A 54,434-nucleotide genomic window follows, 5' to 3' on the forward strand; every position below is an offset into this window, starting at 1 on the left:
CCCGCGCCCCCGCCCGCGCCGGCTCAGGCACCGCGGGTCGCCGCGGCACAGCCGCCGGATCCGACCCCGGCCGGCCCCGTCAAGGTGCTGCCGAACCAGACCCAGCCGCTGCCCAAGCACCAGATCTGGTCGGAGTACGGCGGCGAGTGGCATCCGCTGAACATCGAGTCGAAGGAGACGTACGCGGTGCGGACCGGCGCTCCGTCGGCCGTGCTGTTGATCTTCTTCGCCGCGCTGAGCATCGGCGGACTGATCGTCTCCAAGCAGGAGGGCACGTCGTCCGGCGTGCTGCCGTTCGCCGTGTTCGGCGCCCTCCCGCTCGCGCTGCTGGTCGGCGCGGGCGCGAACAGCCTGCGGCGCCGGAACCTGCCCAAGCGCGCCGTCGTCCGCGGCCGGGTCGCGAAGCTGTGGACGGTCAAGCACAGCAGCGGCGAGTCGGAGACGACGTACTACTACTGCGTCCTGGACGTGGGCCGGGCACCGGCAAGCGTCCGCCTCAAGGCCAATCGGGCCCTGTACGGACGCTTGCAGGTCGGAATGGAGATCGAGGTTCTGGTGAACCCGCGCGCGCGACGGATCAAGGACGTCCACTTCGCCCCGCCGGCGGCCGACTGAGCGGCCGCCGGCCAGGCCTCGTCGACGCGGCTAACTCGACGGACCGGCCGCCGAGGTGGGGTGCTCCAGCCCGCTGATGTCCTCGGGAGCGGTCTCCGCGGTCGCGCCGATCTGCGCGTTGACGTCTCCGATGTACTCGTGCGCCTCGGAGTCGGGCAGCCGGACCGCCAGCGCCCAGTAGTAGATGACCAGGCTGAACGCAGCCACAAGCACCAGGTCCACCCACTGCGGATCGGCGTTGGTCGCGCCGCAGACGGTCGTCGAGGCGGGGCCGCCCGAGCAGTAGCGGCCCTGCCAGGAGAGCAGGCCGATGCCGATCAGGTAGACCGGCAGCCACTGCGCGGAACGCCAGTCCAGGTGCGGCAGGTGCGGGTTCAGCTTGAACACGAAGTTCAGGCCGATCAGCCCGTAGCCGATCAGGATCGCGTACGCGAGCTTCTGCAGCGTGTCCCAGCCGGACCAGTAGATGATCAGGCCGGAGACGACGAAGGCGAGCGGCGACCAGAAGTCGCCCGCGCCCAGCTTGAACGGCCGGTAGCGGGAGCCGTCCTGCTTGCGCAGCGCGCCGAAGGCCAGCGGCGCTCCCGCGTACATCAGGACGCTCGCCGAGGTGACGAACCCGACCAGCGACTTCCACGTCGGGAACGGCAGGAACGCGATGCAGCCGATCACGAAGGCCACAAGCAGGCCGAACCACGGCACGCGCCGCGCGTTCGTCTTCTCGAACAGCTGCGGCACGTAGCCGTTGCGGGACAGGCCGTAGGACACCCGCGAGGAGGCCGTCGTGTAGATCAGGCCGGTGCCGGACGGGGAGACGATCGCGTCGATGTACAGGATCGTGCTCAGCCAGCCCAGGCCGAGCAGCGTGGCCAGTCCGGCGAACGGGCCCGCGTCGCCCTTGAAGGACAGGTTCGCCCAGCCGTGCGCGAACGACGAGGCCGGCAGCGCGGCGATGAACACGACCTGCAGCATGATGTAGATCGCGGCGCCGATCAGGATCGAGCCGATGACGGCGCGCGGGATGTCCTTCTGCGGATGCCGGGCCTCGCCGGCGAGCTGGTCGGCCTGCTCGAAGCCGAGCAGGGCGAACATGATCCCGCTGGTGGACACGGCCGAGAGCACGCCCTCCGAGCCGCTCGGGGCGAAGCCGCCGGCGCCGAAGTTCGAGCTGTTCCAGTGCGTGGAGGCCAGCACGACGATCACCAGGACCGGCACGAAGACCTTCCACCAGGTCGCGGCCGAGTTGGTGTGCGCCAGCCACCGCACGCCCAGGAAGTTGATGATCGTGAACAGGGCCATCAGGCCGATGGCGACCAGCAGGCCCTGCCAGGTCAGCGTGCCGTTGTCCTTCTGCAGCCAGCCGAGGTGCACGGACGCGTACTTGATCGTCGCGTAGACCTCGATCGGCGCGACGGCCACGGCCTGCAGGTAGGAGAACCAGCCGAAGGACGCGCCGGCCACCGAGCCGTACGCGTAGTGCGGGAACCGGCCCGTGCCGCCCGCGACCGGATACGTGCCCCCGAGCTCGGCGTGCACGAGGGCGAGGATGATGATCGCCGCCGCGCCGATTCCCCAGGACACCAGTGCGGCGGTACCCGCGGCCTGAGCCGCGTACAACGCACCGAACAACCAGCCGGATCCGATGATCGAGCCCACCGATGCCCAGGTCAGGCCGATGAACCCGATCTCACGCTTAAGGGCGATACCACCGGGCTTCGCGCCCGGTGCGTTGAGCGAAGACGACGCCATGATCCACTCCATTGGGAATCGGCCCGCGCCGAAACGCGGGCAAAGCGTATTACCGTAATGGAGCGAGTCATTACACCGAAAATCTAAGCGAACTCATACAGAATGCAAAGGGGGCGACGCGCCGAACGGCCGCCCCCGTGCGGCGAGCGGAAGAAAACGTTATGGGGCCGTGACCAGCGCAAGTACCTCCGCACTCGCCTCGGCTCCCGCCGCACCACTGGTCACGGCCCCACGGCCGCGAACGACTTCGCGCATTACGCCGCCCGGCTCAGCCCTTCAGCAGCTGCCGGGCCATGACGACCCGCTGCACCTGGTTGGTGCCCTCGTAGATCTGGGTGATCTTGGCGTCGCGCATCATCCGCTCGAGCGGGTAGTCCTGCGTGTAGCCGTAGCCGCCGAGCAGCTGGACCGCGTCGGTGGTGATCTCCATCGCGGCGTCCGAGGCGAAGCACTTCGCTGCGGCGCCGAAGTAGGTCAGGTCCGCGTCGTTGCGCTCGGACTTGGCGGCGGCGGTGTAGGTGAGCTGGCGCGCGGCGGTGAGCTTCATGCCCATGTCGGCGAGCATGAACTGCACGCCCTGCAGCTCGGCGATCGGCTTGCCGAACTGCCGGCGCTCCTTCACGTACTGCGTCGCGTAGTCGAGCGCGCCCTGGGCCACGCCGACGGCCTGCGCCGCGATGGTCACGCGGGTGTGGTCCAGCGTGCGCATGGCGGTCTTGAATCCGGTGCCGGGCTCGCCGATGATCCGGTCGCCCGGGATCCAGACGTTGTCGAAGTAGACCTCGCGGGTCGGCGACCCCTTGATGCCGAGCTTCTTCTCCGGGGCGCCGAAGGACACGCCCTCGTCCGCCTTCTCGACCACGAACGCCGAGATGCCGCGGGTGCCGATGCCCGGCTCTGTGACGGCCATCACCGTGTAGTAGTCCGAGACGCCCGCGTTGGTGATCCAGCGCTTGACGCCGTTGAGGCGCCAGCCGTCACCGTCCGGCACCGCGCGCGTCGTCATGCCGCCCGCGTCGGAGCCGGCCTCCGGCTCGGAGAGCGCGTACGAGAACATCCCCTCGCCGCGCGCCACGGGGGTGAGGTACCTGCGCTTGAGCTCCTCCGAGCCGGCGAGGATCACCGGCATCGTGCCCAGCTTGTTCACCGCCGGGATCAGCGACGAGGACACGCAGGCGCGGGCCACCTCCTCGATGACGATGCAGGTCGCGAGCGCGTCGGCCCCCGCGCCGCCGTACTCCTCCGGGATGTGGATCGCGGCCATGTCGGCGGCGTGCAGGGCGTCGTGCGCCTCCTGCGGGTACCGGGCGTCGTGGTCGACGGCCGCGGCGTACGGCGCGATCTTGCTCTCGACGAGGGCCCGCACGGACTCGCGCAGCAGCTCGTGCTCTTCCCGGACGGCGTAGAGGTCGAATTCCTGGGTCACGAGGCCCATGTTACTCATCGGTAGCGAAAACTGAAGAGGCGTGCCCCGGACGGCCCCGCTGCAAGGTTGCAGAACACCCCCTGACAAGCTTCATACTGCATCGTTACATTGGTGCACGGTTGCATTCGGTGGAGAAGGGTTGGGCAGCGGTGAAGCGCATCACGGTGATCGGCACGGGGTATCTCGGCGCGGTGCACGCCGCCTCCCTGGCCTCGTTGGGATACGAGGTGCTGGGGATGGACGTGGACGCCGAGAAGATCGCCGCGCTCGCGGCCGGACGCCCGCCGTTCTTCGAGCCCGGCTTCGACGAACTGCTGTCCGAGCAGGTCGCCTCGGGCCGTCTGACCTTCACGAACTCGTACGCCGACGTCGCGGCCTTCGGCGGTGACGACCGCGCGAACACGGTCCACTTCGTCTGCGTGAACACGCCGCAGCGCAAGGGCGAGTACGCGGCCGACACCGCGTACATCGACTCGGTGATCGACGGCCTGGCGCCGCTGCTGGACGTGCCCACCCTGATCATCGGCAAGTCCACGGTCCCGGCCGGCACCGCCGCCCGGCTCACCAGCCGGCTGCGCGCCCTGTCCCCCGCGGGCGACGAGATGCGCCTGGCGTGGAACCCGGAGTTCCTGCGCGAGGGCTACGCGATCGAGGACACCCTGCGGCCCGACCGCCTCGTGATCGGCGTCCAGGACGAGGAGTCCGAGGCCGCGCTGCGCGACGTGTACAAGCCGCTGACGGACACCGGCATCCCGCTGCTGGTGACCGACCTGGCCACCTCCGAGCTGGTGAAGGCGGCGGCCAACGCGTTCCTGTCCACGAAGATCTCCTTCATCAACGCGATGGCCGAGGTCTGCGAGGCCGCCGGCGCCGACGTGATGCTGCTGTCCAAGGCGCTCTCCTTCGACCCGCGCATCGGCGGGCGATTCCTGGTGCCCGGCCTCGGCTTCGGCGGCGGCTGCCTGCCCAAGGACATCCGCGCGTTCATGGCCCGCGCCGGGGAGCTCGGCGCCGACCAGGCGCTCGCGTTCCTCAAGGAGGTCGACGCGATCAACATGCGCCGCCGCGCCCGCACCGTCGACCTCGCCCGCGAGCAGTGCGACGGCTCCTTCCTCGGCAAGCGCATCGCCGTCTGGGGCGCCGCGTTCAAGCCGGACACCGACGACGTCCGCGACTCACCCGCCCTGAACGTCGCCGCCTCCATCCTGCTGCAGGGTGCGCAGGTCACGGTCTACGACCCGAAGGCGAACGACACCGCGGCCAAGAACTTCCCGACCCTCAACTACGCCGACAGCGCCCTCGAGGCCGCCCGCGGCGCGAACCTGATCCTGCACCTGACCGAGTGGCGCGAGTTCCGCGAGCTCGACCCGAACGCCGTCGGCGAGGTCGTCGCCGAGCGCCGCGTCCTCGACGGCCGCAACGCCCTCGACTCCGACCTGTGGCGCGCCGCCGGCTTCACCTACCGCGCCCTGGGCCGTCCGAGCGCGGTGTAGCGGCGCCGGACCAACCGCGCACAGTGTGACGGCGAGCGGTACCGATCCGCTCAACGGCTCAACCGACAGCCTCCCCGGTCGTCTCTTCATGAGAGAGTCAAGACAACTGGGGAGGCTGTCGCATTCATGGAACTCAGCAGGAAGATCGCCATAGCGACGCTGGCAGCAGCCGTGCTCGGAGGCACAGCCGCGTGCACCGGCTCATCGACGGCCGCGACGGGCACGAGCTCCGCCTCCAGTGCCGCCGGCAACGGCGGCACGCAGACCGGCGCCGCGTCCTCCGGCACCTCGACGGCGTCGGCATCGACGGGAGGCGGGGCCGGCGCGTCCTCGACGGCCGGCAACTCGAACACCGGATCGGCCACGACGCAGGCTGCGGCGGGCGGCACGGCCGCCTGCACCGGCTCCCAGATCAAGACCACCCTGGGACGCGAGGGCGCGGCCATGGGCCACCGTGTCGAAGCGCTGATCTTCACCAACACCAGCTCGCAAACGTGCACCCTGCAGGGCTATCCCGGCGCCGCAATCGTGAGCGGCTCGACCGTCCTGCTGAACGCGACCCGCACTCTCAACGGCTATGCCGGCGACGAGCGCCAGCTCACCAGTGCTCCGCTCGTCACCCTGAAACCAGGCGCCGTCGCGTCCGCCAACATCGAGTGGGTCATCGACAACGGCGAGACCTGCGCCGCCAACGGCACGGGCACGCTCGAGGCCACCCCGCCGAACACCAAGACCACGACGGGCCTCGGGTCCCAGACGACGGGCACCCAGGGCATCTGCGCCGACTTCGAGGTCCACCCTGTGGTCGCGGGGACACTCAGCTAAGGGAATCGGCCGCAGCGGAGCGTCAGTGACGGAGGCCGGGCCGACCGCCGATCGCGCGCGGTCAGCCCTGCCTCCGAAGGACCCGCCTACGGCCGCCTAAGCCTGCAGCGACGCCCGCAGCGCCGCGCCCTTGGCCTTCGCGAGGGCGCCCAGCCGGGTCTGGAACTCGCTCATCGCGGCCAGCAGGTCACGGTCCTGGGTTGCGAGGATGCGGGCGGCGAACAGACCCGCGTTGCGGGCGCCGCCCACGGCCATGGTGGCCACCGGGACGCCGGCGGGCATCTGGGCGATGGACAGGAGGGAGTCCATGCCGTCCAGGTACTTCAGCGGCACCGGAACGCCGATGACCGGCAGCGGGGTGACCGCGGCGAGCATGCCGGGCAGGTGGGCGGCCCCGCCGGCGCCGGCGATGATCACCTTCAGGCCCCGCTCGGCGGCGCGCTCGCCGTACTCGATCATCTCCTTCGGCATCCGGTGCGCGGAGACGACGTCCGCCTCGTACGCGATGCCGAACTCGTCCAGGGCCTCCGCCGCGGCGCGCATGGTGGGCCAGTCGGAGTCGGAGCCCATCACGATCCCGACCAGGGGGCCCGGCCCGCCTTCCATGGGTACGGTCATCGGTCTCGCCCGTCCGCCCGGATCACCGAAGCCTCACTCATCGATCTCGCCTCTCAGGTAGGCCGCCGCGTGGCGGGCGCGCTCGGCGCAGTCCTCGAAATCCTCGCCGAGCACGGTGACGTGCCCGATCTTGCGGCCGGGCTTGACGGCCTTGCCGTAGGTGTGGATCTTCAGCCCGGGGTCGCGGGCCAGGCAGTGCAGGTACGCGGGGTAGAGGTCCGGCAGGTCGAGGCCGATCACGTTCGCCATCACGGCGAGCGGCGCGTGCGGTGCCGGGGATCCGAGGGGCAGGTCCAGGACCGCGCGCAGGTGGTTCTCGAACTGGCTGGTCACGGCGCCGTCGATGGTCCAGTGGCCGGAGTTGTGCGGGCGCATCGCGAGCTCGTTGATCCAGAGCCTGCCGTCGGCGGTCTGGAACAGTTCGACGGCGAGCATGCCGGTCACGTCGAGTTCCTTGGCGATGGTCAGCGCGATCCGCTGGGCCTCGAGCGCGTGCGCCTCCTCGATGCCGGGCGCCGGGGCGTAGACCTCCCGGCAGATGCCCTCCTTCTGCACCGTCTCGACCACGGGGTACGCCACGGCCTGGCCGTGCGGGGACCGTGCGACCTGCGCGGACAGCTCGCGCACGAAGGGGACCGCGGCCTCGGCCAGCAGCTTCACGCCGCGCCCGGCGGCCTCGTCGATCACCCGCTCGGCCGCCGCAAGGTCGTCGACCACCCACACGCCGCGGCCGTCGTAGCCGCCGCGGGTGGCCTTGAGGACGATCGGCCAGCCGGTGGACTCGGCCAGGGCGGCGGCGTCCGCCGCGGACGCCACCGGGGTCCACTCGGGGCAGGGCAGGCCCAGCTCGCTCAGCCTGGCCCGCATCTCGGCCTTGTCCTGCGCGTACAGCAGCGCGCCGGGACCGGGGCGAACGGGGATGCCGGTGGCGACCAGCGCGTCGAGGACGTCGGCGGGCACGTGTTCGTGCTCGAAGGTCACGACGTCGCAGCCGCGGGCGAACTCGAGCACGGCCTCCAGGTCGCTCGGATGGCCGGTGGCCACGTCCGGGATCACCTGGTTGGCGCAGTCCTGCGGGTCGGCGGAGAGCACGCGCAGCCGCAGGCCGAGCGCGATGGCGGCGGGCTGCATCATCCGGGCCAGCTGACCGGCGCCGATGACGCCGACCCGCGGGGCCGAGGGTCCGAGAGGGGGGTGATCCGGGTTCACGGGCGTCAAGCCTAACCGAAGCCGTTTCCCGGGCCGTTTTCATCCCCGTGTGCTTCAATTCGATACTGGGCGAGGAGGCCCGCCCGCCGCTCCCGGCGGGCCGTGCGAGCGGCCCACCGGACGGAAAAGGCTCCGTCACAGGTCTGCTACGACCCGTCGCGCTGCGGCGGGTGCTCTAGGAGGAGCCGCTAGGCTCGTATCACGAACCGCTCCCGGAATGTCAGGCAGGTAACCCACGGTGGCACTGGTCAGCGCTGTATACGGCAGAGTCGAACACCTTGTCCGCGAGGTCGCCAAGTTCGGCATCGTCGGCGGTCTCTCCTACATCGTCACCGTCCTGGTCAACTACGCGTACCTGTACTTCCAGAAGAACGACGAGCTCACGGCGTACATCGTGGCGAACATCGTCGCCACCGCGGTCGCGTACCTGGGCAACCGCTACTGGACCTACCAGGAGCGCGAGTCCGGCGGCACCCGCGAGATGGTCCTGTTCGCGGCCATCAACGGCGTCGCGATCGCGATCCAGACCGGCATCACCGCCCTCACCTACTACGTGATGGGCATGCACAGCCACCTGGAGATCTTCTTCTCGAAGTTCATCCTGGCCATCGGCATCGGCATGGCGTTCCGCTTCCTGTGCTACCGCACCTTCATCTTCCCGAAGGCGGAGCCGGCCCTGGCCGCGGACGAGTTCCAGTACAGCGAGCCGCTGCCGACCTCCGCGCTCGAGTCCGAGGCCCCCAAGTCCGGCTCCGGCGCCCTGCTCTCGAAGGCCAGCCGCTTCTAGGGATTCCCGACACTCCGGTTCGTTCAGCATCAGGCCCCCGCACCCTCCGGTGCGGGGGTCGCTTTGGTTTCGGGTGGGGTCTTCAGGCCCGCTTCGGTGGGTTTTCAGGCGCGATCCCGTAGAGCGTCAGCGCGGGCCGCGCGCTCGCTCAGTTGAACCGGGGCAGGAACAGCGCGAAGACCGGCGGACGCTGCTGGAGCAGCTCCAGCCGGCCGCCGTCGGCCTCGGCGAGCTCCCTGGCCACGGTCAGGCCGAGGCCGGTGGAGGCGCGGCCGGAGACGGCCCGCTCGAAGACGCGGGCGCCGAGCTCGGGGGGCACGCCCGGGCCCTCGTCGGAGACCTCGATCACCACCGAGCCGCCCGCGGTGCGGGTGCGGATGGTGACCGGGCCAGCGCCGTGCATGAGGGAGTTCTCCAGCAGCGTGGCGAGCACCTGGGCGAAGGAGCCGGGGGTGGCCGCCGCGAGCAGGCCGCGGCCGCCGTCCACCCGGATCAGCCGGCGGGCGCTGCGGAACGCGGGGCGCCACTCGAAGATCTGCTGGCGGATGATGAGGTCGATGTCGGTCGGCGCGCCGGCGGAGTCGGCGCGGGCCTCGCCGGAGTCGGTGAGCAGCCGCTGCACGACGTCGGTCAGCCGCTCGACCTGGGTGAGCGCGATCGCCGCCTCCTCCTTGACCGTCTCCATGTCGCCCGCCTCGATGATCTCCTCGAGGCGCATCGAGAGCGCGGTCAGCGGGGTGCGCAGCTGGTGCGAGGCGTCGGCGGCCAGGCGCCGCTCCTTCGCCATGATCCGGGAGACGCGGTCCGAGGAGTGGTCGATGACCTCGGCGATCCGGTCCAGCTCGGCGATGCCGTAGCGCCGGTGCCGCGGCCGCTGGTCGCCGGCGCCGAGCCGCTCCGCGGTGCTGGCGAGCTCGCCGAAGGGGCGGGAGATGCGGCGGGCCTGGAGGTAGGCGACGCCCGCGGCGGCGGCGAACGCGGCCAGCGCGGCGGCCACCAGCAGCAGCATCTGCAGCCGGATCCGGCCGGCGATCGGCGCCCAGGACTCGCTGACGACCACCCGCTCGCCGGACTTGCCCTGGTAGACCTCGCTCGCCCGCGGCTGGTCGGTTATCTCCGGGCCGAGGTGCGCCGAGGCGTGCGCGGAGCCGGCCGGGAAGGTGATCTGCGCGGCACGCCCCGAGGACAGGTCGGCGGTCAGCGTGCGCGTGTCGAACTGATGGTTCGCCAGCTGAACGTCCGTCAGGATGCCGATCCGCTGGACCTCCTGGTCCAGCGCGTCCTGCGCGGACCGCGTGACGAACTTCGCGTCCAGGAAGGCGAAGGGGACGCCGAGGAGTATGGTCACCACGAACACCGCGGACACCATGGACCGCATCAGCCTGCCGCGCACGCCGCTCCCTGGACTCTCAGCCTTCGCGTACGCGTCAGCTGCGCTCGAAACGGAAGCCGACGCCGCGCACGGTCGAGATGAAGCGCGGGTTGCCCGCGTCGTCGCCGAGCTTCTTGCGCAGCCAGGAGATGTGCATGTCCAGCGTCTTCGTCGAGGACCACCAGGTGGTGTCCCAGACCTCGCGCATCAGCTGCTCGCGGGTGATCACCCGGCCGGCGTCCCGGACCAGCACGCGCAGCAGGTCGAACTCCTTGGCGGTGAGGTTGAGCTCCTCGTCGCCGAGGTAGGCGCGGTGCGACTCCACGTCGATCCGCACGCCGCGCGCGGTGCTCGCGGACTCGGGGGCGCCGCGGCGCAGCAGGGCCCGTACCCGGGCCAGCAGCTCGGCCAGCCGGAAGGGCTTGGTCACGTAGTCGTCCGCGCCGGCGTCCAGGCCCACGACGGTGTCCACCTCGTCGGCCCGCGCGGTGAGCACGAGCACCGGGAAGCCGTGCCCCTCGGAGCGCAGCCTGCGGCACACCTCCAGGCCGTCCATCCCGGGCAGCCCGAGGTCGAGGACCAGCAGGTCCACCGCCCCCGACAGGGCGTGCTCCAGGGCCGTGGGCCCGTCGCCGCGCACCTGCACCTCGTAGCCCTCGCGCCGCAGCGCGCGCGCCAGCGGGTCGGCGATCGCGGTGTCGTCCTCTGCCAGCAATACCCGGGTCATGGGCAGATCGTAGGACTTCGGGACCGATTTCGACATCACCGGGCACGCTTATGTCCCTTTGATCCGCATTATTAGGGCGGCCTGAGCCGGTTCCGGAAATGGCCTAGACCATTGACGGCGGTACCGGCGGGTGCTTTCCTACGGGCGCCGGAAACTTTCTCAGCTTTGTTTCAGGTTGTTTCATCCGCCCGCACCCCGCCGCACCCACCCGCATCAGAAGGGACGATGATGCCCCCTCGCAGCAGATTCCTCGCGGCCGCCGCGACGGTCGCCCTCGTCGCCGGAGGACTGATCGCGTCCACCGCGACGCAGGCCTCCGCCGCGACCGCGGTCTCCGTCTGGGAGACCACCGCCGACGGCAGCCGGCTGCTCGCCCCGCTGGCCGGCGCCGCCTTCGCCGCCGGAAGCGGCTCGGCGAGCCAGACCATCACCGTCGACCCGACCACCACGTACCAGACGATGACCGGCTTCGGCGCCTCGTTCACCGACTCCTCGGCCTGGCTGGTCTACAACTCGCCGCAGCGCAACGCCATCATGACGAAGCTGTTCGACCCCGCCAACGGCATCGGTCTCAGCTTCCTGCGGCAGCCGATCGGCGCGTCGGACTTCTCGACCTCGCTGTTCAGCTACGACGACCTGCCCTCGGGCCAGACCGACCCGAACCTGGCGGACTTCTCCATCGCGCACGACCAGTCCTACATCCTGCCCATCCTGAAGCAGGCGCTCTCGCTCAACCCGCAGATCACGGTGATGGCCACGCCGTGGAGCGCGCCCGGCTGGATGAAGACCGGCGGCTCGATGATCGGCGGCACGCTGCAGACCGCCGACTACCAGGCATTCGCCAACTACCTGGTGAAGTTCGCGCAGGCCTACCAGGCCGCCGGGGTGCCGATCTCGCTGATGACGGCGCAGAACGAGCCGGAGTACTCGCCGTCGAACTACCCGGGCTCCACGTTCACGGCCGCGCAGGAGGAGTCGTTCATCGCCGACTACCTCGGGCCGGCGCTGGCGAGCTCCGGCCTGTCGACGAAGATCCTCGGCTACGACCACAACTGGAACGACACCAGCTTCCCCGAGACCATCGTCGGCAGCGGCGACTCCGGCCCGTACACCGCGGGCACGGCCTGGCACTGCTACTCCGGCGACCCGAGCGCGCAGACCACCGTGCACGACGCGTACCCGGGCAAGGACACGTACTTCACGGAGTGCTCCGGCAGTCAGTCCTCGAACCCCGCGAACACCTTCTCGGACTCCCTCGACTGGCAGACCGAGAACCTGATCATCGGCGCCACCCGCAACTGGGCCAAGTCCGTCGTCACCTGGAACATGGCGCTGGATCCCAGCGGCGGCCCGAGCATGAACTGTACGACGTGCACCGCCGCGGTGACCGTGGACAACTCCGCGGGCACGGCGTCGTACAACGCGGAGTACTACGTTCTGGGCCAGGCCAGCAAGTTCGTGAAGCCCGGCGCCACGCGCATCGCCTCGAACACCTTCGGCTCCGGCAACATCGAGGACGTCGCCTTCAAGAACACCGACGGCTCGAACGCGCTGATCGTGCTGAACTCGGACACCGCGAACTCGCACACGTTCAACGTCGAGGAGAACGGCCAGTCCTTCGCCTACACGCTGCCCGCGAAGGCCGTGGCCACCTTCACGTGGCCCGCGCTCGGTTCGGGCGGCAACGGCATCAGCTCGTCGGCGTGGTACCAGGTGGTCAACACCAACAGCGGCAAGTGCGTCGACGACACCGGCGGCTCGACGGCGAACGGGACCGCGGTGCAGCAGTGGGACTGCGGCAGCGGCAACGTCAACCAGGAGTGGCAGTTCCAGCCGACGGACAGCGGCTACTACAAGGTGGTCACCCGCAATTCGACATCAGAGGCCTGGGACGTGACCGGCGGCGCCGGAGCGACGTCCGACGGGACGCCGATCCAGCTGTGGTCGTACGGCGGCGGGACCAACCAGCAGTGGAAACCCACCCTGCAGTCCAACGGCACCTACACCTTCACCGCGCGCAACAGCGGGACGGAGTGCCTGGACGTGACCAACCGCTCCACCACGAACGGAACGCAGCTCCAGCAGTGGACCTGCACCAGCGGTGACACCGCTCAGAGCTTCACGCTCACGCCCGTCGGCTGAGTGCACGGATTGCCAGCGTGGTGACGCTTCAGCCCCGCCGGCCTTGGGCCGGCGGGGCTGAAGCGCGCTCACGCGGCGATCGTCAGACCAGCGACTCGCGCCAGGCCTCGTGCAGGGCGGCGAAGCGGGACGGCGCGTCGCCGCCCCCCTCCTGCGCGTCCGCGATGAGCGCGTCCGGGGCGCCGTCCTCGACGATCCGGCCCGCCTCCATGACCAGCACCCGGTCCGCGATCTCCACCGTGGACAGCCGGTGCGCGATGATCAGGGCCGTGCGATCGGCCAGGATGGTGCGCAGCGCGCGCTGCACGAGCCGCTCGCTCGGCACGTCCAGCGAGCTGGTCGCCTCGTCCAGGATCAGCACCGCGGGATCGGCCAGGAACGCGCGGGCGAAGGCGACGAGCTGGCGCTGGCCCGCGGACAGCCGCCCGCCGCGCTTCTTCACGTCCGTCGCGTAGCCCTGCGGCAGCTTCTCGATGAACTCGTGCGCGCCGATGGCCCGGGCCGCCCGCTCGACCTCCTCGTCGGTGGCGTCCGGCTTGCCGAAGCGGATGTTGTCCGCGACGGAGCCGGTGAACAGGAAGTTCTCCTGGGTCACCATGATCACCGAGCGGCGCAGGTCGCGGTCGCTCAGATCCCGCAGGTCCACGTCGTCGAGCCGCACCGCGCCCGCGGTCGGGTCGTAGAAGCGGCACATCAGCCGCGCGAGCGTGCTCTTGCCCGCCCCGGTCGCCCCGACCAGCGCCACCGTCTGCCCGGCCGGGATGTCCAGGTCGAGGTCCGGCAGGATCACCCGCGCGGCCTCGTCCTTGTCCCGCTTCGGATAGGCGAACCGCACGTCCGCGAAGCGCACGCCGCCGCGCACCGGCTCGGCCGGCCGCTTCGGCTCGGCCGGCTCCGGCACCGCGGGCTCCTCCTCGAGGACGCCGGACAGCTTCTCCAGCGCGGCCGTCGCGGACTGGTACGAGGTGTAGAAGACCGCGAGGTCCTGCATCGGGTCGAAGAACTTGCGCAGGTAGAGGATGTACGCGGTCAGCACGCCGATCTGCAGCGTGTGGTCCATGACCTGGAAGCCGCCGAAGACCAGGACCGCGGCCGTCGCCACGCCGCCGACCGCGACGATGCCCGGCATGAACCAGCCGAACATCATCATCGCCTTGGCGTTGGCGTTCACGTTGTCCTGGTTGAGCTTGCTGAAGATGTCCCGGTTGCGCTTCTCGCGGCGGAAGGACTGCACCGCGCGGATGCCGTTCAGCGTCTCGACGAACTGCACGATCACCGCGGCCACGGTCTCCCGCTGCAGCCGGTAGGCGATCCGCGAGCCCTTGGTGTACCAGGCCATCAGGCCGAACAGCGCGGGCAGGCAGACCAGCACGATGATGGAGAGCATCGGGTCGAGAACGGCCAGCAGCGTGCCGATCACCACGACGTTCAGCAGGGCGCTGACGAGGCCGTCCAGGCTGCTGTTGATCAGGTCGTTGAGCGCGTCCAGGTCGTTGGTCAGGCGGGAGATCACCCGGCCCGAGGTGTACTTCTCGTGGAAGGCGATCGGCAGCCGCTGGAACTGGTTGAACACCCGGCGGCGCAGCTCAAGCAGCATGTCCTGGCCGATCCGGCCGGCCAGCGTGAGGAACTTCAGCCGGAGCAGCGAGCCGACCAGCGCCGAGCCGCCGATGCCCGCGGCGACCAGCGCGATCGTGGTCCAGTCCCCGTGCCTGACGGCCGGGATGCCGTCGTCGATGCCGATCGAGACCAGGTAGGGCGCGCACATCTCGAAGGCGGTGACCACGATGATCAGCACCGTGGCCAGCAGCAGGCCGCGCTTGTGCGGGCGCAGCAGCTCGCCGAGCAGCCGCCGGGAGCGGGCGCGCAGGAAGATGCCGCCGCTCGAGGAGAGCTCGTCCTTGTCCTCGGCGGCGACGCCGCGCCAGTCGTCGAGGGATTGCCTGAGTTCGTCCTCGGTGCCGTCGGTGGTGGTGTCGACGGTGGTGGTCATCGCACGGCCTCCTCGGCGAGTTCGGCCAGGTCGGAGCCCTGGGAGAGCAGATCGCGGTAGACGGCCTCGGTTTCGAGCAGCCCGTGGTGGGTGCCCTGTGCGACGACCGTGGTGCCGCCGCCCTCGGCGGGACCGAGCACGACCACCCGGTCGGCCAGCAGGACCGTCGAGGGCCGGTGCGCCACAACCAGGCCGGTGGTGTCGGCGAGGACGGAGCGCAGCGCCTGCTCGACCAGGCCCTCGGTGTGGATGTCCAGCGCGGACAGCGGGTCGTCGAGCACGAGCATCGACGGCCGGCCGAGCACCGCGCGGGCGAGCGCGAGCCGCTGGCGCTGACCGCCGGAGAGCGACATGCCCTGCTCGCCCACCCTCGTGTCCAGCCCCCAGGGCAGATCCGCCGCGAAGGACGCCTGCGCGACCCGCAGCGCCTCCTCGACCTGCGCCTCGTCGGCCTCCGGACGGCCCAGGACCAGGTTCTCCCGGACGCTCGCGGAAAACAGCGTCGGGTCCTCGAAGGCGCAGGCCACGCGGGAGCGCAGCTCGGCCAGCGGGAGTTCGCGCACGTCCACGCCGTCGATCAGGATCCGGCCCTCGGTCACGTCGTAGAGCCGCGGCACCAGCGCGGTCAACGTGGTCTTCCCGCATCCGGTCGGGCCGACGATCGCGACCGTCTCGCCGGGTTCGAGCGCGATGTCGATGCCGGTGAGCAGCGGGGCGTCCGAGCCCGGGTAGGCGAAGCCGACGTTCTCGAACACCAGTCGCCCGGCGCCGCGCGGCTGCCTCGTCAGCTCCGGCTCGCGAATGGCCGGCTCGACGTCGAGCACCTCGAAGATGCGCTCGGCGGCCGTGTTGGCCTCCTGCGAGGCGGCGAGCAGCCAGCCGGAGGACTCGATCGGCCAGACCAGCATCTGGTAGAGCGCGACGAAGGCGACCAGCGTGCCCAGGCTCAGGCGCCCGGCGGCCACCGCGGCGGCGCCGAACAGCGTGATCAGCGCCAGCACCGTCTGCGGCTGGGCGATGATCAGCGCCCAGATCTGCGCCAGGGTGCGGATCTGGCGCAGCTGCAGCGTGCGCAGCGTGACCGCCTTCGCGTCGTACCGCGCGAAGAACAGGTCGCGGCGGCCGAAGGACTTGATCGCCCGGATGCCGAGCGCGGACTCCTCGATGTCGGTGGCCACCTCGCCCTGCTGATCCTGCACCGCGCGGATGTTGCGCCGGTAGACCTTCTCGTAGCGGAAGACGATCAGGCTCAGCGGGATGCCGAAGAGCACCACGATCCCGCCGAGCAGCGGATCGATGACGATCAGCAGGATCCCGACGGACAGGAAGGTCACCGCGTTGACCACCAGGAAGATCAGCGCGAAGCCGAAGAAGCGGCGGATCGCCGAGATGTCGCTGGTCATCCGGCTGACCAGCTGCCCGGACTGCCAGGAGTCGTGGAAGCCCACGTCCAGCCGCTGCAGGTGCTCGTACAGGTCGTCGCGCAGGTCGCGCTCGATGCCGAGCACGCTGCTGGCCAGCGTGAGCCGGCGGGTGAGGATCAGCACCGCCTCGGCCAGGCCGAACAGCAGCGCGTAGCAGCCAAGCAGCCACAGGGCGGCGCGGTCGCCGCTGGCCAGCGGGCCGTTGATGATCGAGCTGGTGAGCAGGGGAACGCCGACCCCGATCAGGGTGGAGCCGAGGGCGACGAAGAGCATGACGGTCATCTTGGCCCGATAGGGCCGGACATATCGGCGTAATCTCCACAGAGACGCGAACTGACCCCCGAGGGGCGATGAGGAGGGCATGATAACGACCGTAGGGCGACTTCGCCCCTGATTTCCACCGGTTTTCCGGCCCTTGGACCTGCGGCGGAATCACTCGCGCGAGTGACGCTGCGAAAGCGCTCCGCCGTGCTAGGGTGTCTGTGGTTGCAGCTGCAGTTCCCTGAATGCTTCGTTGAATGCCCGCGGGAGTACGGCCGCGGGCCTTTGTGTTTGCGGCGCCACCCTCCTTGCGGAACACCAGCGGGCGGGACGGTCACGAAACGGCAACCCGAAACGCACTTGACGTGCGATTCGTTCGACGTCCCCTCGTTTTTTTACCAAGGAGAGAAATGGCTTCCGGTACGGTCAAGTGGTTCAACGCGGAGAAGGGCTACGGCTTCATCTCCCTGGACGACGGCGGCGCCGACGTGTTCGTGCACTTCTCGGCGATCGACTCCTCGGGTTACCGCACCCTCGAGGAGAACCAGCGCGTCGAGTTCGACGTCACCCAGGGCCCGAAGGGCCCGCAGGCCGAGCACGTCCGCGCGCTCTGAGCCTCCTCGACCGCTTGCATTCTGCAGTCTCAGGTGAACTAAGCTCCGGCCAGTCTTGAGCTCGGGACCCCCGAACCTCCGCGCGAGGTTTCGGGGGTCTTGCCGTTTCGGCCTACGCTGGGGGCATGGCTAAGGTGACGGCGCGCACGGCGGTACTGCGGTTGGACGGGGGCTCGGCGGTCGGCGCGCGGGACAGCCTGGCCGCCGAGGAGCCGCTGGAGATCCGGGTCGGCGGACGCCAGGTGGCCGTCACCATGCGCACTCCGGGGGACGACTTCGACCTGGTGGCGGGCTTCCTGCTGAGCGAGGGCGCGGTGCGCGGCCGGGAGGAGCTGGCCCGGATGCGGTACTGCACCGACAACCGGCACGGCGAGGACGGCCACGAGCACGACCCCTACAACATCGTCGAGGTGGACCTCGCCCCCGGCGTCGCCGACCCGACCTGGTCGCTCAACCGGACGACGTTCACCAGCAGCTCCTGCGGGATCTGCGGCAAGAGCTCGATCGACGCCGTGCACGCGAACGCCTGCTGGTCCGTGGCCGAGGATCCGGTGCGGGTCACGCCCGATGTCCTCTACTCCCTCCCGGACCGGCTGCGCGAGCGGCAGAAGCTGTTCGACTCGACCGGCGGCCTGCACGCCGCCGGCCTGTTCGACGCGGCGGGCACGCTGCTGTGCATCAGGGAGGACGTCGGCCGGCACAACGCCGTGGACAAGACGGTCGGCTGGGCGCTGCGCGAGGGCCTGCTCCCGCTGCGCGGCATGCTGCTGGCGGTGAGCGGGCGCGCCTCCTTCGAGCTCGTTCAGAAGGCGGCCGCCGCCGGGATCCCGGTGCTCGCCGCCGTATCCGCCCCCTCCTCGCTCGCCGTGGAGCTGGCCGAGAGCTCGGGCCTGACGCTCGCCGGCTTCGTGCGCGGCCGCCGCGCCAACGTCTACAGCCGCCCGGACCGGGTCGCCGCACCCGGCGTATCCGGACAATAGGGCATATTCAATCCCTGATTTATCTCGGGGGGATCACGGTTCTTCGACAGCCGCGGAACCATGAAGAAAACCTGAGGAAACCCCCTACCCGCCGGTAGCTTCCCTGCGTTATCAAGGACCCTGATGCCGCGTGGCATCGGGCCGCAGGCCTCCGGGGGACCTGGGGCGCGGCCCTACGGGCTAGCGAATCGAGAGAAAAAACCGAATGGGGAACACCCACGACCCACGGCCCCGGATATCCGGAGCTGCGCGAAAGCGCGCAGTCCGGTACGGGGCGCCGATCACCGCGCTGGCCCTCGCCGCGGTGCTGGGCACCGCGCAGGCCGACGCCGCCACGAGCGCCGTCTCGCACACTCCCACCGCGGTCGGCTCCATCGCGACCGTTCCCGCCGGCGCCAGGGCCGCCGCCGCGCCGAGCGACTCCACGAAGATCAACGTGGACATCGCGCTCGAACCGCGCAACGCAGCCGAGCTCACCGAGTACGCGACGCTGGTCAGCGACCCGAACTCGGTGTTCTACAAGCAGTATCTGACCAAGCAGCAGACCCGGCTGCTGTTCGCCCCCTCGCAGTCCACCGTCGACGCGGTCGGCAACGCGCTCACCGCCGCGGGCCTCAAGCCCGGCGCCGCGATCGACGACGACTTCTACATCCCGGTCTCGGCCACGATCGGCCAGCTCAAGCAGGCCTTCAAGATCGGCTTCGCGGGCTACCGGCTGACGGACGGCCGGGCCGCCTTCAACGCCACCGCCGTGCCGGAACTCGACGGCTCGGTCGCGGGCGACGTGCGCGGCATCATCGGCCTCGACGACTTCGCGACGCCGGACACCGACATCCGCACCACGGGCAAGAGCACCCGCGGCACCTCGGCCTCGGCCGCCGCTCTCAGCCAGTCCGCGAGGAGCTCGGGCAAGAGCGCCGTCCCGGCGATGTGCTCGGCGTTCACGACCGCGATAGACGCGTACCTGAAGAAGAACGGCTACACCGGCACGGACGGCGGCACGTACTACTCGCCCACCGCCATGGCCAGCGCCTACGGCTACGCCAAGCAGCTCAACGCCGGTGACCGGGGCCAGGGGGTCACGGTCGCCGTCGAGGAGTGGGAGGCCGTGAACCACGCCGCCGTCAGCGACTACCTCAGCTGCGTCGGCTCGCACAGCAAGGTCAGCTACAACACCACCGCAGCCGGCAACGCCCTCCAGCCGACCGCGACCAACGGCATCGGCGTAGAGGCCTCGCTGGACATCGAGGCCATCGCCTCGATCGCCCCGAAGGCGGAAGTCCTGGACTACGAGGGCCCGGACATCACCGCCTCGTTCACCGACGCCGACTGGCTCGACACCTTCGCCGCCCCCATCGCCGCCGACAACGCCAGCGTCATCTCGCTGTCCTGGGGCGGCTGCGAGGCGGGCGCGATCGACAAGACGCTGGAGAACAGCCAGACCTCCACGCTGCAGCTCGCGGCCGTGCAGGGCCAGAGCTTCTTCACCTCGTCGGACGACAACGGCTCCGAGGGCTGCAACTCCGCGACCCGGCAGGACGCGACCGTGAGTGTCGACGACCCGGCGAACAGCCCGTGGATCACCGCCGTCGGCGGCACCTACATGCAGGGGAAGACCAACCCGACCGTCGTCCCGTGGAACGACTCCTTCAACGCGGGCGGCGCCACCGGCGGCGGCGTGTCGATCTGGCAGAGTCTGAGCGGCCGCGCCGACTACCAGGCCGGCTTCGTCGGCGCGGGCTACAGCAACGCCTGCGGCGCCACCAACGGCAGCACCTGCCGCCAGGTCCCCGACATCTCCACGCTCGGCGACTGGCGCTCCGGCTTCCCGCAGATGTACTACGCCGACAGCAAGGGCTACGACGTCCTCGTCGACGGCGGCACCAGCCTCGCCGCCCCCGTCATGGCCGCCATCACCGCCCTGGCCGACAGCTCCACCCGCTGCGCGATCGACGGCCCCGCCGGCTTCATCAACCCGACGATCTACGACCTGGCCAAGAACCCGGCGACCTACGCCAAGGACTTCCAGGACGAGACCACCGGCAGCAACGCCTACTCGCCGTCCGGCTACACCGGCAAGCTCTACCAGGCGACCGGCGGCTACGACATGGCCTCGGGACTCGGCTCCCCCAGGGCCGCCACCTTGATCCCGGCCCTGTGCGCCCCCAACAAGTACCTCGGCTGGATCTTCGGCCACAGCCAGCTCGGCGCCGCAGCCGAGCACGGCCAGGCCAGCATCGACAAGGCGATCTCCGCCGAAGCCACCGAGACCGCCCCGGCCGTCAAGGAGTCCTCGCACTGACGAGGCGCCGGCCGAGGTACTGACCACGGCACCGACTAAGACCAAACCCCCAGCACACTGACACGGTGCGCACAAAGGCGGCGCCCCTCGCCCACAAGACGAGGGGCGCCGCTTCGCTCTCCCGGCCCGCAGATCGCCGAGGCAACGGAAGACTGCCTGCCAGTTGCTAATCCCAGCAGAGGCAGAAGGGCTTGCCCGCCGGGTCGGTGTAGACGCGCCAGTTCTCACCGGAGTAGGGCAGGGCGATGGCGCCGAGCTTCAGGGCTGCGGCCTCGGCGGCGTCCCCGTCGTCGACGGTGATGTCGAAATGGACCTGCTGGGGGTGCGCGGGGTCGGGCCAGGCGGGGCGGCGGTAGTCGGCGATCTGCTGGAAGAGGATGGGCTGCGCGCCGTCCTCGCCGATCATCGCCATGCCTTCGCCTTCGTAGGTGATGGGTTTGCCGAGCAGCTCCGAGTAGAAGGTGCTGAGGGCCTTGGCATCGGGGCAGTCGAGCATCACGCCCATGAGCGTGGGCTCGGGCTTCGCCGGGAACAGGCAGAGGTCGAAGGGGTGGCCGGACGGGTCGGCGAGGGTGTACCAGGTCTCGTTCTTGCGGAGCAGCTCGGCGCCGAGTTCGCGGGCTTTCTCGGCGGCCGCGTCGAGGTCGGGCACGCGGATGTCGAGGTGGGCCTGCTGGGGGTAGTCGGGGTCGGGCCACCGCGGTGGGACATGGTCGGGGCTGAGTTGGAGGGCGATGCGCCAGCCGTCGCCCGTTTCCAGGGTGATCCAATCCTCGTCGGCGTACGTCTGGGTCCACCCTCCGAGGGCGGTGTAGAAGGCGGCGAGTCGCTGGATGTCGGGGGTGTCGAGCACTACTGAGCGCAAGGTGCCGATCGTCATCGGGTACCCCTTCTGATCGTGTCGCTTCTCCATCTGTCGATGCCATCATGCTCCCTTTTGGGCGGGGATTCCCGCTCTGTGTGCGGCGGCCATGGCGGCGATGGCGGAGTGCACGTCGAGCTTCGCGAGGATGCGCTGGACGTGGGTGCGTGCGGTGTTCGGGGATATGAAGAGGTGCTTCGCGATCTCGGCGCGCCCTATGCCGACGGCGATGCAGCGCAGGACCTGCGTCTCGCGGGGAGTCAGGGCGGATATCGGTGCCGACGGGGGAGGCAGCGGGCGTGGGCGCGGCACGGCGGTCGGGGAAGTCGGCGGCGCCTGGGCGGCGGCTTGCAGGCGGGTGGCCACGCCGAGCTTGGTGAGCACGCGTTGGACGTGGCAGCGCACCGTGGAGCGGGTGATGCCGAGGTCGCGGGCCATCTCCTTGCTGGAGCGGCCTTCGCGGACCAGGGTGAGGATCTCGGTTTCGCGCGGGGTGAGGGGCGAGAGGGATTCGGTCGTGTCCATGTCGCCACGTTACGAATGAGGCTGACGGCATGGCGGGGAATGATGGGAAATCAGGAGCTTGGCGGAGTTGTGCCCTTATATGACTGCTACGGGCGGGTCACTCGGACGGACGGGAGTTGTGACTGCACGGCGTCCACCTGCGCCGCGTCTGGCATTGGGGCACGGAGGGTCAGGTCGGCGAGGTTCGGGAGGCGGCGGAGTTCGGCGATCTCGGCTGCGGTGGGGATGCCGGCGCACTCGACGCTCGTGAGCCGCGCCAGGCGGGCGATGCCGCGGAGGTTGCGGCGGTCGGGGAGGTTGTCGATGCGGAGACGGCTGAGGGGCAGGTCCGCCGGGATCGGGCCGAGGCCGGCGGCCAGGCGGTCGTCGCGCAGGACGAGCATGGTGATGCGGCTGCCGGAGAGCGAGGCCAGGTCGGCGCGTTCCATGTGGTAGAGGTGCAGTTCGGTGACCCCCGTGTCGCGCAGCGGCGAGAGGTCGGTGAGGAAGGTGCAGCCGGAGAGCTGGAGGGTCCGCAGCGACGCCGACTCGCGCAGCGGGGAGACGTCGCGGAGCGCGTAGTTCTGGAACAGGTTCAGCCGCGTCAGGTCCGGGATCTCGGCCACGGGGCCGAGCGGGGTCAGGTCGCCCGGGACGTTGAGGTGGTGCAGGCCGCGGAGGTGGTGCAGCAGGAGGACCTTGTGCCAGCCCTGCACCTTGACCTCGCGGTCGCCGAACTCGATGTCGGCGAGCACGGTGCGCGCGTAGTCCTCGGGGTTGTCGGACTCGCGCCAGGCGCGCAGCAGCTCGTCGACCACCATGGACTTGTCGACGAGGGAGAAGGCGCGGATCTTGTCGATCGAGGCGGCGCCGCCGATGGTCGCGATGGTGCGCACCACGTGCGCCATCTGCTGCTCGCTGAGGCCCTCCGGGCCCGGGAGGAGTTCGAGCACGAACTCGCCGGCCCTGGCGAGCAGCGCTGCCTCTTCGAAGCTGGAGGGCGGGATCAGCCTCGCGGCAGCGCGCTCGACGGTGGCGCGGATCTCGTTGTCGTCGAGCACGTCGGCCTGCTCGAGGCTCGCGGCGGCGAGCAGGTGCAGACGGTCGGCGAGGCGGCGGTCGTGCTGCGCGGCCTGGTTTCCGCGCAGCAGGTCGCGCAGCAGGGCCGCTCGCTCGCGGGGCCGCGCGTGGGCGACCGCCATGATGACGACCTCGTGCCACTGGTCGAGGTGCGCCTGATCCAGCAGGAAGCTGAGATCGCCGGCCTCGACGATCTCCTTGGCCGCCAGGTAGTCGCGGAAGGTGCGGTGCACGAACTGGATCTGGCCCGAGCGCGGCTCCTGGAACAGGCCGGTGCGCTCCAGGACGTAGCGCAGCACCCGCTCCGGGTCCTCGCCGTGGCTGCGCATTCCGCGCATCGCCGCCGCGATCCGCCGCGCGGCCTGCTCCCGGTCGACGACGAGATCCTGGTTCCTGACCATCGAGTACGCGAACCGCTGCAGCAGGATCGTCTGCTCCTCGCGGCTCGGCGCGCCGCCGGTGCCCTCGACGCCCAGGCCGTGCTGCTCGTTCCAGCGGAACAGCAGCAGGTCGAGCGCCGCCGACAGCAGGCTCTTGCGGTCGCGCGGCAGCTCCATGTCGCGGTCCTGGTAGAGCGCGCACAGCAGGCCGCACAGCAGCGGGCTGGTGGCCAGCCGCCGCAGCTCGGGGCGCGGGCCCTGCATCAGCTCGTCGAGGCCGACCCGGCACTGGTCGAGCCACTCCTGCCGTGCCTCGTCCTGGTCCCGCTTCGCGGCCTCGTGCCAGGAGTGGAGGAAGTCGCGGATCCCCTTGGCGCTCAACGGGAGCAGGTCGAAGCCGTCGAAGGAGTACGGCGCCTGTCCCAGCCAGCGCGTCGGCACGGCGAAAGGGCGCACGGTGACGACGTAGCGGGCCTCGGGGTACGCGTCGACGAGCCCTTCGATCCACGTCTGCACCTCGGCGCGGCGCTCGGCGGCGAGCTCGTCGACGCCGTCCACGAGCAGCAGCGCGCGGCCGGTCGCGAAGGTGCCGGTGGCCCATGTGCCGGGGCGCTCGCCGTCGATCGCGGGGGCCGTGACGGCCGGCAGGTCCTCGACCTTGGGCAGCGGGCGGTTCGTGAAGTCGCGCAGCCGGACGACGTACGGCACGACCTCGCCCCAGGGCCCTGATTCTCCGGTGAGCCGGCCGGCCGCGCCGTTGGCCGCGAGCCAGCTGAGCAGCGTGGTCTTGCCGCTGCCCGCGCTGCCGCGCAGCACCACCCGCTTGCGCCCGGAGAGCGCGGTGGCCACGGCCACGCCCGCGCCGGTGAGCTCCTCCTCGCTGGCGGGCGAACCGGCGTCGGGGTCGCTCGTACGCGCGACCGTCAGACTGATGTAGCTGTCGTCGAAGGACTGCCTGCTCGGCTCGCGGCCGCGGTTGACGCCGAAGAGTTCGAATCGGCCGAAGCCGCGGGCCACGTGATCGAGGTAGCGCGGCTCGAAGGGCGGTACCGGCAGTTCGGCCGGCAGCGGCGGGACGCCCGGATGCGGTTGGACCGGCACCTGGTTGACGATCACGATCGGCGGCTCGGGCCGCGGCGAGCGCATCAGCGTCTCGAGCGTCTGCCGGATCTCGACGACGAACTGCAGGATCGCCTTGTTCACCTCGGTTCCGGCGTCGGAGCGGCGCTCGAACTCCGCGATCATCAGCGGGCTCACGGCGCTGATCAGCCATTCGTAGGCGAAGTGCGCCCCGACGGTGACCGGCTCAGAGCCGGCGGCGTCGGCGCTGTGCGAGGCCAGCAGGGCGGCGAGACGGTCGGCGCGCATCGCGGCGGCCAGGACCGGATTCGTCTCCGTGGCGCGCGCCGAGTGGATCGCCTCGCGCAGCCGCAGCATCGCGGCTTCCCAGTCGTCCCGGTGGATCTCGGGGTGCTCGCGCATCCCGTCCGCGAGCAGACGCTCGGCCATGGGGTCGCCGATGGCCTTGGCCTCGGCGGCGATCCGCTTCCTCGCCTCGCGGTCGAGCCGCACCCGGCCGCCGAGCACCGTCAGGACGTGCGCGACGAGTTCTCCCACGACGTTCTGCAGCAGAGTACTGAGAACGCCGATCTCTTCCCCGCTCAGCATGGTTCCAGTGTCGCAGGCCGTCGCGGGACCGGTCACGGGATCAGTCGGCGAGCAGCAGCCATTCCTCTTCGAGCCGCTCGCGCTCCTCCGTCAGCTCCCTGAGCTTCGCGTCGAGATCGGCGATCTTCGCGTAGTCGGTCGCGGCGGCCGCCATCTGGTCGTGCAGATCCTTCTCCTGGCCGGAGATCCGGTCCAGACGGCGCTCGATGCGGGCCATGTCCTTCTGCGCGGCACGCTGGTCCTTGGCCGAGGAGGACGACGGCGCGGCGGCCGTGGCGGACGCGGGCGCGGGAGCGGCGGCCGCCGCGCGGCGTTGCAGGTACTCGTCGACCCCGCCGGGCAGCATGCGCAGCGTCCCGTCGCCGAGCAGCGCGACGATGTGGTCGGTCGCGCGCTCCAGGAAGTACCGGTCGTGCGAGATCACCAGCAGCGATCCGGGCCAGCCGTCGAGCAGGTCCTCGAGCGCGCGCAGCGTGTCGATGTCCAGGTCGTTGGTGGGCTCGTCGAGCAGCAGCACGTTCGGCTCGCCCATCAGCAGCCTGAGGAGCTGCAGGCGGCGGCGCTCGCCGCCGGACAGGTCGCCGACCGGCGTCCACTGCTTCTCGCCGGCGAAGCCGAAGCGCTCCAGCAGCTGCGAGGCGGTCATCTCGCGGCCCTTGCCGAGGTCGATGCTCGACTTGATCTCCTCGACCGCCTTGAGCACCTTCAGGTTCGGGTCGATCTCGGTGATCTCCTGCGAGAGCACGGCGGGCTTGACGGTCACGCCGGTCACCACGCGGCCGGCGGCGGGCTGGACGGCGCCGGTCAGCAGCCGCATCAGGCTCGTCTTGCCGGCGCCGTTCACGCCGACCAGGCCGACGCGCTCACCCGGTCCGAGCTGCCAGGTGACGTGCTCGAGCAGCGTGCGCCCGGTGTCCCCGGCGCCGACCCGGTAGCTGACGTCTTCGAGCTCGTAGACGGTGCGGCCGAGGCGGGCCGAGGCGAAGCGGGTCAGCTCCGCGGAGTCGCGCGCGGGCGGCTCGCTGTCGATCAGCGCGTTGGCCGCCTCGATCCGGAACTTCGGCTTCGAGGTGCGCGCCGGGGCGCCGCGGCGCAGCCAGGCGAGCTCCTTGCGCAGCAGGTTCTGCTTGCGGTCCCAGTCGGCCTCGGCGATCCTGGCCCGCTCGGCCCGGGCCAGGATGAAGGCCGAATAGCCGCCCTCGTAGGCGTGCACCTGGCCGCCGGCCACCTCCCAGGTGTGGTCGCACACCTCGTCCAGGAACCAGCGGTCGTGGGTGACGACGAACAGCGCGGAGCGGCGCTGCCGCAGGTGCCGGGCCAGCCACGCGATGCCCTCCACGTCGAGGTGGTTGGTCGGCTCGTCGAGCAGGATCAGCAGATCGCTCGAGTCCGGCTCGATCAGCGCCTTAGCCAGCGCGATCCGGCGCCGCTCGCCGCCGGAGAGCGGGCCGACGACCGTGTCGAGGCCCTGCGGGAAGCCCGGCGCGTCCAGGCCGCCGAACAGGCCGGTGATCACGTCGCGGATCTGCGCCTGCCCGGCCCACTCGTGCTCCTCGCGGCCGCCGAGCAGCTGGGCGCGGATGGTGGCCGCGGGATCGAGCTCGTCGTGCTGGCCGACCACGGCCAGGTGCGTGCCGCCGCTGTGCACGACCCGGCCGGCGTCCGGCTGCTCCTGCCTGGCCAGCAGCTTGAGCAGCGTCGACTTGCCGCCGCCGTTGCGTCCGACCACGCCGATCCGGTCGCCCTCGGCCAGGCCCAGCGACACCCCGTCCAGGAGCGTCCGGGTGCCGTACGCCTTGCTGACTGCCTCGATGTTGACCAGATTCGCCACGCGGAAAGCCTACGCGGTCCGCGCGAGGGTGGGATCCAGGCCGGATGCGGGCTAGATCCAGGATTGGAACCACATGTGCGAGGACCAGTCGCTGTACGAGATCGTCTGGTCCGTGTAGATCGGGTAGAAGTAGATGAAGATGCCGACGATCGCGACGACGATCGCCCCGCCGACGGCGGCTCCCCACGCCCTGCGCACCGGAGGCGCGTCCGCCCGGCCGATGATGGCGCCGACGCTGGTGGCCGCGGCCAGGCACATGAACGGCACGAAGATCACGGCGTAGAACGAGAAGATCGTGCGCTCGGCGTAGTGCATCCACGGCAGGACGCCCGCCGCGATGCCGCACAGGATCGCGCCGGAGCGCCAGTCCCGGCGGGCGATCCACAGCCAGAGCAGGTAGACGATCGAGGCCGTGGCCAGCCACCACAGGAACGGGTTGCCGAGCGCGAGCACCTCCTGCGAGCAGCTCTGCATGGCCGCGGTGCAGCCGTCCGTGCCGACCTTCGGCGAGCTGTAGTCGAAGGCGACCGGACGGCCCATGACCAGCCAGGACCATGGATTCGACTGATAGGGGTGCGGGGACTGGAGGTTCGCGTTGAACTGGTACTCGGAGTGCACGTAGTTCCACAGCGAGCGCAGCCAGTCCGGCACCAGCCACTGCGTGAGCTGCTTGCTGAAGGGGAGGTCCGGGAAGCCGGCGGCCGGGTTCGAGTTGGCCCAGAAGCGGTTGTAGCCGCCGCCGTTGGACGTGTTGAAGATCCAGCCCGCGTACGAGGCGATGAACACGACGACCATCTGCACCGGCAGGGTCAGAAAGGCCCAGCCGACGTCGCGGCGCAGCGTGGAGATCGAGGGGTTGCGCAGGCCGAGGGCGCGGCGCGTGCCGCGGTCCCACAGGATCGTCAGGACGGCGAAGGCCGCGACAAAGAAGACGGCGTTCCACTTGGTCGCGGTCGCGCAGCCGAGCATGAAGCCGGCCAGGATCCGCCAGGGGCGCAGGCCGAACTTGGGCCCGTGCTCGCCCTTGAGCAGCGGCGTCCCCGACAGGTGCTCGTCGGCCCAGTCGGCCGCCTTCTCCCTGACCTTGTCCCGGTCCACCACCAGCGCGCCGAAGCCGGCGAGCACGAAGAACATCTGGATGCCGTCGAGCAGGCCGGTGCGCGCCATCACGAAGGACAGGCCGTCGAAGCTGAGGAACAGGCCCGCGATGACGCCGATGAGCGTGGAGCGGAACATCCGGCGCGCAGTTCGGGTGAGGATGAGGATGGCGAGCGTGCCGAGCACGGCCTCGCTCAGGCGCCAGCCGACCGGGTTCAGGCCCCAGACCTTCTCGCCGAGGCCGATGATCCACTTGCCGATCGGCGGGTGGACCACGTACTCGGCGCCGGAGGCGAACTTCGCGGTGCCCTGGCTGCCGTAGCCGCCGCTGCCCGCGAGCGCGGGGTCGGCGGCCGAGGAGGTCTGCCAGTTGTGCTCCCAGCCGTAGACCCACATCGACCAGCCGTCTTTGGCGTAGTACGTCTCGTCGAAGATGATCTTGTTGGGGTTTGCCAGGTTCCACAGCCGCATGAACCCGCCGATGAACGTCACGACCAGCGGCATGATCCAGCCGGCGCCCCGGAAGAACTCGGGGTAGTACGGCGGGACCAGCCGCTCGCGCAGCGGGGGGCGCCCCTCCGGGCGCGGGCCGCCCTCCGGCCGCCACCAGGTCTTTCCGCGCTCTATGCGGCGCCAGCGCCGCCGCGCCTGCGGCCCGGGCAGCCCGGCGTAACCTGCCTCGGCCACCTCGTCCTCGGTCAGCTTGGCGTCATCCACGTCGCTCTCCACGCGCGCCATCGTATTGATTGCGTCTGAGAACGCGTAGTAAGCGAAGATGGTCGTCGTGAAACAGCTACAAACCGAGGGTCTGCTGGTGCTCGCCGGAACCCCGATCGGCGACCCCGCGGACGCCCCGCCCCGGCTGGCCGAGCAGCTGCGCACGGCCGACGTGGTGGCCGCGGAGGACACCCGGCGGCTGCGCCGGCTGACCCAGGAGCTCGGGGTGGAGCCGGCCGGGCGGATCGTGTCCTACTTCGAGGGCAACGAGGCGGCCCGCACCCCCGAGCTGGTCGCCCGGCTGGCCGAGGGCGCGCACGTGCTGCTGGTCACCGACGCGGGGATGCCCTCGGTCTCCGATCCGGGATACCGGCTGGTCGCGGCCGCGGTGGAGGCCGGGATCCGGGTCACCGCCGTACCCGGGCCCTCCGCCGTGCTGACCGCTCTGGCGCTGTCCGGGCTGCCGGTGGACCGCTTCTGCTTCGAGGGCTTCCCGCCGCGCAAGGCCGGCGAGCGCTCCCGCGCGCTGGCCGCGCTGGCGCACGAGCCGCGCACGATGGTCTTCTTCGAGGCGACGCACCGGATCGGCGAGACCCTGGAGGCGATGGCTGAAAGTTTCGGCGCGGACCGGCCCGCCGCCGTCTGCCGGGAGCTGACCAAGACCTTCGAGGAGGTCAAGCGCGGCACCCTCGGCGAGCTGGCCGCGTGGTCGAAGGACGGGGTGCGCGGCGAGATCACGGTCGTGGTCTCCGGCGCCGCGCCCGCCGGGCCGGCCGAGCACACCCCGGAGAGCCTGGCCGCACTGGTGAGCGCCCGCGAGGAGGCCGGCGAACACCGCAAGACGGCGATCGCGGCGGTGGCGGCCGAGTTGGGGCTGCCCAAGCGCGAGGTGTTCGACGCGGTGGTCGCCGCGAAAACCGGGACGGACTGAGGTTCGCGAGCCCGTAGAATTCCGACATGGCTTCCAGCGACAAGTCCTACTACGTCACCACGCCGATCTACTACGTGAACGACGCGCCGCACATCGGCAGCGCCTACACGACGACGGCGGGTGACGTGCTGACCCGCTGGCACCGGCAGCGCGGCGAGAACGTGTGGTACCTGACCGGCACCGACGAGCACGGCGAGAAGCTGCTGCGCACCGCCCGGGCGAACGGGGTGAGCCCGCAGGAGTGGACCGACAAGCTGGTCCGCGAGGCCTGGCTCCCGGTGCTCGAGACGATCGACGCCGCGAACGACGACTTCATCCGGACGACGGAGAAGCGGCACACCGAGCGGGTGCAGGAGTTCTGGCAGAACCTGCACGACGCAGGCGAGGTCTACAAGGGCTCGTACGAGGGCCTGTACTGCGTGGCCTGCGAGGAGCACAAGCTCCCGGGCGACCTGGAGGAGGGCACCGGCGAGTACGCCGGCCAGCTGGTCTGCAAGGTGCACCACCGCCCGGTGGAGACCATCCGCGAGGAGAACTACTTCTTCAAGCTGTCGCAGTACACCGACAAGCTCCTCGCCTACTACGAGGAGCACCCGGAGTTCGTGCAGCCGGCCACGGCGCGCAACGAGGTGGTCTCGTTCGTCAAGCAGGGCCTGCAGGACCTGTCGATCTCGCGCACCAGCTTCGACTGGGGCATCCCGATCCCGTGGGACACCAAGCACGTGCTGTACGTGTGGATCGACGCGCTGCTGAACTACGTGACCGCGGTCGGCTACGGCTCGGACGAGGAGAAGTTCGAGCGCACCTGGCCCGCGGACGTGCACCTGGTCGGCAAGGACATCCTGCGCTTCCACGCGGTGATCTGGCCGGCGATGCTGATGGCGGCCGGGCTGCCGCTGCCGAAGAAGGTGTTCGGCCACGGCTGGCTGCTGGTCGGCGGCGAGAAGATGTCGAAGACGAAGCTGACCGGCATCGCCCCCGCCCAGATCACCGACCACTTCGGCTCGGACGCGTACCGCTACTACTTCATGCGCGCGATCCCGTTCGGCCAGGACGGCTCGTTCTCCTGGGAGGACCTGAACGCCCGGTACACCTCGGAGCTGGCCAACGACTACGGCAACCTCGCCTCGCGCGTCGCGGCGATGGTCGGCAAGTACTTCGGCGGCGTGCTCCCCGAGGCGAGCGCCCACGGCCCGGCCGAGCAGACCATCGCCGACGCGCTGGCCGCCGCGGTCGCGACCGCGGACGAGCGGATCGGCGAGGCGCTGGACTTCCAGGGCGGCCTGAACGCGGTCTTCGACTTCATCAAGCTGGTCAACGGGTACCTGACCGAGCAGGAGCCGTGGAAGGTCGCCAAGGACGAGTCCGCCGAGGGCCAGGCCCGTCTCGCGACGATCCTGTACACGGCCGCCGAGTCGCTGCGCGCCGTCGCCGTCCTGCTGAACGCGGTCATGCCCAAGTCCTCCGCGGCCCTGTGGGACTCGCTCGGCGCCGAGGCCTCGCTCGGCGAGCTCGCCAAGCAGCCGGTGCAGGACGCGGGCCGCTGGGGCCAGCTCCCGGCCGGCTCGGTCGTGACCAAGGGCGCGGTCCTCTTCCCGCGGCTCGAGGAGCGCGCCGAGGGCTGAGGCCCCGATTCCGACACGAAACGGCCGGTCCCCCGCGGGGACCGGCCGTTCTCGTCGCGGTGTCCGCGGCACCGTTCACGGAGATGCCGGTGCCGGTGCTGGTCCTGCCCTGACGAAGTTGTGGCCGGCTGCGCGGCGACGAACGCGATGTAGGCCCGGTGGCCAGGGCCCGTAGACTCGCGCGCATGGCCAGCAGCAAGTCCAAGGACAAGAGCAGGACGCAGGACACGCCGCCGCCGGTGCCGGAGCCGCTGCCGGCGCCGGTGGCGGATTCGCACACGCACCTCGACATGCAGGGGCGCACGGCCGAGGAGTCGCTGAAGCTGGCGGCTTCGGTCAACGTGGCGACGCTGGTCCAAGTGGGTTGCGATGTGCGTTCGTCCGAATGGGCGGTTCAGCAGGCTTCTGCCTTCCCGGAGATCCACGCCACGGTCGCGCTACACCCGAACGAGGCGCCCCGGCTCGTCTTAGGCGATATGGATGAATGGGCCGGGCACGGGGCGCGGCGCCCCGCCGGCGGGGAGGCGGCGCTGGAGGCGGCGATCGGGCGGGTCGCCGAACTGGCGGCGCGGCCGGAGGTCGTCGGGATCGGGGAGACGGGGCTCGACTACTTCCGCACCGGGCCCGAGGGGGTCGCGGCGCAGCAGCTCTCGTTCCGGCGGCACATCGCGCTGGCCAAGGAGTTCGGCAAGGCGCTGGTGATCCACGACAGGGACGCGCACGAGGACGTGCTGCGGATCCTGCGCGAGGAGGGCGCGCCCGATCGGGTGGTCTTCCACTGCTACTCCGGGGACGCGGCGATGGCGCGGGTGTGCGCGGAGGCGGGCTACTACCTCTCGTTCGCGGGGCCGGTGACCTTCAAGGCGAACGACGCCCTGCGCGAGGCGCTGCGCGTCACGCCGCTGGACCGGGTGCTCGTCGAGACCGACGCCCCGTTCCTGACGCCGGTGCCCTTCCGGGGGCGGCCGAACGCTCCGTATCTGATCCCGTACACTGTCCGTTCGATGGCCGAGACGCTGGCCGTGGACCTGCGGGAGCTGTGCGTAGCCCTCGACGCGAACACGCGCCGGGTATTCGAACTCGTGTAACCATTTCTCGACAACCTCTTCGAGCTAGGCCAAATAGGTCATTGGTAGGAGAAAGCTCACACTCCTGGACGGTTGGCTGTCCCGGAATGCACTGATTTGGCTGAGCAGTCAAGGTGCTTATCGGACAAAACGACCTCGACTGACCCCCGGGCGGGCTATGGCGACCTTGCCCCGGAGTCGGTTACAGTCCGATGCTCGGTAGCCGGATCGGTGGAACCGGCGCGGGCCCCGGTCCGCGTCCGGCGGCGCGCGAAGCAGTCGAGCGCCGCCTTCGGAACCCGCCGTGCCCGGGATCATCGAGGTCTGGAGTCTTGTGAGCGGTACGCGCTCGAACCCCCCTCATAGCCCCGACTACGGAGCCGACTACACGCAGGGCGGCTACGCCGACCTGTCGGGCGGTCAGACCGGCGGCTACGCCGGGGCGACGTACTTCGCGGGCGCCGAAGGGTCGTCCGAAGCCGCCGAGTACTACTACGAGGACCAGTACAGCCAGCAGCAGTACCAGTACAGCGAGTACGACCCGCAGGGTCAGTACGCCGAGTCCTCGGCGGATCAGCACCAGCAAGGCCAGTACGAGCAGACCGGCTACCAGAGCTACGAGCCGAGCTACTCGGGGGACGCGAACGCGTCCTACGACGCGAACCCCGCCGACTACGGCGAGTACTCCGGGCAGTACGACGGATACTCGAACCTCGGCGGCGGCAGCGGCTACGCCGAGCCCTCGTACGCCGAGAGCGCGTACGCGGCCGAGCGGTACGCCCCGACCGCGCTGGCCACGGAGACCCTCGTCGCCGACCCGGCGATGCCGGACACCTCGTCCCTGGGCCTCGGCCCGGACGCCCCGGCGGCCGCGCCGGCGCCGGACACGGCCGCCGTGCCCACTCCGCGCCGCTCCCGCGCGAAGAACGCCGCGCCGAGCCGGCCGGCGTCGAGGACCGACGGAGCCGCGGCGAAGCCCGACGGCGTCGGCAAGCCGCCGAAGGTGCTACGCACCCGGCCGCGCACCGGCCCGCTCGGCCGGATCGTGCAGGGCACGGTGCTCGCCGCGCTGATCGGCGGAGCGATCACGTACGTGGCCTACGACAAGTCGATCACGCTCAGCATCGACGGGCAGACCCAGACGGTGCACACCTTCGCCGGCACGGTCGGCGCGGTGCTCACCGCGGACGGGATCAGCACCGGCAGCAAGGACGTGGTCAGCCCGGCGCCCGGCAACTCGGCGTCGAACGACGAGACCATCACCGTGCGCTACGGCCGCCCGCTGAGCCTGAAGGTCAACGGCGTCTCGACGACCGCGTGGGTGCACTACCCGACGGTGGCCGGCGCGCTGCAGGAACTCGGCGTGCGCACCAGCGGCGCGAGCACCTCGGAGCCGATGTCGGCGGACATCCCGCGCTCCGGGATGACCGGCCTGGTCGTCTACACGATGCGGCACGTCACCTTCCTGGTCGACGGCAAGACCGTGCAGCTGAACACCACGGCCGCCACCGTCAGCGCGGCGATGGCCCAGGCCGGGATCACGCTGCACAACCAGGACGCGCCCTCCGTCGCGGCGGCCTCGGTGCCGACCGACGGCGAGACGATCTCGATAAACCGGATCACCGGGACGACCGAGACCAAGCAGGTCTCGATCCCGTTCCAGGTCACCAAGGTCAACGACTCGACCCAGTACGTCGGCACCACCACCGTCACCACGCAGGGCGTGGACGGCGAGGAGACGGTGACGTACGCGGTGCAGGTCGTCAACGGCGTCAAGCAGGCCCCGAAGCAGATCTCCGAGACGGTGACCAAGCAGCCGGTCAACGAGGTCGAGTCGGTGGGCACCAAGGCGCTGCCGACCAGCGCGTCGAGCCTGAACTGGACGGCGCTCGCGACCTGCGAGTCCGGCGACAACCCGAGCGAGAACACCGGCAACGGGTTCTACGGGATGTACCAGTTCACGATCAGCACCTGGGACTCGCTGGGCGGCACCGGCCTGCCTTCGGACGCGAGCGCGGCGACCCAGACGGCGCTGGCCGAGAAGCTGTACGAAGAAGCGGGTTCCGGACAGTGGCCGGTGTGCGGTCACTACCTGTTCAGCTGAGCAGGCCACGGTCGCCTCTAGAATCGGTGGCATGCGGCAATCTGCACAGCTGAACGAACCGTCCGAGGGCGATTCGGCGGGACCGGGCGGAGGCGAAGCCTCCCTGCTCGGCCCCGCCGACGTGCGTCGGCTGGCGGACCGGCTCGGCGTGCGCCCGACCAAGCAGCTCGGCCAGAACTTCGTGATCGACCCGAACACCATCCGGCGCATCGTCGCCTCCGCGCGGCTGAGCCCGGACGACGTGGTGGTCGAGGTCGGCCCCGGCCTCGGCTCGCTCACCCTCGGGCTGCTCGACGCGGCGCGGCGGGTGGTCGCCGTCGAGATCGACCCGGTGCTCGCCGAGGCGCTGCCCGGCACGATCGCCGAGCGCGCGCCCGGGCTGGCCGGCAACTTCGAGCTCGTGCACAAGGACGCGCTGCGGCTGACCGAGCTGCCGGGGCCGGCCCCGACCGCGCTGGTGGCGAACCTGCCGTACAACGTCGCCGTGCCGGTGCTGCTGACCATGCTGGAGCGCTTCCCGAGCCTGCGCCGCGTGCTGATCATGGTGCAGGCCGAGGTGGCCGACCGGCTGGCCGCGGAGCCCGGCGGCCGGGTCTACGGCGTGCCGAGCGTCAAGGCCCGCTGGTACGCCGACGTGCGCCGGGCCGGCTCCATCGGCAAGAACGTCTTCTGGCCGGCGCCGCACGTCGAGTCCGGCCTGGTGGCCCTGGAGCGGCGCGAGCCCCCGCGCGGGGACGTCGGGCGCGCCGAGGTCTTCGCCGTGGTGGACGCGGCCTTCGCGCAGCGTCGCAAGACCCTGCGGGCGGCGCTCGGCGGCTGGGCCGGTTCCCCGGCGCGGGCCGAGGAACTGCTGCGCCGCGCCGGGGTTGATCCCGGCGCACGGGGGGAGTCCCTGGGCGTGGCAGAGTATGCCGCGATCGCGGCGGCGCGCGCCGCCGCGGAGGAGTCGAAGGAGTCTGGGTCGTCGTGATGGCCGCCGAGCATTCGCCGTGGGACCAGACGGCGGCACCTTTCCAGCCGGAGAAGGGTTTCGACCTTGAGCGCCGCTGAGCAGCCGCCGTGGGACCAGACGGCGGCACCTTTCCAGCCGGAGAAGGGTTTCGACCTTGAGCGCCGCCGAGCATTCGCCGTGGGATCAGACGGCGGCACCTTTCCAGCCGGAGAAGGGTTTCGACCTTGAGCGCCGCTGAGCAGCCGCCGTGGGACCAGACGGCGGCACCTTTCCAGCCGGAGAAGGGTTTCGACCTTGAGCGCCGCTGAGCAGCCGCCGTGGGATGAGGGACCCTTCCAGCCGGAGGCGGTCACCGTGCGGGTCCCGGCGAAGATCAACCTCTCGCTGTCCGTGGGCCCGCTGCGGCCGGACGGCTACCACGAGCTGGTCACGGTCTTCCACGCCGTGTCGCTGTACGACGAGGTGATCGCGCGCTCGGCGCGCGGGATCTCGCTCTCCGTCGAACCGCTGCGCCGCGACTCGGACGTGGAGCAGGTGCCGGCCGACGAGCGCAACCTGGCCTGGCAGGCGGCGGCGCTGCTGGCGGAGCAGTGCGGCGTGGAGCCGAACGTGCGCCTGACGATCCGCAAGGACATCCCGGTGGCCGGCGGCATGGCGGGCGGCTCGGCGGACGCCGCGGCCACCCTCGTGGCCTGCGACTCCCTGTGGGGCACCGGCCTGCGCCGGGACGAGCTGCACGACCTGGCCGCGCAGCTGGGCAGCGACGTGCCCTTCGCGCTGCACGGCGGTACCGCGATCGGCACCGGCCGCGGCGAGCACATCTCCCCGGTGCTCGCGGCCACCGGCCTGGAGTGGGTCATCGCCGTGCTGGACGCCGGCCTGTCCACGCCGAAGATCTTCGAGGCCTGCGACAACCAGCGCCGCCGCAACAAGGTCGAGGCGCCCTCCCCGAGCGTGCACCCGGACCTGATGGCCGCGCTGCGCTCCCGGGACACCGCCGCGATCGGCCGCGCGCTCTACAACGATCTGCAGCCCGCCTCCATCGAGGTGCTGCCGGAGATCGGCGAGCTGCTCGAGCTCGGCCGGGCGGCGGGCGCCTGCGGCTCCCTCGTCTCCGGCTCGGGGCCGACGACGGTCTTCCTGGTGGACGGCCCGCTGGCCGCCGCGAACGTCGAGGCGGAACTGCGCACGTCGGGCCGCTGCCGTGCCGTACGCCGGGCCCGAGGGCCGGTTCCCGGCGCCAACATCGTCAACGTACGCTGATCCGCCGATGACGCTGCGCGGTTGACCTGGCGGCCCGCCACGAGGAACGTCAAGGCTTCGAAGACGCCCGCCTTACGGGTGCCCGCCGTACTGGCCGGCCGGCAGGTCGGAGCAGATGTTCTCGTCGCCGCTGCGGGCCTCGGCGCTGATGGTCGCGGTGGGCGAGGCGGACGTCGAGGCGCTGGACCCGGACCCTGAGGTCGTCGACGAGGTCGTGGACGCGGCGACGACGGCGCGGGGTGCGTTGGTGCCGATGACGAGCGTCACGGAGCTGACGTTCGAGCTCTCCTTCACCACGGAGCCAGCCACCTGGTTGGCTACCGTGTCGGCCTCGGCCTGGTCACCCGGGGGGTAGTAGATCGTCGTGGTGGTGTAGCCGCTGTAGCCGCCGTTGCCGAGCGAGGCGGTCATGCCGACGCCGGTGAGGTAGGTGATCGCGTTGTGCGCCTCGCCGGAGATGTCGGTGCCGTTGTCCACCTTCACGCTCACCTCTTTGAGCGCGACAGTCGGGCTCGGGTTCACCGAGGCGCTCGCCGTGGCCGAAGCGGAGGCCGTGGGCGTCGAGCTCGATGACGAGGTGCCGAACTGCGCGGCGGCGGGCGAACCGGGGAGCGGCTGGTCGTTGCGCATGTAGTTCCAGAGCTCGTCGAAGCCGGGCTCGGAGGGCGAGGAGTGGTTGCCGCCCTCGTCATACGAGTACTGGCCGGGCGAGTCCAGGACGTACGGCGCGGTGATGTACTGCATGTACTTCTTGTTGATCGTGCCGACGGCCTCGGCGATCGACGACATGGTGCTGAAGTTGTCGAGGTCGCTGTCCACGGTGATGTTGCTGGTCACCGCGTTTGCGATCTTGTACAGCGTGACCGGGTTCTCGAGTGTGCCGTTCGCCGTGAGCTTGTCGAACAGCGCGGTCATGAACTGCTGCTGCATGCGGATGCGCTGGGTGTCCATGCCGCCCGCGAGGCCGTGCCGGTCGCGGACGAAGGCGAGCGCCTGGTTGCCGGTGACGGTGTGCAGGCCCGCGCTGAGCACCAGGCCAGAGTAGTTGGGGTCGTCGATGCCGGGCTCGGGCACGCAGATCTGCACGCCGCCGACGGCGTTGGTCAGGTCGATGAAGGCGTCGAAGGTGAGCTCGACGAAGTGGTCGACGCGGATGTTCGTCATCTGCTCGACCGTGGCCACCGCGCACGCCGGGCCGCCCTCGTTCATCGCCTCGTAGAACTGGCCCTCGGACTGCGCCTGGTGCGTCACGCTCGGGTTGAGCCGGTCCTGGCAGGCGGGGATGGGCACGAACAGGTCCCGCGGTATCGAGATGACCTCGGTCCACTTGTGGTTCGCGCTGATGTGCACCAGGAACGCGGTGTCGGACAGGTCGGTCCCGTCCTTGCTGGCGTTGCCGACGTGCACGGCCTCGGTCTGGCCGTCCCGGGTCTGCGAGCCGAGGACGAGGATGTTCAGCGGCACCTGGCCGAGCGCGTTGGCCTTGGTCGCCGCCGGCCGGTTCTTGAGGTTGTCCAGGCTGACCGTCTGGACGTTGCCGAGCAGGTGGTGGACGACGTAGAAGCCGGTCACGCCGACGGCGACGAGGGTCCCCGCCGTGGCCCACGCCGTGTACTTCAGTGCCCTGCGACGGCGCTTGGGGTTGGCCGCGAGCGCGGCCTCCTTCGCGGCCCGCCGGCGCGCGCGGCCCCGCGGGTCCACCTCGTCGAGGTCGAGGTCGTCGTTGACCCGGCCGGGCCCGGAATGCGACGCGGCGGCGGGCTCGGCGCGGCCGCGGCGTGAGCGGCCGGGGCCGGCCGAGGCCGCGCCCCTCCGGCTGCCGTCGCGCGTGCGCGGCGGCAGCGCGGGCTCGTCCTCGCCGCCGCCGGGGGACCAGGGCGGCGGACCCGATGAGGGACCGGGGCGGTCGTACGCGGGACCGGGCGGGCCCTGGTACGGCGCCTGCGGTCGGCCGTACGGATCGCGGTACCCGCCGCGCGGGTCGCCGCCGCCCTGGCGCCCGTCACGGCGCGACGGCCCCGAGGGCTGCCAGGGGTCCTGGTCGTAGCTCATCGCAACCACCCTCTCCTCAGCCGGTTCTCAGCATTCGGAAAGGGAGACGACGGGGTCGGGGGCCTGGTTTCGGCTGTCGACAGCCTGTGACGGAAGCGGCGATCAGCGTCACGCAATGCCCGATTCGCCGGAAACGCCCCTCGGTAATGTAACTACGGAGGGGCGCACCCGAACATCAACAGCCCTCTCACACGCTACCCGGCGAAACGGTCACGAAGCTCGCGCTTGAGCACCTTCATCGACGGCCCGAGCGGGAACTCGGACACGAACTCGATCCGGCGCGGGTACTTGTACTTCGCGAGGTGCTCCTTGGACCACTCGATCAGCTCCTCGGCGGTCAGCGCGGCGCCCTCGTCGAGGATCACGCACGCGCAGACCTCCTCGCCGTGCACCTCGTCGGGGATGCCGATGACGGCGACGTCGCGGATCGCCGGGTGGCGCAGCAGGGTCTCCTCGACCTCGCGCGGGTAGACGTTGAAGCCGCCGCGCAGCACCATGTCCTTCTTGCGGTCGACGATGGTGACGAAGCCGTCCTCGCCCTTGGTGCCGAGGTCGCCGGTGCGGAACCAGCCGTCGACCATGACGGCCGCGGTCGCCTCGGGGTTGCCGAGGTACCCGGCGAACACGTTGTGGCCGCGCACGACGATCTCGCCGAGCTCGCCGTGCGGCACGAACTCGATGGCCTCCTCGACCTCGGCCCGCGCGACCTCGACCTCGACGCCCCAGATCGTGTGGCCGACAGTGCCGGCCCGGGCGCCGAGGCGCGGCTGGTTCACGGTCGCGGTCGGCGAGGTCTCGGACAGGCCGTAGCCCTCCATGATCTGGGCGTCGAAGGTCTCATTGAAGGCCTCGAGCACGGCGGCGGGCAGCGCCGCGCCGCCGGAGACGGCGATCTTCAGCTTCGGCAGCGGCTTGCCGGCGGCCCGGCGCGCCTTGCCGGCCTGGACCAGCGCGAGGTACATCTGCGGCACGCCGTGGAAGGTGTTGACGCCGTGCTCCAGCATCAGGTCGATGGCCTCGTCCGGCTCGAAGCGCGGCTGGAAGACCACCGTCGCGCCGAGGCGGAAGTTCGTGTTCATCGAGACGGTCTGGCCGAAGATGTGGAACAGCGGCAGGCAGCCGAGGGAGACGTCCTCGCGGACGGTGTTCAGCGCGTCGAAGCCGTTCACCGTCGCGTTCATCACCATGTTGAGGTTGGTGAGGACGGCGCCCTTCGGCTTGCCGGTGGTGCCCGAGGTGTAGATCACCACGGCCGGATCCTCGGCCTGCCGCGAGGTGTACGTGGTCAGCGGCTCGACGCGGGCCACGTCCTCGGCCAGCTTCGGCAGCACGGCGCCGTCGGGCACGGGACCCACCAACCGCACTGGGGTCTCGGCGAGCGCGGCCGCCTTCACCGCGTCCTCCGCCCGGATGCAGTGTGCGATCAGCAGCTTGGCGCCGCTGTCGCGGAGGATGTACGAGATCTCCTCCGGCGTCAGCAGCATGTGGATCGGCACGACCACCGCGCCCGCCGCGAGGATCGCGTAGTACGAGCGCGGGAAGTCGGTGACGTTCGGGCTCATCAGGGCGACCCGGTCGCCCGGCTGCACGCCGAGCTCCCGGATCGCCGCGGCCTGGCCGCGGGCCTGCGCCCACAGTTCGGAGTACGTCAGGCGCTCCGCTCCCTGGATCACCGCTGTCTTGTCGGGCTGCCGCCAGGCAGGTTCGGCGAGCACGGCGGCCAGGGAGAGCGTCATTGCGGCTCCACTTCCAGGAGAGTGAATCGGTGGGTCAAAGGTAGATGCGGGCCAGAGTCTCGGCAACGGCCGCGGGCTTGGCCGCGTCCTCGAGTTCCATGGTCACGGTCGTCATCACCTGCAGCGCGTCGCCGGGCACGTCCTCGACCGAGCTCAGGGCGAGGCGGGCGCGGATCCGCGAGCCGACGGTGACCGGCGAGATGAACCGGACCTTGTTGAGTCCGTAGTTCACCGTGAGCCGGGCGCCCTCGATCGTGTAGACGCCCCAGGCGAGCGCGGAGATCAGCGACAGCGTCAGGTAGCCGTGGGCGATCGTCGCGCCGAAGGGGCCCTCGGCGGCCCGCTCCGGGTCCACGTGGATCCACTGGTGGTCGCCGGTGGCCTCGGCGAACGTGTCGATCCGCTTCTGGTCGATCGCGAGCCAGTCGCTGACGCCGATCTCCTGGCCGACCAGGCTCTTGAGCTCGGCGGCCTGGATCGTCCGGCTCATCGGTTGGCACCGCCGTTCACCTGGATCGTCTGGCCGGAGATGAAGGAGGACTCGTCGGCGGCGAGGAACGCGACCGTGGCGGCGATGTCCTCCGGGTAGCCGACGCGGCGGACCGGGGTCTCGCCGGCCGCGGCCTTCTTCAGCTCCTCCGGGTCCAGGCCGATGCGGCGCGCGGTGGCGTCGGTCATCGCGGTGGCGATGTAGCCGGGGGCGACGGCGTTCACGTTCACGCCGAACGGGCCGAGCTCGATCGAGAGCGTGGCCGTCAGGCCCATGACGCCGGCCTTGGAGGCGGCGTAGTTGGCCTGGCCGCGGTTGCCGAGGGCGGAGCGCGAGGAGAGCGAGACGATCTTGCCGTACTTCTGCGCCACGAAGTGCTTCTGGCACTCGCGGGACATCAGGAAGGCGCTGCGCAGGTTCACGTTGATGACCGAGTCCCAGTCCTCGTCGGTCATCTTGAACAGCAGGTTGTCGCGCGTGATGCCGGCGTTGTTGACCAGGATGTCGATCTTGCCGAACTCGGCGACCACGGCCGCGACCAGGGACTGCACGTCCTCGGTCTTGGAGACGTCGGCGCCGTAGGCCACGGCCCGTCCGCCGTCCTTGACGATCGCCGCGACGGTCTCGCCGCCGCGCTCGGCGGTCAGGTCGGCGACGGCTACGGCCGCGCCCTCCGCGGCCAGCCGCTGCGAGATCGCGGCCCCGATGCCCTGCGCTCCACCCGTGACGATGGCGACCTTGCCCTCGAAACGCTTGCTCACGTTCAGATCCCTTCGATGAGTACGGCGGTGCCCTGTCCGACTCCGACGCACATCGTGGCGAGGCCGCGGCGCAGCCCCTCCCGGTGCATGCGGTGGATCAGGGTGGTGACGATCCGGGCGCCGGAGCCGCCCAGCGGGTGTCCGATGGCGATGGCGCCGCCGGACGGGTTGACGAGTTCGGGGTCGATGCCGATGCCGTCCGCGACGGCCAGCGCCTGCGCGGCGAAGGCCTCGTTGAGCTCGGCGGTCTGCACGTCGCCGAGCTTCCAGCCGGCCCGGCGCAGAACCCGGCCGACGGCGGGGATCGGGCCGACGCCCATGATGTCGGGGTGCACGCCCGCCGAGGACCCGGCGACGTAGCGGGCCAGCGGCTCGACGCCGAGCCTGGCCAGGCCGGACTCCGAGGCGAGCACCAGGCCGGCCGCGCCGTCGTTCATCGGCGAGGAGTTGCCCGCGGTGACCGAGCCGCCCTTGCGGAACACCGGCTTGAGCCCGGCGAGCTTCTCCAGCGAGGTGTCCGGGCGGATGCACTCGTCGCGGGTCACCACCTCGCCCGCCGGAGTCGTGACGGAGAGCACCTCGGCGTCGAAGTGCCCTGCCTCCCACGCGGCTGCCGCGTGGCGGTGCGAGCGCAGCGCGAACTCGTCCTGCCGCTCCCGGGAGATGCCGTAGCGCTCGGCGACCTCTTCGGCCGTCTCGCCCATCGCCAGCAGGCCGTGCAGCTCCTTCATCCTGGGGTTGACGAGGCGCCAGCCGAGGCGGGTGTCGGCCATCTCCATCTTGTGCGGCAGCGCGTCGTCCGGACGCGGCACAACGAAGGGCGCGCGGGACATCGACTCGACGCCGCCCGCGAGCACGATGTCCGCCTCGCCGGCCGCGATCGTGCGCGCGGCCACGGTGAAGGCCTCCATGCCCGAGGCGCACAGCCGGTTCAGCGAGGCGCCGGGAACGCTGTCCGGCAGCCCGGCGAGCAGCACGGCCATCCGCGCCACGTTGCGGTTCTCCTCCCCGGCGCCGTTGGCGTTGCCCCAGTAGACGTCGTCGATCTCGGCGGGGTCGAAGTCCGGCAGCCCGGCAACGAGATCCTTGACGACCTCGGCGGCCAGATCGTCTGGGCGCACCGTGGAGAGCCTGCCGCGCAGCTTGCCGATCGGCGTGCGCCGGGCGGCGGCGATGTAGACGGGTTCCATGAGTCGCGGCTCCTTCAGGCGATCGCGTTGATACCGGTGTGGGCACGGCCGATGAGCAGTTTCTGCAGCTCGCTCGTGCCCTCGTAGAGCGTCATGACCCGGGCGTCGCGGACGAGCTTGCCGACCGGGTACTCGTCGATGTAGCCGTACCCGCCGAACACCTGGAGCGCGGCGTTGGCGCTGCGGACGGCCGCTTCGGACGCGAAGTACTTGGCCATCGAGGACTCGCGGGCGAAGTCCAGCCCGCGGTCGATCAGGTCCGCGGCGCGCCAGGTGAGCAGGCGGGCGGCGTCCACGTCGGTGGCGATGTTCGCGATCAGCTCCTGGACGAGCTGGCGGTGCGCGATGACCTTGCCGTCGAACTGGATCCGGGTCTTGGCGTGCCCGACCGCGGCGCGCAGCGCGGCCTCGGCGATCCCGACGCAGCCGGCCGCGACCGAGACCCGGCCCTTGGCGAGCGCGGACATCGCGACGGAGAAGCCCTTGCCCTCCGGCCCGAGCATCGCGGAGGCCGGAACCCGGACGTTGTCGAACACGAGCTCCGCGGTGGCCTGGCCGCGCAGGCCGAGCTTGCCGTGGATCTCCTTGCGCTGGAACCCGGGCAGGTCCGTGGGCACCAGGAAGGCGCTGATGCCCTGGTGCCCGGTCCCGCCGGTGCGCGCGAAGACGAGCGCGACCTCGGCCCAGGTCCCGTTGGTGATGAACATCTTGGAGCCGGAGAGCACGAACTCGTCGCCGTCGCGCACGGCCTTGGTCCGCAGGTTCGCGGCGTCGGAGCCGTTGTCCGGCTCGGTGAGCGCGAAGCAGGCGAGGGAGCGGCCGGAGCAGAGGCCGGGCAGCCAGTGCTGCTTCTGCTCCTCGTCGCCCCACCTGGCGATGGACTTGCCGACCAGGCCGAGCGAGACCGAGACGATGCCGCGCACGGCCGAGTCCCCGCGGCCGAGCTCCTCGAGCACCAGCACGTAGCCGAAGTGGTCGCCGCCAGAGCCGCCGTACTGCTCGGGGATGGTCAGGCCGAGGAAGCCCAGGTCGCCGAGCTTCGGCACGATCGAGGAGTCGACCTGCTCGGCGCGGTCCCAGGCGGTGGCGAAGGGCGCGATCTCCCGATCGGTGAACTCGGCGGCCAGCCGGCGCAGCGCCTCGTGCTCCTCGCTGAGCGAGAGATCCATGCCTGATCCTTCCCGGCGAAAACTACCACTGCTAGTTTTAGACTGTAATCCCGAAGTACGCCACGAGGGAACAGGGAGTGTGAGCGATGGCACGTCCGCGGGCACCCCTGCTGAGCCGGGAGAAGATCGTCGGGACCGCGCTCACCCTGATCGACGACGAGGGCCTGGCCGCGCTGACCACGCGGCGGCTGGCCGGGCTGCTCGGCGTGAGCGGCCCGAGCCTCTACAACCACTTCGCCACGATGGACGACCTGGTGGAGGCGGTGGCCGACGAGGTGATCGGGCAGGTCGACCTGGAGGGCCTGGCCGAGAGCGATCTGCCCTGGCACGAGACGATGCGCCGGTGGGCCCGGTCATACCGCGACGCCCTGGCCCAGCACCCCAACCTGGTGCCGATCGCCGTGCACGGCCCGGGACGCCGGCGCTCGGCACTGCGGATGGCTGACGCCGTCTACGGGGCGACCGTACGCGCGGGCTGGCCGCCGCGGGAGGCGACGGAGATCGGTGCGCTGATGCGCTTCTTCGTGGCCGGGGCCGCGCTGGGCTCGTTCGCGGGCGGATTCTCCGAGGACCCCGCGCTCTACAGCGAGGAGTATCCGCACCTGAGCCGCGCGCACCTGCTCGCCTCCCGCTCGCGGGACATCGACGACGCGGCCTTCGAACTCGGCCTCGACTCCCTGCTGGCCGGGCTGGCGGCCCGGCGCGGCGCGGCGGGCTCGGCCGGCCCGCTCGACTCAGCCGGCCCGCTCGACTCAGCCGGCGGCTGACAGGCGCGCGGAGCCGACGACCGTGCCCGGCGTCAGGGAGCTGCTGACGTCGAGCACGTCGTCGGAGCTGACGGACACGTCGTACTTCAGCGACGGCCAGCCGACCACGTTCACGTCGCTCGCCGAGTTCAGCGCGACGTCCGCGTGCCCGCGCTGGCGCAGCACGGCGACCGTCGAGCCGGAGCGGGTGATCGTGGTGACGGTCAGCGCGCGCTCGGCGCCCTCGATCAGGGACTTGGACGCGTTCTCGACGTTCTTGAGGATCGTCCACGACTGGCCCTGCTGGCCGAGCACCGCGCCGACCAGCGTCACCGGAACCGAATCGACCGCCGTCTGCACGGCGAACAGGAGGCAGCCGCCGGCCTTCGAGGTCGAGCCGGTCTTGATGCCGACGTCGCCGTCTTCGCCGAGCAGATGGTTCGTGTTGGTGACCACCCCCGCGACCGGCACCTTCGCCGACTTGAGGCTGACGATTCCGGCGAGCGTCGCGTTCTGCAGCACCTTCTCGCCGAGCTTGACCTGGTCGGCGGCGGTGCTGACGCTGGCGGAGTCGATCCCGGCCGGGTCGGCGTAGGTGGTGTGGCTCATGCCGAGCGCGCGGGCTTCGGCGTTCATCCGGCCGACGAAGGCGCGCACCGACCCCGCGTCCCACGCCGCGAGCAGCCGGGCCATGTTCCCGGCGGACGGCAGCAGCATCCCCTCCAGCGCCTGGCGCAGCGTCAGCTGCTCGCCGACCTGGATCTCGATGCCGGACTCGTCGCCGTCGGTGCTGCGCGCGGCGTCGAAGAGAGCAGTGGTGACCTGGATCGCCGGACCGTCTTCCGTCGCGGTGATCGGGTGGTCGCGCAGCACCTGATAGGCCGTCATGGTCTTGGTGACGCTCGCGATCGGCGCCGGGGTGTTCGCCGGACCGGAGGAGCCGAGTTCGCCGGCGCCCACGACCTCGACGTACGCCTGGCCCTGCGCGGGCCAGGGCAGCACCGGCGCGCTCCCGGGCACGGTAATGGTCCCGGCGATGCGCTGATCGAGCCGGACCGGCGCCCAGAAGGCGCCGCGCGCCCAGCAGATCCCGACCGTGACCAGGGCGATCAGCAGCAGGAGCGTGCTCAGCGTTGTGAGCAGGCGGGTCAGCCGGGCGCGGCGGCGCCGCTCGGCCGATGGGAACGGGGCCTCGATCTTGGTGTCCACCACGATTGCGGGTCTGCCCCGGGCTATGAGGATCGAACCAAGTTATTGACCCGAATGAGTATCACCGTCAAAATACTGGCACGCACTGTGATCATCGCATAACCCGAAGAAGGGCACGGCATGTCACAGATCCAGGACACGACGGTCTCCGACGACGACGCCGAACTGCACCGACTCGGCTACCCGCGCAAACTCGCGCGGCGAATGAGCGCCTTCGACAACTTCGGCGTGAGCTTCACGATCATCAGCATCCTGTCGGGCTGCCTGACGCTGTACTACTTCGGCATGGCCAACGGCGGACCGGCCTTGATCACCTGGGGGTGGGTGGCCGTCGGCGGGATGACGATGCTCGTCGGGTTCTCCATGGGCGAGGTCTGCTCGGCCTTCCCGACCTCCGGCGCCCTCTACTTCTACAGCGCCAAACTGGCGAAGCGGCACGGTCCGCTGGCCAGCTGGTACACCGGCTGGCTCAACGCGCTGGGCCAGATGGCTGTCACCGCCGGCATCGACTACGGCGCGGCGACCTTCATCGGCGCGTACGCGGCGCTGCAGTGGAACTTCGTGCCCACGCAGCATTCGGTGCTCGGCATCTACCTGGTCGTGCTCGTGGTGCACGGCCTGCTGAACACCTTCGGCGTACGGCTGGTCGCGATCCTCAACCGGGTCTCGGTCTGGTGGCACCTGATCGGCGTGCTGATCATCGTCGGCGCTCTCACCTTCAAGCCGGCCCACCACCAGTCGGCCGGCTTCGTGTTCACGAAGTTCGTGAACAACAGCGGCTTCGGCTTCGCGGGCTCCGGCGTGTACGTCGCCGCGGTCGGTTTGCTGATGGCCGGCTACACGTTCACCGGCTACGACGCCTCCGCGCACATGACCGAGGAGACGTCGTCCGCTTCCGTCGCCGCGCCGCGCGGCATCGTGCGCGCGATCTACGTCTCCTGGATCGCGGGCTTCGTCCTTCTCGTCGGCATCACCTTCGCCATCCAGAACTACTCGGCGGAGGCGAGCGCGTCGGTCCCGCCGGCGCAGATCTTCGTCGACGCGATCGGCTCGACCGGCGGCAAGCTGCTGCTGCTCATCGCGATCGTGGCGCAGCTGTTCTGCGGCATGTCCAGTGTGACCGCGAACTCGCGGATGCTGTTCGCTTTCTCCCGCGACCGGGCGCTGCCCGGCTCGCGCCTCTGGTACAAGGTCAACCCGCGCACCAAGACGCCGACCAACGCTGTCTGGCTGGCGGTCGCGGGCGCCTTCGTGCTGGCCGCGCCCTCCTGGTGGAACACGACCGCGTACGGCGCGGTGACCTCGATCGCGACCATCGGCCTCTACCTGGCGTACATCATCCCGGTCTACCTGCGGCTGCGCCTGGGCGAGGAGTTCCGGCGCGGACCGTGGCACCTCGGCCGGTGGTCGAAGCCGATCGGCTGGCTGGCCGTGACCTGGGTCGTGTTCATGTCGGTGATGTTCCTGCTGCCGCAGTCCTCGCCGATCACCGCGCACACCTTCAACTACGCCCCGGTCGCCCTCGCGGTCGTGCTGGTCGGCGCGGCGGTCTGGTGGTTCGCCACCGCCCGCGGCACCTACACCGGTCCGGTCTCCTACGGCACGCCGGAGGAACTCGCGGCGATGGAAGCGGAGGGCGGATCGTAGGCTGTAGTGCATGACGACGACCGTGCAGCGCGCAGAAGACCGGTTCTCGACCCGGACCGACTGGCTGGACTCCCGCCATTCGTTCGCCTTCGGTCGGCACTACGACGTGTCCAACACGCACTTCGGCCTGCTGCTGGTCAACAACGACGACGTCGTGACGCCGGGCGCCGGCTTCGAGACGCACCCGCACCGGGACATGGAGATCGTCACGTGGGTGCTGCGCGGACAGCTCGTGCATGAGGACTCTGAAGGGCACAACGGCGTCATCTACCCGGGCCTCGCGCAGCGGATGAGCGCGGGCCGCGGCATCCTGCACTCGGAGAAGAACGATGCGTGGCGGCTCACCGGCGCCCCGGAGCACGACGAGCCGGTGCGCTTCGTGCAGATGTGGGTGGCGCCGGACGAGTCGGGCATCAACCCCGGATACCAGCAGCTGGAGATCGCCGACGAGCTGCTGAGCGGCGGCCTGGTCGCGGTGGCCTCGGGCCGTACCGAGCACCGCGACCAGGCCGCCATCCGGATCAACCAGAAGGACGCGACGCTGCACGCGGCGCGCCTCGCTCCCGGTGCGGGCACGGCGGTACCCACCGCGCCGTTCGCGCACGTGTACGTGCCGAGCGGCTCGGTGGTCCTGGAGGACGCCGGGGAACTCCGCGAGGGCGACGCGGCCCGGATCACCGACGCGTCCGGCCAGCGGATCACCGCGGGGCCGGAAGGCGCCGAGATTCTGATCTGGGAAATGCACGCCGCACTGCGCTGATCGAATAAAAATATCTTCAGATTCAGCTCAGTATTGTCGCGGAAAAGAGCTGCCGAACTACTGAGCGTGGGCACTCAGCTCGAGTTCGGCGAGATCGACCCCGTGTTCCTCGGCCACCTCCACGAGGTAGCCCATGCGCTGGCTGTAGGCCTTGATCGCGCCCGGCTCGTCATCCGCCTGGGCTGCCTGCAGGGCCCGGTACGCCTCCGCCACCTGCTGGCGGAGCTCCGTCTCGAACTCGGTCACGGTTCGACTCCCGACTGCTTCTTTTCACGTCCACTCTTAGGATTCCCAAGTCCGCTGACACCAAGCTGAGGATTGGGCGAGAATTTCTGATTTTCCGCACACGTGGAAAGTGGCAGACTCCCTCTTGATCGGGGGGCGGTACGCGGCAACACTACGACGTGGACCCGCTGCAGTCCGTCGACCCCTGGAGGTACGCATACTGTGCCCATCCGAATACCCACGGATATCAAACGTTTCCGACGCGCCGCGAAGGTGCTGGCCGCCTGCACGACCCTCGCCGTGGGCGGCCCCGTCGCCGTCGCCCAGGCAGCCGCGGCCAACACGAACACCGGCGCGACCGTGCACTTCTCCGGCATACCCGAGGTCGGCGCGCTGTTCTCGTCAGCCGACTACACCGGCTCCTCGGCCAGCCACTTCTGCACCGCGACCGTGCTCGACAGCCCCGCCGGCGACCTCGTGCTCACCGCCGCGCACTGCGTCTGGGACGCATCCCAGGGCACGTATACGCAGGACGCGATCACCTTCGCCCCGGGCTACGACGACGGCCTGGACGAGCACCTCGGCGGCGCCTGGACGGTGAGCAACGTCTACGTGCCCGCGGGCTACAAGGCCGACGGCGACCCCGCGGACGACTACGCGATCCTGCAGATCGCGCCGCAGAACGGCCTGAACATCGAGCAGGTCACCGGCGGCCTGAGGCTCGGCACGACGAGGCTGCCGGAGAAGGTCTCGGTCATCGGCTACAACGACCTGGCCTACGACGTCGACGGCAACGCGCCGATCATCTGCCGGGCCACCGCGTTCGAAGAGACCGACGACGGCACCGCCTGGTCCCGCTTCGACTGCCCGAACTACCAGGACGGCACCAGCGGAGGGCCGTGGATCGCGCACGGCGGCGAGGTCGTCGGCGTCATCGGCGGCTACGAGCAGGGCGGCGACTCGCCGAACTGGTCGTACTCCGCGATCTTCGACCAGTCCACGATCGCCTTCTACCGCTCCGTCGCGGCGGTCGCATAGCGCGAACCCGGCGCGCAGCGCGCTCCCGTCGTGTAGCGCGAACCCGCCGCGTAGCGCGCCGCCGCCGCGCAGTGGCACGCCGCCGCGCGTCGTGCGTCGGCCCCCGGTCTGGCGCCGGGGGCCGAGGCCCGGCCCGGCCCGGCTCAGCCGACGATCGACTTGAGCGACCGCTCATCACGGCCGACGACCGCACGACCGTCGTCGGCCGTGATGATCGGCCGCTGGATCAACGCCGGGTGCTCGGCCATCGCCGCGATCCACTGCCCGCGGTCGGCGGGCGTCTTCCCCCACTGCGAGACCCCGAGCTCCTTCGCCACGGCCTCGCCGGTCCGCACGATCTCCCACGGCTCGAGCTCCAGCCGCCCGAGCACCTCGCGGACCTCCGCCTCGGTCGGCGGCTGCTCCAGGTAGCGGCGGATCGTGTACTCGGCGCCGGCCTCGTCGAGGAAGTCCTTGGCCGTGCGGCATTTCGAGCAGCGCGGGTTGAACCAGATCTCCATCCCGCGATCGTACCCACGAGCCCCGCGATCTTCGCCGACGACCGCAGCGCATGCGGCCGGGCGAACCGGGTACCCGGCGTATAGTGGACAAGGTTCGCATCATCGGGTGATCCGACGAAGCAGGGGGTGGGCACAGTGCGCTCGCGCGCCACAGGCCTCTGCCTCGCCCTGATCCTGCTCGTCGCGGCCGTCCCGGCCGTCCTCGACTGCTGCCTGCACGGGCATCTGCGCACCCAGCACAGCGCCGCGCTGCGCCATCTGCCGCTCGCCGTCGACGAGACGACCGATGCCAGCACCGCCCGCGGCAACACCGCCCGTGGCTGCGCCGACCAGGCCGCGCCCACCCAGAACCCGTACATCGAGACGGCCTCCGGTGGCGGCGGCGGAGCCCCCGCGACCCGCAGCAGCGACATCGTCGCCGCGTCCGTAGCCACCCCCGCCCTCGTCGCGTACGGCGCGCGGCGCACCACCCGCGCCGCCGACAGCACCGGCCCGCCCTTATGGCTGAGCACCTGCGTGAGCCGCACCTGACCGGTCGTCAGTCCGCGGCTCCGGTTCACCACACCCTCCGCCGCGGTCGAGCACGCCCGAAATCAGCCGACCCACCCGGATCTCAAAGCCAGAGCGGAGCTCAACGATCATGAAGACCTTCAGCACGGACGGACGCGTCCCCCTCGGCGTCGTCCTCGATGACGCCGGCGATCGCGCCCCCGCGACCACCCCGCACCCCGCCGACATCGAGACCGCCGACCTGGACGAGGTGCTGGCCGCCTGCGTCCAGCCGCGCACCGTCTCCCTCCCCGGCCGCGAACCGCTGGACCTCGACGCCATCAGCGATCTCTGGCTCGACTGAGGCGGCACTGCCGATGGCCGGTGCCGAAGGCCGGCTCCCATGGCCGCCGACCGCGAGCGCGCCAGCCGCGTCACGCCTCCTTGTAGCGCTGCACCCTGCGGCCGAGCAGGTACGTCGGGAGCACGCACACCCCCAGGTTGAAAAGCCAGATAAAGACGATGACACCGATGGTCACGTCGTCGGCCGGATCGGTATCGAACGTCACGATGATGGATATCGCGGTGAACAGGATGGTGGCCACGAGAAACGTCCAGAACGCGATCCGAACCAGGACCTGCACGGTCTTAGCAGCGACGGTCTGCGTCGGTCTCTGGTCTCTCCACTGCGCTGCTCCTGGCGTTCCCGGCGTGCTCGGCATGCCGGGAACGCCGGGCATGCCAAACACGCCGGGCATACCTGGCGTGCCCGGCATGCGCATGGGAATCTGACGCGGGTCGCGCGGAGGCTGCCGGATGACCCGCTCAGGCGGAATCGAGGCGTCGAGCGGGGCGAGGAATCCCGGAGGTGCGTCGAAGAGGCCCGGCTCGATCGCGATCTGCGATCCGTCACGGCTCCACAGCCGCCTCGCCCCATCGGGCCAGGCCTGCATCGCCACGCACTCCGCGTACTGAACGGTCGCGAAGGCTCCGTTCCGGTGCAGGCTCACCGCCGACGCGCCGACGACAAGCTGCGCGCTGGGATCGTCGTGCGCGCGGTAGGTATCACCGATCGCCGTCACGGCCGACCCGGATGAGACGGCCGCATAACCGGCAGCATCGGCGTCAAGGCTGCGCCCCGGCAGTATCAACAACGCCGAGCCCAGCGCCTCGGCCGCCGCATTGTGCACGTCATGCGCGGTAGTTGCGCGGAATTCATCGAGGAGGTCGGCCTCGCGCGTGTGCGGGCGGCCGAGGAGCAGGTCGGCGGCGAGGCCGGGCAGCGCCTCGACGGCCGCGTTAGGTGCCTGGTGAGCCTCGAGGGCCCGGCTGCGGACGGCTTCCAGAGCCTCCGGATCGACGTCGCCCTCCCGCAGTTCGGCGAGCAGGTTAATCAGAGCCCTGATGAGCTTCTCCTGCATCGCCGGCAGCGCGTCGGCGGTCGCGTGGATCTCGGCGTACTCGGCGTCACGCGCGGCATAGTCGGCGCTGATCGCGTACGACAGACCACCCTCGTGACGCAGGCGCTTGAACAGCTCCCGCTCAAGCAGCTCGGTAAACAGATTCGCCGCAGGTCCGCGCCGTACGACCGCACTCAGTCCGACCACCCCTTGAGGCCCGCCCGAGATGTAGGCAGGCGTCGTCGGCAGCACCGAGGACGGCAAGGGCAGCGGCATGCGCCGCCCGGCGGGCAACTGCGGATCAAGCCCGGCCGGCACCTCGTCGCCGCTGAACCAGAGCACAGCGTTCTCGCGGGTGAAGTACTTCGAGACCCACGCGCGCAGATCATCCGGCGTGAGCGCGGGAAGCCCCAGCTCCCCGAAGCCCGGAATGCCGTAGCCACCCGCCCCGTATCGCGACGCCGCCAGGTGCCGGGTCCATCCGAGCCCACGATGGCTGGCCTCGGTGTCCAGGATCGACTTCTCGGTCTCCAAGCGTTCGAACGGCAGATCGTGCAGACTTTTGCACACGCTGTGGATGAACTCGACCGCTTCATCCGCGCTGCCCTGCATGAGGAAATGCGTCACGGTCGCACTGGTCACCCCATTGTGGTGCACATCGCCCGGACCGAGCCCGTGCAGCGCGAGATGCTCGATCAGATGCGTGATCCCCGCGCGCGCCAACGGTTCATCGGCCATGCCCACGCGAAACGTGATGCCAGCACGCTGCCGCGCTCCGGGCAGTGCGGGACCGAACAGCACCGGGATGCCGGCCACCATGGTCCGTCGAACCTCTAAGCCCTCCAGGCCCTCTTGCTCCGGCGCCCCAGCGGGACTGTCGGCGACCTCGACCACCTCGGCACTCTCGACCGCCTCAGCGCCGTCGACCACGGGCACGGCGTCAACCGCGACCGGATCGCCGCCGAACGCGTCTAACGCCGGGTCAGCGTTGAGCATGGCCTGGTAAAGGCGCTGGACCGCCGCCGAAGGATCGATCCCGAGCTCGTGGGAGAGCGACTGCCGCAGCCTCTGGAATGCGTTGAGCGCATCGGTCTGGCGGCCGCCGCGGTAGAGGGCGAGCATCAGCTGCTTGTGGAAGGACTCGTGCAACGGATATTCAAGCGCCAACGCCTGAAGCTCGGCCGTCGTCTGCCGGTGCCGCCCGAGCCGCAAGTCGCAGTCGATACGGGCATCCAGCGCCTGAAGCCGCATCTCGCGCAACTCTTGAACACGAGCCTGCCACTCTTCGAGCCCAGATACGCCCTCGGCCGGCTCGCCACGCCACAGCGACAGCGCCGCCGCATACTTCTCGGACGCCGCCGGCCAATCGGCCGACTCGCGCATCCTGCCACCCTCCGCGCACAGCGCGGCGAACTCGGCGATGTCCATCTCCTCGGACCCAACGTCGATGACATAGCCGACCGACGCGTTCCGTATTCGCGCGGCACCGTCCACACCGAGGAGACGTCGCAGGCGACCGACGTGGTTGTAGAGCGACGACGCGGCCGAGGGCGGCGGGTCGTATCCCCAGAGCGCCGTCGTCAGTTTCACCGTGGGCACGGTCTTGCCGGCGTTGAGCAGGAGTGCGGCGAGCAGGATCTCCGGCATTCGCTGCTCGATCCGCACCGGCGCGCACTCCGCTTCGAGCTGAACAGTGAGGGGGCCGAGCAACCCGAACCGCATGTCCACCATCACCACCCAGCCGAGTCGCTCGCCGTCGCCGAGGCAAGTACAGCACTTCACCAGGTGGCTAAGGCTACAGAGGTCGGGCGGTGGTCGTGTGCGACGCGTGTTGGCTCGATGTTGGATGGATGTGCCGCAGGTCAGCGAGGGTTTTTCCGAGCTTCACCCTTCCTGTCGCCACCTGCAGGGGTTCACACCATGCCTACCTCCACCACGTCTCTCAGCCGCTCCTCCGAAGTACCCGTCGGCCGCCTCGACCTGTCCGGTTCGCCGCGCCTGAGCAGCGGCATCGACAAGCAGCACGTCTGCGCCCTGGCACAGCTCGACCCGCCGACGCTCCCTCCCGTACTCGTCCACCAGCGCACCCTTCGCGTGATCGACGGGATTCACCGAGTCCACGCCGCGATCCTGCGCGGAGACGCGACGATCGCCGCCGAGCTGATCGACTGCGACGAGGCCGAGATCTTCATCCGCGCCGTCCAGGCCAATGCAACCCACGGCCTTCCGCTCTCCCTCGACGACCGCCGAGCCGCCGCGAGCCGAATCCTCGAGACCCACCCCCAGTGGTCGGACCGCATGATCGCCAAGATCGCCGGCCTCTCCCCGAACACCGTGGGCGCCATCCGCCGCCGCCAGGCCGACGCGCCTTCCCCCGCCCCCCGCCACCGCATCGGCCTAGAC

General features: G+C 70.5%; 43 protein-coding genes and 1 pseudogene. 21 read left to right on the forward strand and 23 right to left on the reverse strand.

Features of this window, described 5'->3' with window-relative positions; translation table 11 throughout:
• The coding region (locus tag KDK95_RS15315; RefSeq protein ID WP_212518833.1) for a hypothetical protein at positions 1 to 615 on the forward strand (615 nt) is incomplete at its 5' end.
• Positions 616 to 645: 30 nt separating this feature from the next.
• On the opposite strand, the gene KDK95_RS15320 is transcribed toward KDK95_RS15315, so the two are convergent.
• A complete protein-coding gene (locus KDK95_RS15320; RefSeq protein ID WP_212518834.1) occupies positions 646 to 2,364 on the reverse strand; it encodes an APC family permease in 1,719 nt (572 codons plus the stop codon).
• Between the two features lie 268 nt (positions 2,365 to 2,632).
• Positions 2,633 to 3,799, reverse strand: coding sequence for an acyl-CoA dehydrogenase family protein (locus KDK95_RS15325; RefSeq protein WP_212518835.1), 1,167 nt, complete (start codon positions 3,797 to 3,799; stop codon positions 2,633 to 2,635).
• 140 nt (positions 3,800 to 3,939) lie between these two features.
• Here KDK95_RS15325 and KDK95_RS15330 point away from each other — a divergent pair, with 140 nt between their 5' ends.
• Positions 3,940 to 5,283 carry a UDP-glucose dehydrogenase family protein gene (locus tag KDK95_RS15330; RefSeq protein WP_212518836.1) on the forward strand — a complete coding sequence of 448 codons (1,344 nt, stop codon included), beginning with the start codon at positions 3,940 to 3,942 and terminating at the stop codon, positions 5,281 to 5,283.
• Between the two features lie 126 nt (positions 5,284 to 5,409).
• Positions 5,410 to 6,108, forward strand: a complete 699-nt coding sequence (locus KDK95_RS15335) for a DUF4232 domain-containing protein (protein WP_212518837.1) — start codon at positions 5,410 to 5,412, stop codon at positions 6,106 to 6,108.
• A 96-nt stretch (positions 6,109 to 6,204) separates the two neighbouring features.
• On the opposite strand, the gene purE is transcribed toward KDK95_RS15335, so the two are convergent.
• Both purE and KDK95_RS15345 read right to left on the reverse strand, forming a co-directional pair.
• On the reverse strand, positions 6,205 to 6,726 hold the full coding sequence (gene purE / locus KDK95_RS15340; protein WP_249161334.1) for a 5-(carboxyamino)imidazole ribonucleotide mutase: 522 nt from the start codon (positions 6,724 to 6,726) through the stop codon (positions 6,205 to 6,207).
• A gap of 33 nt (positions 6,727 to 6,759) precedes the next feature.
• Entirely contained in the window at positions 6,760 to 7,935 is a 1,176-nt protein-coding gene (locus KDK95_RS15345) for a 5-(carboxyamino)imidazole ribonucleotide synthase (protein ID WP_307844367.1), read from the reverse strand.
• Positions 7,936 to 8,173: 238 nt separating this feature from the next.
• On the opposite strand from KDK95_RS15345, the gene KDK95_RS15350 reads away from it, so the two are divergent.
• The gene (locus KDK95_RS15350) at positions 8,174 to 8,722 is read left to right on the forward strand and encodes a GtrA family protein (RefSeq protein ID WP_212518838.1); all 549 of its coding nucleotides are present in this window, start codon (positions 8,174 to 8,176) and stop codon (positions 8,720 to 8,722) included.
• A 148-nt stretch (positions 8,723 to 8,870) separates the two neighbouring features.
• On the opposite strand, the gene KDK95_RS15355 is transcribed toward KDK95_RS15350, so the two are convergent.
• Entirely contained in the window at positions 8,871 to 10,115 is a 1,245-nt protein-coding gene (locus KDK95_RS15355) for a sensor histidine kinase (RefSeq protein ID WP_307844369.1), read from the reverse strand.
• A gap of 34 nt (positions 10,116 to 10,149) precedes the next feature.
• Positions 10,150 to 10,821 (reverse strand): response regulator transcription factor, encoded by a 672-nt coding sequence (locus KDK95_RS15360; protein WP_212518839.1) that lies wholly within the window; start codon positions 10,819 to 10,821, stop codon positions 10,150 to 10,152.
• A gap of 225 nt (positions 10,822 to 11,046) precedes the next feature.
• Here KDK95_RS15360 and KDK95_RS15365 point away from each other — a divergent pair, with 225 nt between their 5' ends.
• The gene (locus KDK95_RS15365) at positions 11,047 to 12,963 is read left to right on the forward strand and encodes an RICIN domain-containing protein (protein WP_212518840.1); all 1,917 of its coding nucleotides are present in this window, start codon (positions 11,047 to 11,049) and stop codon (positions 12,961 to 12,963) included.
• Between the two features lie 82 nt (positions 12,964 to 13,045).
• Here KDK95_RS15365 and KDK95_RS15370 read toward each other — a convergent pair whose 3' ends face one another.
• Together KDK95_RS15370 and KDK95_RS15375 are read right to left on the reverse strand one after the other, a co-directional pair.
• Positions 13,046 to 14,956 carry an ABC transporter ATP-binding protein gene (locus KDK95_RS15370; RefSeq protein WP_212518841.1) on the reverse strand — a complete coding sequence of 637 codons (1,911 nt, stop codon included), beginning with the start codon at positions 14,954 to 14,956 and terminating at the stop codon, positions 13,046 to 13,048.
• Entirely contained in the window at positions 14,953 to 16,743 is a 1,791-nt protein-coding gene (locus KDK95_RS15375; RefSeq protein ID WP_212518842.1) for an ABC transporter ATP-binding protein, read from the reverse strand. The genes KDK95_RS15370 and KDK95_RS15375 overlap by 4 nt, the downstream gene beginning before the upstream one ends.
• 308 nt (positions 16,744 to 17,051) lie before the next feature.
• Here KDK95_RS15375 and KDK95_RS15380 point away from each other — a divergent pair, with 308 nt between their 5' ends.
• From KDK95_RS15380 to KDK95_RS15390, 3 genes are all read left to right on the forward strand, one after another.
• Complete coding sequence (locus KDK95_RS15380) at positions 17,052 to 17,255, forward strand: cold-shock protein (RefSeq protein ID WP_212518843.1); 204 nt, start codon at positions 17,052 to 17,054, stop codon at positions 17,253 to 17,255.
• 125 nt (positions 17,256 to 17,380) lie between these two features.
• Positions 17,381 to 18,235: a formate dehydrogenase accessory sulfurtransferase FdhD gene (gene fdhD / locus KDK95_RS15385; protein ID WP_212518844.1), complete on the forward strand. Its 855-nt coding sequence runs from the start codon at positions 17,381 to 17,383 to the stop codon at positions 18,233 to 18,235.
• 205 nt (positions 18,236 to 18,440) lie between these two features.
• The gene (locus KDK95_RS15390; protein ID WP_212518845.1) at positions 18,441 to 20,537 is read left to right on the forward strand and encodes a S53 family peptidase; all 2,097 of its coding nucleotides are present in this window, start codon (positions 18,441 to 18,443) and stop codon (positions 20,535 to 20,537) included.
• A 166-nt stretch (positions 20,538 to 20,703) separates the two neighbouring features.
• Here the strand turns inward: KDK95_RS15390 and KDK95_RS15395 are convergent, their stop codons facing one another.
• From KDK95_RS15395 to KDK95_RS15415, 5 genes are all read right to left on the reverse strand, one after another.
• Positions 20,704 to 21,417 (reverse strand): VOC family protein, encoded by a 714-nt coding sequence (locus KDK95_RS15395; RefSeq protein WP_212518846.1) that lies wholly within the window; start codon positions 21,415 to 21,417, stop codon positions 20,704 to 20,706.
• 45 nt (positions 21,418 to 21,462) lie between these two features.
• Complete coding sequence (locus tag KDK95_RS15400; RefSeq protein WP_249161338.1) at positions 21,463 to 21,924, reverse strand: helix-turn-helix domain-containing protein; 462 nt, start codon at positions 21,922 to 21,924, stop codon at positions 21,463 to 21,465.
• Between the two features lie 86 nt (positions 21,925 to 22,010).
• Complete coding sequence (locus KDK95_RS15405; RefSeq protein ID WP_212518847.1) at positions 22,011 to 25,031, reverse strand: NACHT domain-containing protein; 3,021 nt, start codon at positions 25,029 to 25,031, stop codon at positions 22,011 to 22,013.
• A 40-nt stretch (positions 25,032 to 25,071) separates the two neighbouring features.
• Entirely contained in the window at positions 25,072 to 26,862 is a 1,791-nt protein-coding gene (locus tag KDK95_RS15410) for an ABC-F family ATP-binding cassette domain-containing protein (RefSeq protein ID WP_212518848.1), read from the reverse strand.
• Between the two features lie 51 nt (positions 26,863 to 26,913).
• Positions 26,914 to 28,698, reverse strand: a complete 1,785-nt coding sequence (locus KDK95_RS15415) for a dolichyl-phosphate-mannose--protein mannosyltransferase (protein WP_306466543.1) — start codon at positions 28,696 to 28,698, stop codon at positions 26,914 to 26,916.
• A 46-nt stretch (positions 28,699 to 28,744) separates the two neighbouring features.
• Between KDK95_RS15415 and rsmI the strand changes: the two genes are divergently transcribed.
• From rsmI to KDK95_RS15445, 6 genes are all read left to right on the forward strand, one after another.
• Complete coding sequence (rsmI, locus tag KDK95_RS15420) at positions 28,745 to 29,608, forward strand: 16S rRNA (cytidine(1402)-2'-O)-methyltransferase (RefSeq protein WP_307844371.1); 864 nt, start codon at positions 28,745 to 28,747, stop codon at positions 29,606 to 29,608.
• A 26-nt stretch (positions 29,609 to 29,634) separates the two neighbouring features.
• The gene (metG, locus tag KDK95_RS15425; RefSeq protein ID WP_212518851.1) at positions 29,635 to 31,233 is read left to right on the forward strand and encodes a methionine--tRNA ligase; all 1,599 of its coding nucleotides are present in this window, start codon (positions 29,635 to 29,637) and stop codon (positions 31,231 to 31,233) included.
• Between the two features lie 185 nt (positions 31,234 to 31,418).
• Positions 31,419 to 32,321, forward strand: a complete 903-nt coding sequence (locus KDK95_RS15430) for a TatD family hydrolase (RefSeq protein ID WP_212518852.1) — start codon at positions 31,419 to 31,421, stop codon at positions 32,319 to 32,321.
• Positions 32,322 to 32,604: 283 nt separating this feature from the next.
• Entirely contained in the window at positions 32,605 to 34,404 is a 1,800-nt protein-coding gene (locus KDK95_RS15435; RefSeq protein ID WP_307844372.1) for a resuscitation-promoting factor, read from the forward strand.
• Between the two features lie 31 nt (positions 34,405 to 34,435).
• Positions 34,436 to 35,374 (forward strand): 16S rRNA (adenine(1518)-N(6)/adenine(1519)-N(6))-dimethyltransferase RsmA, encoded by a 939-nt coding sequence (gene rsmA / locus KDK95_RS15440; protein WP_212518853.1) that lies wholly within the window; start codon positions 34,436 to 34,438, stop codon positions 35,372 to 35,374.
• 276 nt (positions 35,375 to 35,650) lie between these two features.
• Entirely contained in the window at positions 35,651 to 36,619 is a 969-nt protein-coding gene (locus KDK95_RS15445; protein ID WP_212518854.1) for a 4-(cytidine 5'-diphospho)-2-C-methyl-D-erythritol kinase, read from the forward strand.
• A 72-nt stretch (positions 36,620 to 36,691) separates the two neighbouring features.
• On the opposite strand, the gene KDK95_RS15450 is transcribed toward KDK95_RS15445, so the two are convergent.
• From KDK95_RS15450 to KDK95_RS15475, 6 genes are all read right to left on the reverse strand, one after another.
• Positions 36,692 to 38,671, reverse strand: a complete 1,980-nt coding sequence (locus KDK95_RS15450; RefSeq protein ID WP_212518855.1) for an LCP family protein — start codon at positions 38,669 to 38,671, stop codon at positions 36,692 to 36,694.
• A gap of 194 nt (positions 38,672 to 38,865) precedes the next feature.
• A complete protein-coding gene (locus KDK95_RS15455; RefSeq protein WP_212518856.1) occupies positions 38,866 to 40,407 on the reverse strand; it encodes a long-chain-fatty-acid--CoA ligase in 1,542 nt (513 codons plus the stop codon).
• Positions 40,408 to 40,441: 34 nt separating this feature from the next.
• Positions 40,442 to 40,897 (reverse strand): MaoC family dehydratase, encoded by a 456-nt coding sequence (locus tag KDK95_RS15460; protein WP_212518857.1) that lies wholly within the window; start codon positions 40,895 to 40,897, stop codon positions 40,442 to 40,444.
• Complete coding sequence (locus KDK95_RS15465) at positions 40,894 to 41,664, reverse strand: glucose 1-dehydrogenase (protein WP_212518876.1); 771 nt, start codon at positions 41,662 to 41,664, stop codon at positions 40,894 to 40,896. Before KDK95_RS15465 ends, KDK95_RS15460 begins: the two co-directional genes overlap by 4 nt.
• Entirely contained in the window at positions 41,661 to 42,848 is a 1,188-nt protein-coding gene (locus KDK95_RS15470) for a thiolase family protein (protein ID WP_212518858.1), read from the reverse strand. The genes KDK95_RS15465 and KDK95_RS15470 overlap by 4 nt, the downstream gene beginning before the upstream one ends.
• Before the next feature lie 14 nt (positions 42,849 to 42,862).
• Positions 42,863 to 44,017, reverse strand: coding sequence for an acyl-CoA dehydrogenase family protein (locus KDK95_RS15475; protein WP_212518859.1), 1,155 nt, complete (start codon positions 44,015 to 44,017; stop codon positions 42,863 to 42,865).
• A gap of 86 nt (positions 44,018 to 44,103) precedes the next feature.
• On the opposite strand from KDK95_RS15475, the gene KDK95_RS15480 reads away from it, so the two are divergent.
• Entirely contained in the window at positions 44,104 to 44,784 is a 681-nt protein-coding gene (locus KDK95_RS15480; protein ID WP_212518860.1) for a TetR/AcrR family transcriptional regulator, read from the forward strand.
• On the opposite strand, the gene KDK95_RS15485 is transcribed toward KDK95_RS15480, so the two are convergent.
• A complete protein-coding gene (locus tag KDK95_RS15485; RefSeq protein WP_212518861.1) occupies positions 44,770 to 45,975 on the reverse strand; it encodes a D-alanyl-D-alanine carboxypeptidase family protein in 1,206 nt (401 codons plus the stop codon). The two genes, KDK95_RS15480 and KDK95_RS15485, sit on opposite strands and share 15 nt — an antisense overlap.
• A gap of 117 nt (positions 45,976 to 46,092) precedes the next feature.
• Between KDK95_RS15485 and KDK95_RS15490 the strand changes: the two genes are divergently transcribed.
• Both KDK95_RS15490 and KDK95_RS15495 read left to right on the forward strand, forming a co-directional pair.
• Entirely contained in the window at positions 46,093 to 47,619 is a 1,527-nt protein-coding gene (locus KDK95_RS15490; protein WP_212518862.1) for an amino acid permease, read from the forward strand.
• Positions 47,620 to 47,629: 10 nt separating this feature from the next.
• Positions 47,630 to 48,379, forward strand: a complete 750-nt coding sequence (locus tag KDK95_RS15495; protein WP_212518863.1) for a pirin family protein — start codon at positions 47,630 to 47,632, stop codon at positions 48,377 to 48,379.
• 57 nt (positions 48,380 to 48,436) lie between these two features.
• Here the strand turns inward: KDK95_RS15495 and KDK95_RS15500 are convergent, their stop codons facing one another.
• Entirely contained in the window at positions 48,437 to 48,625 is a 189-nt protein-coding gene (locus KDK95_RS15500; protein WP_212518864.1) for a hypothetical protein, read from the reverse strand.
• A 201-nt stretch (positions 48,626 to 48,826) separates the two neighbouring features.
• Here KDK95_RS15500 and KDK95_RS15505 point away from each other — a divergent pair, with 201 nt between their 5' ends.
• Positions 48,827 to 49,642, forward strand: a complete 816-nt coding sequence (locus KDK95_RS15505) for a trypsin-like serine peptidase (RefSeq protein ID WP_212518865.1) — start codon at positions 48,827 to 48,829, stop codon at positions 49,640 to 49,642.
• 143 nt (positions 49,643 to 49,785) lie between these two features.
• Here KDK95_RS15505 and KDK95_RS15510 read toward each other — a convergent pair whose 3' ends face one another.
• Positions 49,786 to 50,142, reverse strand: coding sequence for an arsenate reductase family protein (locus tag KDK95_RS15510; protein ID WP_212518866.1), 357 nt, complete (start codon positions 50,140 to 50,142; stop codon positions 49,786 to 49,788).
• 126 nt (positions 50,143 to 50,268) lie between these two features.
• Here KDK95_RS15510 and KDK95_RS15515 point away from each other — a divergent pair, with 126 nt between their 5' ends.
• Together KDK95_RS15515 and KDK95_RS15520 are read left to right on the forward strand one after the other, a co-directional pair.
• Positions 50,269 to 50,673: a hypothetical protein gene (locus KDK95_RS15515; RefSeq protein WP_212518867.1), complete on the forward strand. Its 405-nt coding sequence runs from the start codon at positions 50,269 to 50,271 to the stop codon at positions 50,671 to 50,673.
• 109 nt (positions 50,674 to 50,782) lie between these two features.
• The gene (locus tag KDK95_RS15520) at positions 50,783 to 50,995 is read left to right on the forward strand and encodes a hypothetical protein (RefSeq protein WP_212518868.1); all 213 of its coding nucleotides are present in this window, start codon (positions 50,783 to 50,785) and stop codon (positions 50,993 to 50,995) included.
• Between the two features lie 70 nt (positions 50,996 to 51,065).
• On the opposite strand, the gene KDK95_RS15525 is transcribed toward KDK95_RS15520, so the two are convergent.
• Positions 51,066 to 53,762 carry a BTAD domain-containing putative transcriptional regulator gene (locus KDK95_RS15525; RefSeq protein WP_249161353.1) on the reverse strand — a complete coding sequence of 899 codons (2,697 nt, stop codon included), beginning with the start codon at positions 53,760 to 53,762 and terminating at the stop codon, positions 51,066 to 51,068.
• 189 nt (positions 53,763 to 53,951) lie between these two features.
• On the opposite strand from KDK95_RS15525, the pseudogene KDK95_RS15530 reads away from it, so the two are divergent.
• Positions 53,952 to 54,434, forward strand: a pseudogene (locus KDK95_RS15530) (hypothetical protein); the annotation flags it as partial.

This window comes from Actinospica acidithermotolerans (assembly GCF_018139625.1).
GTDB classification, from domain to species: Bacteria; Actinomycetota; Actinomycetes; order Streptomycetales; family Catenulisporaceae; genus Actinospica; species Actinospica acidithermotolerans.

Excerpts from the sequence above, each read along its gene's own strand:
- KDK95_RS15460 (WP_212518857.1), bottom strand. The coding sequence starts at position 40,897 with ATGAGCCGGACGATCCAGGCCGCCGAGCTCAAGAGCCTGGTCGGCCAG.
- KDK95_RS15335 (WP_212518837.1), top strand. The coding sequence starts at position 5,410 with ATGGAACTCAGCAGGAAGATCGCCATAGCGACGCTGGCAGCAGCCGTG.
- KDK95_RS15475 (WP_212518859.1), bottom strand. The coding sequence starts at position 44,017 with ATGGATCTCTCGCTCAGCGAGGAGCACGAGGCGCTGCGCCGGCTGGCC.
- KDK95_RS15400 (WP_249161338.1), bottom strand. The coding sequence starts at position 21,924 with ATGGACACGACCGAATCCCTCTCGCCCCTCACCCCGCGCGAAACCGAG.
- KDK95_RS15325 (WP_212518835.1), bottom strand. The coding sequence starts at position 3,799 with ATGGGCCTCGTGACCCAGGAATTCGACCTCTACGCCGTCCGGGAAGAG.
- KDK95_RS15480 (WP_212518860.1), top strand. The coding sequence starts at position 44,104 with ATGGCACGTCCGCGGGCACCCCTGCTGAGCCGGGAGAAGATCGTCGGG.
- KDK95_RS15365 (WP_212518840.1), top strand. The coding sequence starts at position 11,047 with ATGATGCCCCCTCGCAGCAGATTCCTCGCGGCCGCCGCGACGGTCGCC.
- KDK95_RS15375 (WP_212518842.1), bottom strand. The coding sequence starts at position 16,743 with ATGCCCTCCTCATCGCCCCTCGGGGGTCAGTTCGCGTCTCTGTGGAGA.
- KDK95_RS15430 (WP_212518852.1), top strand. The coding sequence starts at position 31,419 with ATGGCCAGCAGCAAGTCCAAGGACAAGAGCAGGACGCAGGACACGCCG.
- KDK95_RS15510 (WP_212518866.1), bottom strand. The coding sequence starts at position 50,142 with ATGGAGATCTGGTTCAACCCGCGCTGCTCGAAATGCCGCACGGCCAAG.
- KDK95_RS15455 (WP_212518856.1), bottom strand. The coding sequence starts at position 40,407 with ATGACGCTCTCCCTGGCCGCCGTGCTCGCCGAACCTGCCTGGCGGCAG.
- fdhD (WP_212518844.1), top strand. The coding sequence starts at position 17,381 with ATGGCTAAGGTGACGGCGCGCACGGCGGTACTGCGGTTGGACGGGGGC.
- KDK95_RS15405 (WP_212518847.1), bottom strand. The coding sequence starts at position 25,031 with ATGCTGAGCGGGGAAGAGATCGGCGTTCTCAGTACTCTGCTGCAGAAC.
- KDK95_RS15390 (WP_212518845.1), top strand. The coding sequence starts at position 18,441 with ATGGGGAACACCCACGACCCACGGCCCCGGATATCCGGAGCTGCGCGA.
- KDK95_RS15380 (WP_212518843.1), top strand. The coding sequence starts at position 17,052 with ATGGCTTCCGGTACGGTCAAGTGGTTCAACGCGGAGAAGGGCTACGGC.
- KDK95_RS15470 (WP_212518858.1), bottom strand. The coding sequence starts at position 42,848 with ATGGAACCCGTCTACATCGCCGCCGCCCGGCGCACGCCGATCGGCAAG.
- purE (WP_249161334.1), bottom strand. The coding sequence starts at position 6,726 with ATGACCGTACCCATGGAAGGCGGGCCGGGCCCCCTGGTCGGGATCGTG.
- KDK95_RS15490 (WP_212518862.1), top strand. The coding sequence starts at position 46,093 with ATGTCACAGATCCAGGACACGACGGTCTCCGACGACGACGCCGAACTG.
- KDK95_RS15495 (WP_212518863.1), top strand. The coding sequence starts at position 47,630 with ATGACGACGACCGTGCAGCGCGCAGAAGACCGGTTCTCGACCCGGACC.
- KDK95_RS15525 (WP_249161353.1), bottom strand. The coding sequence starts at position 53,762 with ATGGTGGACATGCGGTTCGGGTTGCTCGGCCCCCTCACTGTTCAGCTC.
- KDK95_RS15395 (WP_212518846.1), bottom strand. The coding sequence starts at position 21,417 with ATGACGATCGGCACCTTGCGCTCAGTAGTGCTCGACACCCCCGACATC.
- metG (WP_212518851.1), top strand. The coding sequence starts at position 29,635 with ATGGCTTCCAGCGACAAGTCCTACTACGTCACCACGCCGATCTACTAC.
- KDK95_RS15360 (WP_212518839.1), bottom strand. The coding sequence starts at position 10,821 with ATGACCCGGGTATTGCTGGCAGAGGACGACACCGCGATCGCCGACCCG.
- KDK95_RS15320 (WP_212518834.1), bottom strand. The coding sequence starts at position 2,364 with ATGGCGTCGTCTTCGCTCAACGCACCGGGCGCGAAGCCCGGTGGTATC.
- KDK95_RS15520 (WP_212518868.1), top strand. The coding sequence starts at position 50,783 with ATGAAGACCTTCAGCACGGACGGACGCGTCCCCCTCGGCGTCGTCCTC.
- rsmA (WP_212518853.1), top strand. The coding sequence starts at position 34,436 with ATGCGGCAATCTGCACAGCTGAACGAACCGTCCGAGGGCGATTCGGCG.
- KDK95_RS15415 (WP_306466543.1), bottom strand. The coding sequence starts at position 28,698 with ATGGCGCGCGTGGAGAGCGACGTGGATGACGCCAAGCTGACCGAGGAC.
- KDK95_RS15370 (WP_212518841.1), bottom strand. The coding sequence starts at position 14,956 with ATGACCACCACCGTCGACACCACCACCGACGGCACCGAGGACGAACTC.
- KDK95_RS15450 (WP_212518855.1), bottom strand. The coding sequence starts at position 38,671 with ATGAGCTACGACCAGGACCCCTGGCAGCCCTCGGGGCCGTCGCGCCGT.